Origin of the sequence: Pseudomonas sp. IT-P260, assembly GCF_949768395.1 — a bacterium.
Classification (GTDB): Bacteria; Pseudomonadota; Gammaproteobacteria; order Pseudomonadales; family Pseudomonadaceae; genus Aquipseudomonas; species Aquipseudomonas parakoreensis.
Map to the genome: position 1 here is coordinate 53,227 of NZ_CATKPO010000004.1, position 55,995 is coordinate 109,221.

Consider the following 55,995-nt stretch of genomic DNA (forward strand, 5'->3'; position numbering starts at 1 on the left):
CGCACAGGCCTTGAGCCGCGCATCACCGAGCAATTCACCCAGCGCCTGTTGCAGGTCGAGCGGTACGGTCATGGTGCTTTGACAAATTGCAGCTGGCCCAGCGCCTGAGTGGTCGGCTGAGTAATGGTTTGCGACGGCAGGTGCAGGATCAACTGGCCCGACTGCGTGGCACGACCGCGCAGCTCAACCCGTGCGCCGGCCGGAAATGACTCCGGATTGAAGCGCAGGCGAAACGGCAGGATCTGGTTGTTGCCAATCAGGCTGGAACTGGCGAGCAGTTGTTGCGGACGCGATTTTTCATCGATCACCAGCAGCGCCAGTTCGACTTCGGCCCCGGCCGGCACGCCTTGCAGGGAGCCGCTCAGTTCCCGTTGATAGGCAGGCAGCGGACCCAGGTCGGCGGCTTCCTTGGCTTTTTTCTGCGCCTGTTGTGGTGCCGGGCCCGGTGTTGGCGGTTGCGGTTTGGGTTTATCGCTACCGCAGGCCACCAGCAGGGCGAAAAGACTGAGCAAAACGAGCGGTCGTAGCGACATTGGCAGCTCCAGAAAATGAAATCCGTGGATCAAACGATCATGGCAGTCTGTATACCGCAAACCCTATGGCTTGTCTTGCCACCGGGATGCGCTACCATGGCCCTCCCTTTTTTTGTTGCCAGCCACCATGCACTGTCCCTTCTGCGGTGCCAACGACACCAAGGTCATCGACTCGCGTCTGGTCGCCGAGGGCGAACAGGTGCGCCGCCGGCGTGAATGCCTGGCCTGCGGCGAACGTTTCACGACATTCGAGACGGCCGAACTGGTGTTGCCGCGCCTGATCAAAACCGACGGCAGCCGCCAACCGTTCGACGAAGAAAAACTCCGCGCCGGCATGCAACGCGCCCTGGAAAAACGTCCGGTGAGCGTCGAGCGTCTCGAATCCTCTCTGGTCCACATCAAGCACAAGCTGCGCGCCACCGGCGAGCGCGAGGTCAAATCCCTCGTGGTCGGCGAACTGGTGATGGCCGAGCTGCAAAAGCTTGATGAAGTCGCCTATATCCGTTTCGCTTCGGTATACCGACGCTTTCAGGACCTCAACGAGTTCCGCGAAGAGATCGACCGCCTCGCCCGCGAACCGGTGAAAGAATGACCAGCGCCGCCGAGCAGGCGATCCTCGACGCCCGTTTCATGGCGCGCGCGCTGGAACTGGCGCGCAAGGGCCACTACACCACCCATCCCAATCCCCGGGTTGGCTGCGTGATCGTCAAGGACGGGCAGATTGTCGGCGAAGGCTTTCACGAGCGTGCCGGCGAACCCCACGCTGAAGTTCACGCCCTGCGCGCTGCCGGTGAGCTGGCCCGAGGCGCCACGGCTTACGTGACCCTTGAGCCGTGCAGCCACCATGGCCGCACGCCGCCGTGCGCCGATGCGCTGGTAAATGCCGGAGTTGCCCGGGTGGTCGCCGCGATGCGCGATCCGAATCCGCAGGTCGCCGGGCGTGGCTTGCAGCGTCTGGCTGATGCCGGTATCGCCATCGAAAGCGGCGTGCTGGAAGCTGAAGCACGTCAACTCAATCAAGGTTTTCTGAAACGCATGGAACACGGCTTGCCGTTCGTGCGGGTCAAGCTGGCCATGAGTCTCGACGGTCGTACGGCGATGGAAAGCGGCGAAAGCCAATGGATCACCGGCCCAGCGGCGCGTTCCGCCGTGCAGCGTCTGCGCGCGCAGGCTGCAGTGGTGCTGACCGGGGCCGACACCGTGCTGGCCGACGGTGCGCGCCTGACCGTGCGCGCCGACGAACTGGGTCTGGATGCCGAGCAAACCGCACTGGCCATGAGCCGTCCGCCGCTGCGGGTGCTGATCGACGGGCGCCTGCGGGTGCCGCTGGATGCGCCGTTCTTCAAGGCCGGCCCGGCGCTGGTCGCCACCTGCATGGCGGTCGAAGAGCAATACGCCAATGGCCCAGAGTGTCTGATCGTGCCGGGCGATGACGGTCAGGTCGATCTGCATCAGTTGCTGATCGAACTGGCCAACCGTGGCGTCAACGAAGTGCTGGTCGAGGCCGGCCCGCGTCTGGCCGGTGCGTTTGCCCAGCGCGGTCTGGTCGACGAGTTCGTGATCTTCATCGCCGGCAAGTTTCTCGGTTCCACAGCGCGTCCGCTGCTGGACTGGCCGCTGGCCTATATGAAGGACGCTCCGGAGTTGAAAATCACTGAAATCCGCGCGGTTGGCGATGACTGGCGAGTCACTGCGACGCCAGTCGTTTCGGCGAGCGTATAATTCCCGGCCATCGCCTTAGCGCTGGCTTCGTTCTCAAGGAGAACCCCATGTTTACCGGCATCATCGAATCCATCGGCAGTATCCGCGCACTGACCCCAAAGGGCGGTGATGTGCGGGTGCATGTCGAAACCGGCAAGCTCGACCTGAGCGACGTCAAACTCGGCGACAGCATCGCCGTCAACGGCGTGTGCCTGACGGCGGTTGAACTGCCGGGCAACGGTTTTGCTGCTGACGTCAGCCGCGAAACCCTCGATTGCACCGCGATGAACGACCTGAAAAGCGGCAGCCCGGTCAATCTGGAAAAAGCCCTGACCCCGACCACCCGTCTCGGCGGGCATCTGGTCAGCGGTCACGTCGACGGTGTCGGCGAAGTGGTGTCGCGCAGCGACAATGCCCGCGCCGTGGAATTTCGCATTCGCGCGCCGAAAGAGCTGGCCAAGTACATCGCCCATAAAGGCTCGATCACCGTCGACGGCACCAGCCTGACCGTGAACGCGGTGGATGGCGCCGAATTCCTGCTGACGATCATTCCGCACACCCTGAGCGAAACCATCATGGCCTCCTACAAGCCAGGCCGCCGGGTGAACCTGGAAGTCGATTTGCTGGCGCGTTATCTGGAGCGTTTGCTGTTGGGCGACAAGGCTGCAGAGCCGACGTCCGGTGGTATCACTGAAAGCTTTCTGGCCGCCAACGGCTACCTCAAATCCTGACTGAAGGGGGTGCCTTGTGGCGCTCAATAGCATCGAAGAACTGGTTGAAGACATCCGCCAAGGCAAGATGGTCATCCTCATGGATGACGAAGACCGCGAGAACGAAGGCGACCTGATCATGGCCGCCGAATGCTGCAAGGCCGAGCACATCAACTTCATGGCCAAGCACGCCCGTGGCCTGATCTGCATGCCGATGAGCCGCGAGCGCTGCGAGCTGTTGAAGCTGCCGCTGATGGCACCGCGCAACGGTTCCGGTTTCGGCACCAAGTTCACCGTGTCGATCGAAGCCGCCGAAGGCGTCACCACCGGTATCTCCGCCGCCGACCGTGCGCGCACCGTGCAAGCGGCTGCGGCCAAAGATGCCAAGGCTGAAGACATCGTCAGCCCGGGCCACATCTTCCCGCTGATGGCCCAGGCCGGCGGTACGCTGGCCCGTGCCGGCCACACCGAAGCCGCCTGCGACCTGGCGCGCATGGCCGGTTTCGAGCCAAGCGGGGTGATCTGCGAAGTGATGAACGACGACGGCACCATGTCCCGTCGCGCCGAGCTGGAAGCGTTTGCCGCCGAACACAACATCAAGATCGGCACCATCGCCGACCTGATTCACTACCGGATGATCCACGAACGTACCGTTCAGCGGATTGCCGAGCAGCCGCTGGACAGCGAACTGGGCCAATTCAACCTGGTGACCTATCGTGATTCGGTGGAAGGCGACGTGCACATGGCCCTCACGCTGGGCACTGTCTGCGCCGAAGAGCCGACCCTGGTGCGCGTGCACAACATGGACCCGCTGCGCGACCTGCTGATGGTCAAGCAACCGGGCCGTTGGAGCCTGCGCGCGGCGATGGCTGCGGTGGCCGAGGCCGGCAGCGGTGTGGTGCTGTTGCTCGGGCACCCGCTTGATGGCGACGTGTTGCTGGCGCACATCCGCGAAACTGCTGATCAGGCGGCGGTGAAAAAACCGACCACCTACAGCATCGTCGGTGCCGGTTCGCAGATCCTGCGTGACCTCGGTGTGCGCAAAATGCGCCTGATGTCGGCACCGATGAAATTTAATGCGATATCCGGTTTCGATCTGGAAGTTGTAGAATACGTGCCCTCCGAATAATGACCCGGTTTTTCCGGCATTGTTGACATGGATTCTTGTGGTGAGGGGATTCATCCCCGATGGGCTGCGCAGCGGCCCCTGTTTTGGGACTGCTACGCAGTCCATCGGGGATAAATCCCCTCGCCACAGCTAATATCACTGAGGGATGCGTACGAGACGCGTCCCGGCTCTTTAAGAGATCTGACGAATGACCCTGAAGACCATCGAAGGTACCTTCATCGCCCCTAAAGGCCGCTACGCTCTGGTAGTGGGCCGTTTCAACAGCTTCGTGGTTGAAAGCCTGGTCAGCGGTGCAGTTGATGCCCTGGTTCGCCACGGCGTGAGCGAAAGCGACATCACTATCATCCGCGCACCTGGCGCCTTCGAAATCCCGCTGGTTGCGCAGAAAGTCGCCCAGAAAGGCGAGTTCGCAGCCATCATCGCCCTCGGCGCGGTCATTCGTGGCGGCACTCCGCACTTCGAATACGTGGCAGGCGAGTGCACCAAGGGTCTGGCCCAGGTGTCCATGGAATTCGGCGTACCGGTCGCGTTCGGCGTCCTGACCGTTGACTCCATCGAGCAAGCCATCGAACGTTCCGGCACCAAGGCCGGCAACAAAGGTGCTGAAGCTGCCCTGTCCGCTCTGGAAATGGTCAGCCTGCTGGCGCAGTTGGAGGCCAAGTGATTAGCGACGATAGCGATCGTTTCAACCCGCGCGATCCGAAACCTGCGGATGCCGGCAAGCCATCGAAGAGCGCCAAGCGCCGCGAAGCCCGCCAGCTCGCGACTCAGGCCCTGTATCAGTGGCACATGGCCCGGCAATCGCTGAACGAGATCGAAGCGCAGTTTCGCGTTGATAACGATTTCACCGATGTCGATGGCGCCTACTTCCGCGAGATCCTGCACGGGGTTCCGCAGTTCAAGAGCGAAATCGACACCGCGCTCAAGCCATGCCTGGACATCGAGATCGAAGAGCTGGACCCGGTTGAACTGGCGGTTCTGCGCCTGTCCACCTGGGAACTGCTCAAGCGTGTCGACGTGCCGTACCGCGTGGTGATCAACGAAGGTATCGAGCTGGCGAAAGTCTTCGGTTCGACCGACGGCCACAAGTTCGTCAACGGCGTACTCGACAAGCTGGCTCCGCGCCTGCGTGAAGCTGAAGTGAAGGCGTTCAAGCGCTGATACGCGCTTGAGACCTCATGGGCGAGTTTGAGCTGATCCGCAATTTCTTCGCCGCCGCGCCTTGTGCGCAGGGCGGCGAGGGCGTTGCTCTGGGGATCGGCGATGACTGCGCCTTGCTCGCCGTTCCCCCCGGGGAACAGCTGGCGATTTCCACCGATACGCTGGTGGCCGGTGTGCATTTCGCCGACCCTTGCGATCCGTTTCTGCTCGGTCAGCGCTCGCTGGCCGTCGCGGTCAGCGACCTGGCCGCCATGGGCGCTACGCCCGTTGCCTTTACCCTTGCCCTGACTGTGCCGACGGTGACCGCCGATTGGCTGCAAGCCTATGCCCACGGTTTGAACCGCATGGCGCAGGGCTGCGGCATCGCGCTGGTCGGCGGCGACACCACGCGCGGGACGTTGAGCCTGACGGTGACCGTATTCGGTCGCGTTCCGGTCGGGCAGGCCTTGACCCGTAGCGGCGCACAACCGGGCGATCTGCTCTGTGTTGGCGGCGAGCTGGGCAATGCCGCCGGGGCGTTGCCGCTGGTGCTTGGCCAGCGCGAGGCCGAAGCAGATATCGCCCAGCCGTTGCTCGATCATTACTGGTCGCCGCAACCGCAACTGGCGCTCGGTCAGGCCTTGCGTGGCAAGGCCACATCGGCCTTGGACATCTCTGACGGCCTGCTCGCCGATTGCGGGCATATCGCTCTGGCCTCGGGGGTTCGCCTCGAAGTTGAACGCGAGCGCGTACCGTTGTCCGATGCTTTAGTGGCGTTTCTCGGTCAGCGCGGTGCCGAACGGGCGGCGTTGAGCGGCGGCGACGACTATGTGCTGGCCTTCACGCTACCGTCCGTCGAGTTGCCGGCGCTGCTGGCCGATGGTTGGCCGATCCATGTGATCGGGCGTGTGGCGCAGGGCCAGGGTGTGGTGCTGCTGGATCGCGAAGGACACGACATCACCCCGCAAATCCGCGGTTATCAACATTTTCAGGAGACACCGTGACAGATCACCCGAAACAGGTTCCGGCCGAATTCGTTCCGCCGTCGGTCTGGCGCAATCCCTGGCATTTTCTCGCGTTCGGCTTTGGCTCCGGCACCTTGCCGAAAGCGCCGGGCACGTGGGGTTCGTTAGTTGCGCTACCCTTTATCCCGTTGTGGCAGATGCTGCCCGACTGGGGTTACTGGCTGATGCTCGGAATCACCATGCTGTTCGGCTTCTGGCTGTGCGGCAAGGTCGCCGACGATCTGCGGGTGCACGACCACGAAGGCATCGTCTGGGATGAAATGGTCGGGATGTGGATCACCCTGTGGCTGGTGCCGGAAGGCTGGTACTGGTTGCTCGCGGGATTCCTGATGTTCCGCTTCTTCGACATTCTCAAGCCATGGCCGATCCGCTGGATCGACCGGCATGTCCACGGCGGCGTCGGCATCATGCTCGACGACGTGCTGGCCGGCGTGTTCGCCTGGCTGGCGATGCAGGGACTGGTGTGGATTTTCGCCTGATCCGTATCGTCAGGGTTAAGTGAGGAAACGAGGGATGGCTCGACGCTGGCTGGCGCTTGTGTTTTTGACCTTGCTGGGCACTGTTGCCAGTGCGCAGGAAGCTGCGCCGACGCCCGCGGTCATCCATCTGGCCAGCGAAGACTGGGAAGACTACACCGCCGCCGACGGCCACGGCCTGGGCTGGGACGTGCTGCGCAAGGTGTTCGAACCGGCCGGGGTGAAGCTCGACATCCGCACTGAACCCTATACGCGCTCCGTCGGTCTCGCCGAGCGCGGCGAAGTCGATGCCTGCGTCGGTTCGTATAAAAACGAGGCCAGCGACCTGCTATACCCGCGCTGGAACTTCGACACCGATCACATCTACGCCCTGGGCCTGGCGAGCAATCCGTCACCGACCCCGGAGACCCTCGGCAACTATCGCCTGGCGTGGGTACGCGGTTACGACTATCAGGATTATTTGCCCAATGTGCGCAACTACAATGAGGTCGTGCGGCGTACCGGCATCCTGTCGATGCTCACCCACAACCGCGCGGACTATTACATCGATGCGCAGACCGAAATCGATTATGTGATCGGCCGGGCCAAGGATCCGACGCAGTTTCGCAAGACGCACATCGCCGAATTGCCGCTGTACCTGTGCTTCGCCGACACGCCGCAAGCGCGCACACTGATGGCGCTGTTCGACAGGCGCATGGAGCAATTGGTCAAGAGCGGGGAGCTGAAGCCGGTTTTCGAGCAGTGGAAGCAGCCGTATCCATTCGAGTCGAACTGAGTGCAGATCTTGTGTGCAGCACTGCCCCCCCCCCTGTGGGAGCGAGCCTGCTCGCGAAAGCGCTGGGTCAGGCAACACAGAGATTGAATCTACCGACGCCTTCGCGAGCAGGCTCGCTCCCACAGGGATCTGCAATGGCCGGGTGTTATCAAACTTTTTGATCGTTATGCCCGATAATTCAGCCTAAGCGTCTGCAGGAACCTGCTGTTACAATGCCGGCCTGCGAATCTTCAGACTTTTAGATCAGGAGCACACCGGTGCCTGTCGTTTTTGTCGCCGCTTCCAAGCTGCCAACGCCTTTTGCACAATTCACCATGCACGGTTTTCTCGATGAGGCCACCGGCCGCGAGCACGTTGTGCTGAGCCTGGGTGATTTCGCCGACGGTGCCCCGGTGCTCGGCCGGTTGCACTCCGAGTGCCTGACCGGTGACGCGCTGTTCAGCCAGCGCTGCGACTGCGGCTCGCAACTCGAAGCGGCACTCAAGGCCATCGCCCGTGAAGGCCGTGGCGTGCTGCTGTACCTGCGTCAGGAAGGTCGCGGCATCGGTCTGCTGAACAAGATCCGCGCCTACGAGTTGCAGGACGGCGGCGCCGACACCGTTGAAGCCAACGAGCGTCTGGGCTTTGCCGCCGATCAACGTGACTACGCCATGTGCCTGCCGATGCTCGAGCATCTGGGCGTGAAGTCGCTGCGTCTGATGACCAACAACCCGCGCAAGGTCAAAGCCCTGACCGACATGGGCATCGTCGTTGCCGAGCGTGTGCCGCTGCACACCGGCCACAACCCGCACAACAAACTGTACCTGGCAACCAAGGCCAGCAAGCTCGACCACATGATGGGCAACGAGCATCAGGGCGAGGTAGACCGCGCGTGACCCGCGGTCAGGTGCGACGCCGCCTGGCGGTCGACTGGTGGAAGTATCTGGCGTTGGCGCTGCTGCCGCTGTTTGTCCTGAACCTGCTGTTCGGTCAGGGCGAGGGCATTGTGCCGGTGCTGACCATGCCATTGTTCATCGCCGGCGTTGCGTCGATGTTTGTCAGCCTGAAGTTCTTCGGGCGCTACAAACACGCGCTGATCGCCACGCAGAAAGCCCTCGACACCCCTGATGAACCGACGGCCTGGATTGCTTTGGCCACCCAGCGCCGTATTGCATTGCTCGCGGCATCGTTGCCGGCATGGATCGGTGCGCTGGCGGTGTTCGTCGGCCTTGAAGCCGTACCGCTGATGTTGCTGGCGCTGTCCACGGCCGTGCTGTTCTACCTCTACCGTATCCCGCGTCAACTCGGCTGATGCGTCGTCTGTGGCTGGCGGTTCTGCTGCTGGCCTGCGCCGGCCCGGTGCTGGCGAGTCTGCGGGTGGTCAGCCTCGCGCCTTCGCTGTCGGAAATCGTCGTTGAGCTGGATTCGGCGGACCTGCTGGTTGGCGTACTCGATGCTGGCGAGCGTCCGGAGGAACTCAAGGATATCCCGTCAGTGGGCCACTACGGTCAGCTGGACATGGAACGCCTGCTCAGCCTGAAGCCTGATTTGTTGTTGCTGTGGCCCGGCAGCGTCGGCCCCGCGCAACGCGATCAACTCAAACGCCTGAATATCCCGACTTACGTCGCCGAGCCGCACAGTCTCGAACAACTTTCTGCACAGATCGAAGCTATTGCCGCGCAACTAGGCCGGCCTGAGCGCGGAGTGAAACTGGCGGCGCAACTGCGCCAGAAACTCGATGACCTGCGCCAGCGCTACCGCCGGGACACGCCGCTGAACGTGTTCTATCAAGTCTGGGACAAGCCGCTGTACACCGTCGGTGGCGGGCAGATCATCAGCGATGCGCTTGAGGTGTGTGGTGCTCGCAACGTGTTTGCCGACCTGAGTTTGCCGGCGCCACAGGTGAGTATCGAGGCGGTGTTACAGCGCGATCCGCAGGTGATTCTGGCTGGCGATCAGGCGCAGCTTGATGCGTGGAAAGCCTGGCCGCAAGTGGCGGCGGTGAGCAGAGGACAATTGCTATTGGTCACGGATAAAGGCCTGGAGCGCCCAAGCGGCCAGATGATCGAAGCGACCGCCAAACTCTGCCAACTCATGCAGCCACACCGCTGACCTCTGTAGGAGCTGCCGAAGGCTGCGATCTTTTGATCTTGCTTGTGGCTGACTTGGAGTCGCTGAGGATCAAGATCAAAAGATCGCAGCCTTCGGCAGCTCCTACAGGGAGTTCAGTTAAGTCCTGGAGTCCAGGTGACCCCAAACATCCAGACTCGACCTTCCTCGCGATAGCCATACTGGCTGCTGTCATAGCTGTAATTCGCCCGGCTGTAGCCTTTGGCGAAAACGTTATCGACCTTCAGATCCAGCTTGATCTCGCGGTTCAGCGCCCAACTGCTGCGCAAGCCGAACAAGGCGTAGCCGCCCAGCGGGTTTTCATTTTTCAGGTCGTCATAACTGTTGCTGACAGCCTGCCAACTCGCTCCGACGCCGATCTGGTCAAACTGCCGATCCAAATCCCAGCTCAATGTGCGCCGCGCACGACGCGCCAGAGTGTGCCCGGTATCACGATCTCGCGGGTCGATAATCGCCACACCGAGATTGCTCTGCCAGCCGAACAGTTCCTGTTTCAGCGCGGCTTCGAAACCATTGATCCGCGCCGAGGCCACGTTCTCCGGGCGTGAGTTGCTGCCGAAGATAATCGCGTCTTGCAGATCCGTGCGGTAGATCGACGCTTCCAGACGGCTGCTATCGCTCAACTGACTGCGCCATTGCAGTTCGTAGCTTTTCGAGGTTTCCGGTTTCAGGTTAGGGTTGCTGAAGTCCGGGTAGTACAGGTCGTTGAAGGTCGGCGCGCGGAAGCCTTCGCTGTAGCTCAGCAGCAGGTCGTTGTCCGGGTTCAGCGGCAGGGTAAAGGTGCCGCTCCAGGTGTTCTGGCTGCCGAACTGCTGATTGTCGTCGTGACGCAGACCCAGCTCCGTGGAGAAGCTGTCGGCCTGATAGCGATGCTGGATGAACGCGGCGCGGTTCCAGCGGCTGTCTTCGTTGAATGCGGTGCTGCTGTTGACCCGGTCCTCGTACCAGTCGCCGCCGAGGATCAGGCTGTTGCGCGCATCCAGGGTCAGGTCGTTCTGCCAGTTCACCGAGTCGCGATAGGTATTGAACACCGTGCGCTCGTCACTGAGCTTGTCGAGGGTTTTCTCGCGGTTCTCGCTGTGGCCGAACTCGACGCGGGTTTTCCAGATGTCGTTGACCCGCGCATCGATGTAGCTGCTGATATTGCTGACGTTGAAGTCGCTGTAGGGCTGTTGCTGGTAGGACTTATCCGTGATGTAGTCATAACGCCCAAACGGATTGTCGAACTCGCTCTTGCCACGGTTATCCAGCAGGTTGGCGCCGACTTCGATGTCATCGGTCAGCGCATGGCTGAGGCTCAGGCTGACGGATTTATTGCGATAGGCATCATGATCGCTGTCGCTGGGGTAGGACTCGTGGGTACGGTCGAGACCGGCGGTGTCATCGAGGCTGGCGCCGAGGTTGAAGCGGGTTTTGTCATCGCCCCCGGACAGGCCGAGGCTGCGTTCCCAGGTCTGGTTGCTGCCGAAGCCGACGTGCAGGCGTGGTTGCAGGCCTTGCTCGTTGCCGCGCCGGGTGAAGATCTGAATCACCCCGCCAATCGCATCGCTGCCGTAAATCACCGAGCGCGAACCGCGCAACACTTCCACGCGCTCGATCTGGTCGATGTTCAGGTGCTGCAGGTTGCTGTCGCCGGAGGTCGAACTGCCGATGCGCTGGCCATCGACCAGTACCAGACTCTGCGCCGATTGCGTGCCACGAATGTAGATCCCCGGCAGACTACCGCGCCCGCCAGCCTGCGCCACCTGCACGCCCGGCACCCGTTGCAGCAGGTCGGTGACGCTGCCCGGTTGCAGGCGGTCGATGTCTTCGCGGGTGAACACGGTGTTGGCGGCGCTGCTGTCGTTGCGCGCTTCGACCTGGCGGTTGGCGCTGATCAGCGTGTCCGGCAGTTTCAGGGCCTGATCGCGTTCGAAGGTGTCGGCGAGGGTATTGGCGGTGGGAAGCAGGAAGAGGGGCAGGGCGAGGCGCGCGAGTTTCATGGACGTTCCACTGGTGTTTCAGGTGTACACAAATCAAATGTGGGAGCGAGCCTGCTCGCGAATGCGGTGTATCAGTCAGCATTACTTTGACTGACTATCCGCATTCGCGAGCAGGCTCGCTCCCACAAGGGTATTGCGTTTATTTGTTGAGCAGAGTCAGGCGCTCACGCACCGCCGCTTCGATCCCCGCTTCATCCAGCCCGCACTCGGCCAGCATCTGCGCCGGTTTCGCGTGCTCGACGTAAATGTCCGGCAAGCCCAGGTGCAGCATCGACTTGAGGATGTTCTCCCGCGCCAGGAATTCGCTGACCGCACCACCGGCGCCGCCCATGATCGCGTTCTCTTCAATGGTCACCAGCAACTCGTGGCTGCCGGCGATCTCGCGCACCAACGCTTCATCCAGCGGCTTGACGAAGCGCATGTCGACCACGGTCGCATCCAGCTTCTCGGCGACTTTCAGCGCTTCGGTCAGCTGCACGCCGAACACCAGCAAAGCGACTTTGCTGCCCTGACGACGAACAATGCCCTTGCCGATCTCGATCGGTTCGAGGTCTTTGTCGATGCTCGCGTTCGGGCCGGTGCCGCGCGGATAACGCACTGCCGCCGGGCCGTTGTACAGGTGGCCGGCGGTGAGCATCTTGCGCAGTTCGTTTTCATCGCTCGGGGTCATGATGACCATGCCCGGAATGCAGCGCAGGTACGACAGGTCGAAGCTGCCGGCGTGGGTCGGGCCGTCTTCGCCCACCAGACCGGCGCGGTCGATGGCGAACAGCACGTCGAGGTTCTGCACCGCGACGTCGTGAACCAACTGGTCGTAGCCGCGTTGCAGGAATGTCGAGTAGATCGCCACCACCGGTTTGGCGCCCTCGCAAGCCATGCCGGCGGCGAACGTCACGGCGTGCTGTTCGGCAATCGCCACGTCGAAGTAGCGCAGCGGGAAACGTTCGCTGAACGCCACCAGGTCCGAGCCTTCCTTCATCGCCGGGGTGATCCCGACCAGACGCGGGTCAGCCGCGGCCATGTCACACAGCCACTCGCCGAACACCGCCGAATACTTCGGCCCGCCGGCCTTTTTCGGCGCAGCGGCCGGAGCGTCGAGCGGTTCGAGCTTGGTGATCGCGTGGTAACCGATCGGGTCGACTTCCGCCGGAGCGAAGCCTTTGCCTTTCTTGGTGACGATGTGCAGGAACTGCGGGCCTTTCAGATCGCGCATGTTGCGCAGGGTGGCGATCAGGGTCGGCAGGTCGTGGCCGTCGATCGGGCCGATGTAGTTCCAGCCCAGCTCTTCGAACAGGGTGCCGGGAACCAGCATGCCTTTGGCGTATTCTTCGGTGCGACGGGCGATTTCCCAGGCGCCGGGCAGGCGCGACAGGACTTTCTTGCTGCCCTCACGCATGCTTGCGTAGGTGCGGCTGGAAAGAATCTTCGCCAGATAATTGGACAGGCCACCGACGTTGCGCGAGATCGACATGTCGTTGTCGTTAAGGATCACCAGCATGTTGGCGTTGACTTCCGGCGCGTGGTTCAGCGCTTCGAAGGCCATGCCGGCGGTCAGCGCGCCGTCACCGATCACCGCAATCGCCTTGCGCTCGCTGTTTTGCAGGCGGGCGGCAATGGCCATGCCCAGCGCTGCGCTGATCGAGGTGCTGGAGTGGCCGACGCCAAAGGTGTCGTACTCGCTCTCGGCGCGACGCGGGAAGGCGGCGATGCCGTCCTTCTGGCGCAAGGTTTCCATGCGCTGGCGACGACCGGTGAGGATCTTGTGCGGATACGCCTGATGCCCGACGTCCCACACCAGCCGGTCATCCGGGGTGTCGAACACGTAATGCAATGCGATGGTCAGCTCGATGACGCCCAGGCCGGCACCGAAATGCCCACCGGTCTGGCCGACCGTGTAGAGCAATTCCAGGCGCAACTCATCGGCCAGGGTTTCCAGCTCGGCTTCGCCTAACCGGCGCAGGCCGTCCGGCGTGTTCGCGCGGTCGAGCAGGGGCGTGGTCGGGCGCTTGCGGGGAATCTCATGAAACGTCGTGGGCATCAGGCGAATCGTTATAGGTATAAAAGATGCGGCAGTTTACCTGATGCATCGCCCCCTGCCCACGCGTTGGTCTTTTTTGGCAGGTTGGCGTTCAGTTACGCCGCTCGACGATATACCGGGCCAGGTCGCGCAAAGGCTCGGCTGCCGCGTCAAACGGTCGCAGCGCGTGCAGGGCTTGATCGCGCAGCTCAAGGGCATAGGCCTTGGCCACGTCCAGTCCCAGCAGGGCCGGGTAGGTCGGTTTGTCGCGGGCGATGTCGGCGCCCTGGCGTTTGCCGAGGGTTTCGGTATCGCTTTCGACGTCGAGAATGTCGTCCTGCACCTGAAAGGCCAGACCGATGGCCTGTGCATAAGTCTGCAGAGCCTTGAGTTCGTCCGGCTCGGCACGGCCGCTGGCCAGAGCGCCAAGCCTGACGCTGACCTCGATCAGCGCGCCGGTCTTGTGCCGGTGCATCTGCTCCAGCGCTTGCTGATCGAGCTTCAGACCGACCGAACCGAGGTCGATGGCCTGACCGCCGACCATGCCCGCCGGGCCTGCCGCGTGCGCCAGCGCCGTGACCTGTTGCAGGCGGATGTCGGCATCCAGATCGCTCAGGCGCGGATCGAGCAGGGCGCTGAAAGCCAGGCTCTGCAGGCCGTCACCGGCGAGGATCGCGCAGGCTTCGTCGAATTTCTTGTGGGTGGTGGGCTGGCCGCGACGCAGATCGTCGTCGTCCATCGCCGGCAAATCGTCGTGCACCAGCGAGTAAGCGTGGATCAGCTCGACCGCGCAGGCCGCGCCGTTGGCTTGCTCAGCCTTGCCGCCCAGCGCTTCGCACGCGGCGTAGGCCAGCAGCGGACGTACGCGTTTGCCGCCGATCATCACGCTGTAGTGCATTGCCTCATACAGGCGCGACAGCTCCGGCAGCGGAGCCTTGAAGAGGATTTCCAGTGCTGCATTGACCCGCGCCTGGCTGGTCGCCGAATACGCCGCAATCATTCTGGCTGGTCCGCGTCGAAGGGTTCCTCGGCGAGTTCGCCATCACGCTCCAGCAGCACTTGCACCTTCTGCTCGGCCTGGGCCAGCGCTGCCTGGCAGTCACGGGTCAGACCGATGCCCTGCTCGAAAGCGGTCAGCGAGTCTTCCAGCGACAATTCACCGTTCTCCAGACGCTCGACCAGTGTTTGCAGGTCGGCGAGGGACTGTTCGAAATCCAGTGCAGCTTTTTTGCGGGCCATGGCGGCGATTTCCGGTTGACGTTAAACCGGCGCGACACTAGCAGATAGGGGGTTTATGGGCAAATGAGCCTCCCCGGACGTTCCCATTTTACTGTGGCGAGGGAGCTTGCTCCCGATGGGTTGCGCAGCGACCCCAAAACCCGCCACTGCAGTTATTCAGGCGAATTGCATTGACTGGTTTGGGCCTGCTGCGCAGTCCAGCGGGAGCAAGCTCCCTCGCCACAGTATTTGTGATGACTCATGAAGGTTGGAGCTTATTCGGCTCACAAAATGAGCCGAATAACGCCGCTATTCGGCTCACGCCCAACAAACCTGCGTGATTCCCACCGCAAATCCAGATGTATCCGATTGTTAAAAAACTGCCGAATCGCTAATCTTCGCGCCTTCTACGACCCGCTAGTCACGGGGTCTTTCAGACGAAACGCAGTTTTCACCGCTGTGAAGTACCGAGGATCGGGTGCAAGGTTTCGTTCAGGCATGGCAGGAGGCATTACATGCGTTCATTTCTTTGGCTGCTGATCGGTTGGGCTTGCGCGCCTGCGCTGCTGGCGGCGCCGACTGCCGAGCTATCAGAACCGTCCGGTGGCTGGCGTTATCACGGCCTGCTTGATCGCAGTGAAAACCCGCAAGTTGCTTACCCCACGCCGCCGATCGATCGCGGCATCCAGCGCAATCGCACGATGATCCAGGGCCAGCTCAAGGCCATTGGCAATCAGCGCGGGCCGCACACGCTGGCGGTCAACGGCAATCCATTGAATCTGTACACCGACGATGACGGGCGGTTCGCCCGGCCCTATGCGTTCGGCGCCGGTTCCAACAGTGTCGAAGTGCGCAGCGCCGAGGGCCAGTCGCTCAAGCGCGTGCAGTTCTATGAAGCGAACAACCTGCGCACCCCGGCGAAGATCCGCGTGGTGCTCGGCTGGGACGATCCCAAGGCCGAGCTCGATCTGCACATCATTACCCCGGACGGCCAGCATGCGTTTTTCGCCCACACGGCGTTGACCAACGGCGGCGGTCTGGATCCGGATGGCGTCGATGGCCCCGGCCCGGAAATGTTCACCATGACCGCGCCGCTGCATGGCACCTATCTGGTTTACGTCAACTATTGGGGCAACTTCGGCGACGGCGGCTATAACTTCGAGGAGGCCAGCAATCAGAACGAGGTCATCACCTCGCAAATCACGCTGGTGCTCAACGAAAACACGGTCGACGAAAAACGCGAAACATTCATCGTGCCCCTGCGGGCGATCGGTGATCTGCTGCTGGTCAAGACTTTCAACTATTAAGCATCCCGCTCCACGGATGAACTTCGGGTTTTGTGAACATGAGTGATAACGCTGCTTCTCCGGCCGTCCCGACTCCTGCCGGCCAACCTTCCCGGCGCTGGCCGGCGCTGCTGATCGGCCTGGCCCTGGTGGCTGGAGCAGCCGGTGGTCTTGGCTGGCTGCTGCACAAGCCCAAGGTGCCGGCGGCGGCACTTGCCAGCGACAAGCTCGGTCTGAGCCGTCCGGATGCGCTGCTGGAAACCCGCTCCCTGAGCCAGTTGCCCAAGGACCTGCTGACGGTGCCGTTCCTCAAGGCCACGCTCACCGAAGATTTCGTCTTCTATTACGAAACCCACGCCGACCGCCTGGGCCTGATCGGCAGCCTGCGGCGGATCATCTACGAACACGACCTGAAGCTGCAGGACAGCCTGATCGAGCAGCTTTTCGATCAACCGGCCGACGTCGCGTTGTGGCGTGGTGCGGATGGCCGGCTCAAGGATTTTCTGCTGGTGATGGATCGCGGCGGCTTGGCGAAGCTGCTCGAACCGTTGGCGAAAGTCGCGCTGGACGATTCGCAGCTCAGCGTGTTCGGCAGCCTCAAGGTCGGCGGTGACGAAGTGCCGCTGTACCAGCTCAGCTACAACGCCAGCAAATCGCTGCTGTTCGCGTCGCGCGGTGACAAACTGGTGGTGCTGTCCAACCCGAACAAATATTACGACCCGGCCAATGGCGAATCGGAAGAGTCGGGGCACGTCTCGCCGCAAGCGCTGGCAGCGCTGCTCAACGGCGACAAACTGTTCCCCGAGGCCTTCGGTCTGCCGGCCAAGGCGCCGGAGATCAAACAGCGTCTGTCGGTCAATTCCAGCGTCCTTGCGATGGGCTATCAGCGCTTCATCCCGAACTTCGCCGGGCTGCGTTTCGACATGGACGACAAAGGCTGGCACAGCTATCTCGCCATGGATGAGCTGGATAACCAGCCGGACTTCGATTTCAAACCGGTGTGGCAAGCCATGCCGCTGGGCGCCAGTGCCTGCGTGACCTTGCCGGTGGCGGCTGAACCGCAGAAACCGCTGCTGGTGAAACTCGGCGCCGACGAGGCGGTGGCGCAGAAACTCACCGAGCATGTGGCCGGTGCGGCGGGCCTGTGCTGGTACGCCGATTCGCGGTTGTACACGCCGTTGCTGGTCGCCAGCCTGAAGGACGAGGACAGCAGCAAGCTCGATGGCGACCTGGGCACGTTGTTCGGTTCGATGGTCGGTGCCTACGAGACGAATGTCGATGATCACGCATTCCCGGTGGTCGAGAAACAGCAAGGCCAGAGTCATGTCTGGCAGCGTCAGGTCAGCTCCAACTTCGGTCCGTACGCGGCGAAGACTGCCGAGAACCCGGACGCGATCAGCGGCAAGGCGTTCATGAAAGTCAGCCTCGCCCGTCACGGTTCGACGCTGCTGTTTTCCCTCGACGACAAACTGGTCGACAAGGCCCTCGGCACCCTCGACAAGCGCTTCCCGCCGATGGCTGACGTGCTGCCGAAAGACGTGCTGATGCCGATCTACTTCGGCCCGGATTCGATGGCGCAACTGATGCAGCAGGAAACCCTCGACAGCCTGCCGCAGGACATGGAGCCGGTGTTCTACAACGCCGCGCAAACCTACCTGATTCCGAAACTGCGCACCCTCGGCGGTATGGGCAAATACGCCCTGACCTTGCCCGAAGGCAGCGAGCCAGACGGCCACTGGCAATGGCTGCCGCTGGAATGGAAAGCGCTGTGACGGCATTGATCCGCAGCCTCGGCCTGCTCGCGCTGTTGCTCAGCGCCAGTGCCCGAGCCATCGAAACGCCTGCGCTGGATCCGGCGCAGTCCCAGGTATTCCGCGCCTGGTTCGTGCGCATCGCTCAGGAGCAACTGAGCCAGGGCCCGAGCCCGCGCTGGTATCAGCAGGACTGCGCAGGCCTCGTGCGTTTTGCCGCCAACGAAGCGCTGAAGGTCCACGACGACAAATGGCTGCGCAGCAACGGCCTGTCCAATCGCTACCTGCCGCCGGAACTGTCGCTCAGCGATGAGCAGCGCAAGCTCGCCCAGCAATGGCAGCAGGGCGGCGGCAAGGTCGGGCCGTACGTCAACGCGATCAAACTGATTCAGTTCAACAGCCATCTGGTCAGCCGCGACGTGTCCCAGGCACGCCCCGGCGACCTGATGTTTTTCGATCAGGGCGACGATCAGCACCTGATGATCTGGATGGGCCGCTACATCGCCTATCACACCGGCACGACCACCCCCACTGACAACGGCATGCGTTCGGCAAGCCTGCAGCAACTCATGACATGGAAGGACACCCGATGGATACCCGACGCAGCCAACCCCAACTTCATCGGCGTCTATCGACTGAACTTTCTCTCCCAATGACCGGTGCCCGCATGTTGCGACTCTGCGCTCGAATTCCCCTGCTGCTGGCGCTGTTGCTGCCATTGGCGACCGTCAACGCTGAAGATTCGGTGGAGCCAAGCGGCTACACGCCGGTCGCTGGCGAAAGCTTCTTCCTGCTGGCCGACAGCAGTTTCGCCGCCGACGAGCACGCGATGGTGCGTCTCGAAGCACCGGGTCGTGACTACCGCCGTTTCCGCATGGAGCCGTATGGCGGCGCCGACATTCGCGTGTACCGCATCGAGAAACCGCTGGATTTTCTCAAGCGCCAGAAGAACCTGCACCGCGTGGTCAGCGACGGTCAGTTCAAGGGTGAAGGCCTGTCCAACACCCTCGCGTACCTGTGGGACAACTGGTACCGCAAATCGCGGCGGGTGATGCAGCGCGCGTTCTCTTACGAGTCGCGCAAGCAGGTCACCGAAGAAGTGCCGGAACTGAAGATGGACAACGCCATCGCCGCGCCGACGCCTTACGACGCGCAGCCGCAATTCGCGCTGATTCCGGGCCTGCCGGTGGTCAGCCAGTTCCGCTATCCGCTGTGGCAGGCCAAGCCGATCCAGCCGCCGGCCGGGGTCAATCTGGCCGGGTCTTCCAGCGAGTTCGTCAGCGTTGCGCCGGGTAACGTGTACATCCCGTTGGGCAACCTGAAGCCGGGCCTGTACCTGGTCGAAGCGCTGATCGGCAAGTACCGCGCGACCACCATGGTCTTCGTTTCCAACACCGTGGCGGTGAGCAAGATTGCCGGCGATGAATTGCTGGTCTGGGCCGCGCGCAAACACGAAGGCAGTTCGGTGCCGAAGGTCAATGTGCTGTGGACTGACGGCCTCGGCGTGATGAGCAGCGGTGCCACCGATGCCGATGGTTTGCTGCGCCTGAAACACGTCAGCCCCGAGCGTTCGTTCGTCATTGGCGAGGATGAAGAGGGCGGGGTGTTCGTCTCGGAAAACTTCTACTACGACAGCGAAATCTACGACACCAAACTCTACGCGTTCACCGACCGGCCGCTGTATCGCCCGGGTGATTGGGTGTCGCTGAAAATCGTCGGTCGCGAGTTCAAGAATGCGCGGGATTCGGTATTGCCGGGTGCGGCTGACGTCACGGTCAGTGTGCTTGATGCCACCGGCACCGAGCTGCAGCACCTCGACCTGAAACTTGATTCCAAGGCCGGTACACAAGGCCGGTTCCAGTTGCCGGACAACGCCGTGGCCGGTGGTTACGAGATCCGTTTCAACTACAAGGATCAGGCCTACAGCAGCGCCTTCCGTGTGGCCGAGTACATCAAGCCGCACTTCGAGATTTCGCTGAATCTGGCCAAGCAGGATTACCGTACCGGCGAGCCGGTGAAGGGCAGTCTGGTGCTGCTCTACCCGGACGGCAAACCGGTGGCCAACGCCAAACTGAGCCTGAGCCTGCGTGCCCAGCAACTGTCGATGGTCGACAACGAGCTGCAATACCTCGGGCAATTCCCGGTGGAGTTGACCAGCACCGAACTGACCACTGACAGCAAGGGCAACGCGACCCTCGACCTGCCGGCCGCCGACAAACCGAGCCGTTACATGCTCACCGTGTTTGCCAGTGATGGCGCGGCGTATCGGGTCAAGACTACCAAGGAAATCCTCATCGACCGTGGTGCCGCGAGCTTCCGCCTGAGCGCGCCGCAACGCTTCAGCGCGGTCAACGACAAAGTCGCGTTCCGCTACGTCAACGAGGGCGGCAGCGAGCAGAGCAAAGCGGTCACCCCGAGCAGCTACAACTGGGTGCGCCTGGAAGACCAGAGCACCGGTGAAGGCAAACTGGCGGCCACCGACAAGGGCTTCAGCATTGCCTTCGAACGTCCGGGCACTTACAACCTGACGCTGAAAGATCAGCACGGTCGGGTCCTCGGCGCCACCGGCCATTCGGTTACGGGGGAGGGCGTCAAAGCGGTGCCGGGCACTGTGGAAATCGTCCTCGACAAGCCCGAGTACAAGGCCGGCGATGAAGCGCTGGCACTGATCACCTTTCCTGAGCCGGTCAGCGATGCCCTGCTGTCGCTGGAGCGCGACAAGGTCGAAGCCACCGCGCTGCTGGCCAAGGGCGGCGACTGGCTGAAGCTGGAAAAACTCAGCGACACCCAATACCGCGCGAGGATTCCGGTGAAGGACCATTTCGCGCCGAACCTGACTTTCTCGGTGCTGTACACCAAGGGCGGGCAGTACAGCTTCCAGAACGCCGGGATCAAGGTGGTCGCACCGCAAATCGACGTGGCGATCAGCACCGACAAAGCGGTCTATCAGCCGGGCGACACCGTCACCGTCGACCTGACCACGCAGTTCGCCGGCAAAGCGGTGCCGGCGCACCTGACCGTCAGCGTCGTCGATGAAATGGTCTACGCGCTGCAACCGGAAGTCGCGCCCACCATCGACCAGTTCTTCTACCACCCACGGCGCAACAACGTGCGCACCAGCGCCAGCCTGTCGTTCATCAGTTACGACGTCGCGCTGCCGGGCAGCCCCGGCGCGCCGGGCAAGGCCAACCGCAGCGAACGCGGGGTGAAAGTGCTGGAGCGTCCGCGTCGTGAAGACGTCGACACCGCCGCATGGCAGCCAGAGTTGTTGACCGGTGCCGACGGCAAAGCCCGTTTCACCTTCAAGATGCCGGACTCGCTGACCCGCTGGCGCATTACTGCCCGGGCCATCGCCGATGACGGTCAGGTCGGGCAGAAGAAGCAGTTTGTTCGTTCGGAAAAACCGCTGTACCTGAAGTGGAGCGGGCCGAGCAAATTCCGCAAGGGCGATCAGCCACAACTCGGTGTATTCGCTTTCAGCCAGGCCGAGAAACCGGTCAAGGCAGAGCTGGTCAGCCATTACGCTGGCGCCGAACAGCGCCTGCCGGTAACGCTGAACAACGGCATCAACTACCTGCCGCTGCCAGCGTTCGCCCTGGCCTCGGGTGAGTGGACTGCCGAACTGGTGCAGGACGGCAAAACCGCTGACGCCCTCGCCGTGCGCCTGAGTGCGACGGGTGACGGCTGGCAGGTCACGCAAACCCAGAGCCTCGACGTGGCCAGCGGCGACACACCGTTGAGTTTGCCAGCAGATGCCACCGATATTCGCCTGCGTCTGGATGACCGTCCGCAAGCGCTGTTCCGTTCCGCGCTCGATGATCTGCTGAGCTACCCGTACGGTGGCGTCGAGCAGACCGCCAGCCGCTTGCTGCCGCTGAGCATTGTTTATCCGTCGCTGGCGTCGAACCCGCAGATCCGCGATCGACTGCGCCTGATCATGCAGAACAGCCGCCTGCGTCTGGTGCAAATGGCCGGACCGTCGGCGAGCTTTACCTGGTGGGGCTTTGACGGTGAGCCGGACGCCTTCCTCACCGCGTATGCCTACTACGCCGACTGGAACGCCAGTCAGGTGCTGGAACTGACTCTGCCGCCGGAGCATTGGCAGCGGGTGCTGGAGGTCTACGCCAAGCAAGCGCCGAACACGCCATTGCTGCAGCGGGCACTGATTCTGTCGTTTGCCAGGCAGATGCACCTGCCGGTGAACACCTTGCTCAGCGGTTTGATGGACGATCTGGCCAAGGCCGGTGAGGGCAACGCCGAAACCCTGATGGATGACGGTGAAGACAGCCTGGTGATGAGCGATCCGGATTCGGCGCTCGGGCTGGCGGCGGCGCGGGTATTGACTGCGGCGCTGGCGACCCAGTCGAAAGTTGCGTTGCCGGACGCATTCAATCGTCAGGTTGGCGCCGCGCACCAGCGTCTGGCGGTCAGTTCGCAGTCGTTTGCCGAAGCGCTGAACCTGTCGCTGCAACCGTTCGATCAGGCCCGCGCGACGGCGTTGCTGCAACGTCTGTTGCCGCAGCAATCGACCCTCGAACGTGCGCTGGCGTTGAGCTGGTTGCAACGCAGCATCGCTCAGGCGTCGCCGACCATCGCGCTGCTGCCGGGTGAAGGCTGGAAGAAAAACTACGGCGCCACCGGCGAGATGTACTGGACTTGGCAAGGTGCGACGCCGGTGCCGAGCGTGTTGTCGGTGTCCGGTACTCAGGAGCGTCCGCTGCGCGCGGCGTTGAGCTTCCAGACTGCGCAACCGCCGGTCGATCCAATGGCTGTGACCATCACCCGGCGCCTGTCGCGACTGGTGCCGGGCGAAGAAGCATTCACCTTCAAACTGGAGCCGGTCGGCGCTAAACCGCTGTCCAGCGACAGCCTGTACCTGGACGAAGTGATCCTCACCAGCAAGGCGCCGAAACCGCTGCGCTACGGCATGCTTGAAGTGCCGCTGCCACCGGGCGCCGATGTCGAACGCACCACCTGGGGCATCAAGTTGCAGGGCAAGGACGGCACCGAACCGACCGCGCTGGAGAAAGCACGCTTCGAACCGGGGCAACTGGCTTACGCGGTGCCGGTGGATGCGCTGAGCGGCGAATTGCGTCTGCGCCATCTGGTGCGCTTCTCGCAGAAGGGCCAGTTCAACTTGCCGCCGGTGCGTTTCACTCAGGTCTATGCGCCGCAGCATCAGGCCCAGGAAGCGAAAGCCGCCCTCGGTCAGGTCACGGTCAACTGACATGAGCCGGCCGCTGCTGTGGCTGCTGATGTGTGTGATGCCTGCGCTGGCGACGGCGCAGGATGAGCCGCTGCGGCTGGCGTACAAGGGTGAGTTGCTGTCGTTGAATCACACGCAACTGATCGCTCGCGAGCCGTTGCCGTCGACGCTGGAAACGCCGCTGGGCAGCCTGTGGAAATTGTTCGTCTATGCGTGGCTGGTGGATACTGGTGCGCGCGAGCCCGCGTATGAATGTCGCGGACAGTCCAAGGACGAGGTTTATTGCTGTTCAGCGGGCGGCAGGATCGACCGTGATCAGGCGTTGGTCAAATCCTGCGGCTTGTACTTCGAGCCGGCGCGGCTGGGCATTGCTGCTGCCGATTGGCGCGCGTATTGGCAGGCGCGGCAGGCGCCTTCGTGGTTGCTGGATTTGCCAACCGTGCAACCGGCTACCCGGGTTTCCGTGGCTGACTTGCTGAAGGTGTTGTCGTTGCTGCCGGCGCAGGAACAAATGCGCCGCGTGCTGCTCGACGTCGTGCTGAATGCGGCGGATGGCAATGTCGTCGGTGAGTTGGGTGGTCGCCTGCGGGTAAAGACCTGGAGCTGGCTCGGCGATCAGGATCCGCAGTCGCGCCAGGGTGGTTTCGCCGGTTGGACGGCGGACGGCTCGCCGATCTGGGCCGGTGGGCGGGGCACCAGTCAGATAGTTTTGCGCCATTACGGGCAGGCGTTGGCGACGGTGTTGCCTTCATCCTGGCCGGCGGAAGCGGGGCGTTGTGTTGAGGTCGGACTGTTCTCGCGTTATCCGCTTTCGCGAGTTCTGTCGGGTGAGCGCGTTACTGGCTCTGGGCCTTTGCAGGGCGACTACCGCGTCGAATTCGCCAACGGCAATGCGCTGGATATCCACAGTTCCGGCGAACTTTTTCTGCTCAACGACAAACTGGTCGCCAGACTTGATCGCGAAGAATACGTCGCCCGCGTCCTTGAGCGTGAAGCCAAACCGGAACCGGCCGAAGCGGCTAAAGCGTTGGCCGTGGCGATCCGCACCTATCTGCTGCAAAACGCCACGCGCAACGGCGATTGCCTGAGCATCGACGACAGCAGCAACCGCCAGCGCGTCGCTCCGCGTCCGGCCTCCGCCGAGTCGCGCAACATCGCGGCGTGGACCGCGGATCTGGTGCTGGCCGGCAGCACCGTCACCTATCACTCCGATCAACCCGGCCCGGACAAACTTGCCTGGCAACAAGCCGTCGAGCAGGCCAGCGCCGGCCAGCGCTATGACGCGATTCTGCTGCACGCTTATCCGCGCGCCAGCCTCAGCCGTTGGGACAACCCGGTCGCTTCCTGCGAAGCGCTGCCTGCCGCGCAAGACTGGCTGCAAAAGCAGCGTCGCGGCTGGCGTCCGACCCTGGAAAGCGAAACCGGCTACAACGAAGTCAGCACCTTTGCCGTGTGCAAACTGGCGTTCGGCCACCCGTTTGTCGATCGCGAACGCCAGCGCATTTATGTGCGCGGCGTGCTCACGCTACAGGATCGCCTCGACCTGACTCACGAATACCTGCACCTGGCCTTTGAAGCACATCCCAACGGCCAGGATGAAACCTACATCGAAGGGCTCGCCCGTCACCTCTTGCTGGAATAGACCATGACACTCCGTTATCCACAGGTCTTGCTGTTGCTCTGCGCGTTCAATGCATTGCCGATGGCGATGGCTGCCGACAGCGTCAAACTCGATGCCCCGGTCGGCGGCTGGCGCACCGGCGCACCCGAGGGCGAAGGCGAAAACTTCCGCCAGACCGTCAACTACCCGGCCTCTTCGGTCAACACCCCGGTCGGCCAGGCCAACACCGCGCGCATCAGCGGCGAAATCAAAGCCACCCCCAAGAGCAAGGAGCCTGGGCGACTGATCGTCAACGGCGTCAGCATGCCGCTGAAAATCGACGACAGCGGCCGCTTCGACCGCCCGTTTTCCTTCCCCAACGGCAGCAACAGCGTCGAAGTGCGCAGCCCCGACGGCCAGCAACGCCACCGCACGCAGTTCCTCAACGCCAGCGGCGGCGCCACCCCGGCCAAACTGCGCGTGTTGCTGTCGTGGGACAGCGACGGTACCGACCTCGACCTGCACCTGATCACCCCCGACGGCGCGCACATCTGGTACGGCGACCGCGTCGCTCCAAACGGCGCCGCGCTCGACGTCGACGTCACCACCGGCTATGGCCCGGAAATCTTCGCCATGCCGGCACCGATCAAGGGCCAGTATCTGGTGTATGTGAACTACTTCGGCGGTGGTTATCGCGGTGATGATGAAGGCGGGGAAGAGGCGGTGCAGCCGCTGACCACGGCGCAGGTGACGGTGATTACCGAAGAGGGTACGCCGAGCGAGAAAATGGAGACGTTTGTGGTGCCGATGCGGGCGGTGGGGGAGTTGACGCTGGTGAAGTCGTTCAGTTATCCCTGAGCAGGCACCTGCTCAGGGTTGCACTAGAAACCGGGCGGAATATAACCGGGCACGAACGGCACGTTGATGCACTTGCCGTGAATGATCTTTCCGTCCTCGATCCTGAACAGCACAATCTTTTTCGCCTTGTTGACGGTGGCTTCGAGTTTGCAATCGGAACTGTGGCCGACCGTCTGGTAATACTCGGTGTAAACCATGCCGTTACCGGTGTGATTCATTGAAGTACCGGCCGCTTCCGTGGTGGTCCAACTGGACGATTTATACCAGGTGAGCACAGCGAGATTCTCGCCATTGGCGCCGGTCTGCTTTTTCATCGAGTCGGGTTTGCCGAACAGATCGAGCGCTTCCTGAACATCGCGTCCTTCCCAGCGCGACTGGGCAATCAAGTGGCAACCATTGATCAGCAAAACAGCGGGCGTTATCAGCAGCGCCAATAACGTTTTAGTCCATGGGTTCATCGTGATTCCCGCCGCTTACTTGTTGCCCAGGATCGAGTCGAGGTTGTCCATCATCTGGCCTTTCTCCTGAATCGGCGCCAGTTTGAAGAACATCTGCTGCATACCCTGAATCATCTGCAGGTACTCCATCTTGCCCAGCGCGATCATGTCCTTTTTGGCAGGTGAGCAAACGAACTCGCTGGTGCGCTGCACCCAGAACTCCTTCGGCTGCTGCCATTGGTCATTAACTTTGAGGTTGCGCATCATGTAGGCGATGCGATCAACCGACTGGCCATTGAGCACTCGGACCTTGTTCGTTGAACACTGAACCTCGAGGTTGTAGGCATCGATCATCGGTTTGCCGGGTTCCTCATACACCAGTGTCACGGCGACCAACTTGGCCCCTTTGGTCTGCTTCGACGGCACGACTGAAGTGCTGTCGGCGACATACATGATGTTCTTGTGGGGAACGCCGTTGCCGTAAATGATCCACCAGTCACCGACGAGCTTCGGCTCCTCGGCCAAGGCTGAAGTGGTAGCGGTCAGGAGTGCGGTCAGCAGAACAACGGATTGATTGAGTTTGAAAAACGACGACATGGTGTTGCTCCATTCCTTGGCGCTTTTGTAATGCACAAAAACAGAATGGAAATTTAGTGGTGAGGTTGGGCGCGGGGCAATTAGGGCGGATGTGCTAATGGCTTATTGCAATGCCTGAGTGGCGGGCGCTGCCCGGTTAATCTGTCGAGCTCGTCAGGATAACGTTGCTTTCAGGCAGGCATTAAAAAGCCGGCTTGTGGCCGGCTTCTCGGGGACTGGCTTGGTTTATTTTTGGTAAACCGCGTCAGCCTTCAAAACGTACACCCGGATCTGCGTCCGGCTGTGGGACTTGGTCAGACGTTGGTCTGCCGCGTCAGGCGTCATCTGGGCCGCGGGAGCGGGTCGATGCGCAAATGTGGGGCGCAGGATACTGAGTTTTGTCGGGGATTCCCAGTCTCAAGTGCGGAATAGAGCCACTGCGGAGGGCAAAATTCGTAATTTGTACTGATTTTCGGGGCCTCTTCGCGAGAAGGCTCGCTCCCACAAGGATTGGTGCAGGATGAAGGTCCGTATCCGATCAGAGAAACGGCACCACCGGCCGGCGTTTGCCCAAAGTCGACCACCAGAATACCCAGCCCAGGATATGGATTCGCTGCTCATCGATCTGCGCGGCGCGAAAGATTTCGTCCGGGTGTTCGGCGCTGTTGTGGCTGCGCAGGCGCAGGGCGTTGCCGGGCATGCGGTGCAGGTATTTGATGCGCAGCATGCCATCGTGTTCGATGGCGTAGATTTCGCCGTCGACCACTTGGGTCAGGCCGCGGTCGATGCCGACGATAGAGCCGTCTTCGATGCGCTCGGCCATGCTGTTGCCGATCATGTGTGCGCAGATGGCGTCGGTGTGGCGGATTTCCAGTTGATCGAGGTGGGCGCGGGGCAGGCGTATGGTTTGTTCGGGGTCGAGGATGACGTGGGTTTTGCCAGCGCCGTTGGTGATCGGCGTTTCCTTGAAAAATGGCAGTTCGATGTCCTTGGGGTCGATGACGGCATAGATACCGCGGGTGGCCTCGGCATCAAAGGTGTCGCCGTTGCTGGCAGGCGTTTGCAGGCGCGGCGACTCTTTGCTGCCTTCGCCGGTCTTCAGCCACTCGCTGTTGACCGAGAGCAGGCGTGAGACTTCCTCCATGCGATACGCCGGGACGCCCCGGGTGTACCAGTTATGAATGTTTTGGGCTTCCGTGCCCCAGAACTTTGCGAATCCCGTGGTGGTGATGTTCGCTGCTTCCAGGAGTGCCTTGAATCTTGGACCGCTAGTGTTCTTTCTCATAAACACCGAGTCTACGGCCGTGCCAGAGCGGTTTGAATAAACCGGGTGTTCAAAAAAAGGCTGTATTTTGCGACTGGATGTAAGACGTGCTTGTGGGAAATCACTCACTTCGAAACTTTTCTGTAGTCCGCAATAAACATACTGTTTAAATCGCCTTTTCTCATGCACAAAAAACCCCGGATCAACCGGGGTTTTCTTCAGGCGTCCAACAGACGGTGCTTAGCCCTTGTAGGCAGCAACCGACTTGGTGATCGCGTCGCGAGCAGCGTCAGCGCCAGCCCAGCCTTCGATCTTGACCCACTTGCCTTTTTCGAGATCTTTGTAGTTCGCGAAGAAGTGCTCGATCTGCTGGATCAGCAGCGGTGGCAGGTCAGTGTATTCCTTCACGTCGACGTACAGCTGGGACAGCTTGTCGTGTGGCACTGCGATGACTTTGGCATCGCCGCCGCCGTCGTCGGTCATGTTCAGGATGCCGACTGGGCGCGCGCGGATCACCGAGCCTGGAGCAACCGGATAAGGGGTCACAACCAGCACGTCGAGGGGATCACCGTCGTCAGCCAGGGTGTTCGGGATGTAACCGTAGTTGGCCGGGTAGAACATTGGGGTGGCCATGAAACGGTCAACGAACAGGCAATCGCTGTCTTTGTCGATTTCGTATTTGATCGGCGCGTGGTTGGCCGGGATCTCGATCGCGACGTAGATGTCGTTCGGCAGGTCTTTGCCAGCCGGAATCTTGCTGTAGCTCATTGGGCGTTGCCCCCGTAGTTGACCAAAAACACTTGGCCGGATTGACCAAAAAGTGGCGGCGATTATAGGCATATTCCTACGCCGACGCCACGTACCAGAAGTCGTGCAGCGCTTACGCGTGCGCCTGATAGACCGGGTCTGTGGCCTGAAGTTGCCGCAGCCTGCCCAACGGATCCTGCCGGTACAAAAGCTGCAGTTGCAAGTAGACCTGTGGATAAGCCGCGTGCAGCAGATCCGGGGCGCTGAAAAAGTATTCGCTGGTGACCGCGAAGAACTCCGCCGGGTTTTCGGCGGCGTACGGGTCGATGGCGGTTTCGGCGTCGGGGTTGCGGTCGAGCTGGCGGTTGAGGTCGTCGTAGGCGTGCTGCATGACTTCGGCCCAGTCGCTGACGCGCATGTCGGCGTGCAGCGGTGGCAGACCATTGGCGTCGCCGTTGAGCATGTCGAGTTTGTGCGCCAGTTCGTGGATCACCAGGTTGTAGCCTTCCCAGCCACCACTGGCCATCACGCCCGGCCAGGCGAGGATGATCGGGCCCTGTTGCCAGGCTTCGCCGCTGTGTTCACCGTCCCACTCGTGCTCGACACCGCTGGCATCGCGGTGCCGTTGCGGGCTGAGAAAGTCATCGGGATAAAGGACGATTTCGTGGAAACCCTGATACCAGTTCAAGTCGCCGAGATTGAGCAGCGGCAACTGGGCCTGGGCGGCGAGCAACAGGCGTTGTTCCTGATGCAGTTCGACACCGGGCAGGGCGGTCAGGTGTTTTTCTTCGAGGAACAGGACGCAGGCTTCACGCAGCCACTGGTCTTCGGCGGCACTGATGCCGTCGAGAAAACTCAGGTGATGGCGCACCCGTTGCCACAGGTCGTCGGCAATCGGGTGCCTGGCCAGAATGCGCCGGCGACGCCAGGCGCTCAGTGACCACATCGGATCAGTGGGTTTCGACTTTGGCGCCGCCGAAACGGCTGCGCACCACACCGATGATCATCGGTACCAGCGACAGCAGGATGATGGCGACCACCAGCAGCGACAGGTTCTTTTTGATGAACGGCACGTTGCCGAAGAAATAACCCAGGGTCACCAGACCGCCGACCCACAGCACGGTGCCGAACACGCTGAACGCGAAGAAACGCGGATAAGGCATTTTCCCGACGCCGGCGACGAACGGTGCAAACGTGCGGATGATCGGCAGGAAGCGCGCCAGGGTCACGGTTTTGCCGCCGTGCCTGTCGTAGAAATCGTGGGTTTTTTGCAGGTAATCGCGACGGAAGATTTTCGAATTCGGGTTGCTGAACAGTTTTTCACCCGCCGTTCGTCCGATCACGTAGTTGGTGCTGTCGCCGAGGATCGCCGCGAGCATCAACAGACCGCCCAACAGGACCGGATCCATGCCACCGCCCGCCGCCACCGCACCGGCGATGAACAACAGCGAATCACCCGGCAGGAACGGCATCACCACCAGACCGGTTTCACAGAAGATGACAGCGAACAGAATCGCGTAGATCCACGGCCCGTAGTTGGTGACCAGCAAATCGAGGTACACATCGAGATGCAGGATAAGGTCAAGCGGGTTGAAATCCATGGGGGCACCTGTGGTGACGGCCCGACTCGGCAGGCCTGTGCGGATGATTCGGGTGTAAGCCTACAGCGGGGTGTAGTTTTTCTTACAAGCCGGAAAGCTCGGGATTATACGGTCTGAGAGGTGAAAAGCGCGTTGGTTTTGTAGCGAGGGATGTCGGGGTGTGATGAATTGTCAGGAATGACGGGAGGGGCTAAAAAGATCGCAGCCTTCGGCAGCTCCTACCTTTGGAATGCGTTATCCCTGTAGGAGCTGCCGAAGGCTGCGATCTTTTGATTTCAGAGCTCGTCGCTGATCGGCAACACGTAGTTCTTGAACTCGGTGTCTTCCTTGAAGCCAATGGATTCGTAGGTTTTCTGCGCCACTTCGTTGTCGGCACTGGTGGACACGCGCATGCGCACGGCCTGGGTTTCCTTGGCCATTTTCTTCGCGGTGCGGATCAGGTTGTCGGCCACCAGTTGGCGGCGGGCGTCTTCGGCGACGTAGATATCGTTGAGAATCCACACGCGCTTGAGCGACAGCGAGGAAAAGCTCGGATACAGCTGGCAGAAACCCATCAGTTTCTTGTCGTCATCATCGGCAAGGGCCAGATAAATCACCGATTCCTTGCGTCGCAGGCGCTTTTCGAGAAACGCGCGGGAGGAATCCGGGTAAGGCAGGGAACCGTAGAACTCGCGATATTTGACGAACAACGGGGTCAGCAAATCCAGGTGTTCGAGGGTCGCTTGAATAATCCGCATGATAGGTCTCGTCTTCAAGTGGCTGTCTTCAACTGCTCTGACGGCGATGGGAAACCCTGCGGCCGTGCTTCGATCCTGCCTTAAAGCAGCGCAGAAAGGCAATGCGGAAACGGTTCAGGTTGTGGGTGGATCAAGCAGGAAGTTTCCCTTCATGTCCGCACCGGTGTCCGACTCCAGCGTCTGCACTTGCGCTTCGTCCTTCAGATTGACCCCCGACAGCTGCCGCCGACAGGCTTCGCGCATCAGGTACAACAAGCGATGCGCCGCCATGCCATAGCTCAAGCCCTCAAGCCGCACGTTGGAGATGCAATTGCGGTAGGCATCGGTCAGCCCGATTTTTGGATTGTAGGTGAAATACACACCGAGGCTGTCGGGCGAACTGAGGCCCGGACGCTCGCCGATCAGCATCACGACCATTTTTGCGCCCAGCAATTGACCGATCTCGTCACCGATGGCCACTCGACCCTGTTCCACCAGCACCACGGGGGCAAGTGACCAGCCGTCGGTACTCATCTGCTCCTCCAGGCGGGTCAGAAACGGCAAAGTATGGCGATGCACCGCCAGCGCCGACAAACCGTCCGCCACCACAATCGCCACGTCGACCCCGCCAGGATTGGCCTGCGTGTGCTCATGCAGGGCCTGCGCCGAGGTGTCGCTGAGCTTGCGCCCCAGGTCCGGACGTTGCAGGTAGCTGTTGCGATCGGTCGCCGCGCTGTGCAGCAACAAACTGTCGCGCCCGCGTTCGCTCAGTTGCGCGCTGAGCCCGGCATGATCGAACGGCAGATGCACCGCATCCCGCGCCTGAGCGTGGGCGAACTGGAAATCCAGCTGGGCGCGGGTTGGCAGGCTGGTACCGGTGCGGCCCAGGGCGATGCGCGCCGGGGTCAGGCGGCGCAACTCCAGCCACGGGTTTTGCGGGTCCACAGGCGGTTTTTCCATCACACTCATCCCAGTTGCGCCAGCGCCTGGCGGAAGGCCGGCGGCAGGTTGTTGCCAAAGCGAACCTTGCCGTCCGCCTGGGTGAAAATACCCATGTTCGCCAGCCATTGCTCGAACTCCGGCGCCGGTTTCAGGCCCAAAGTCTGACGGGCGTAGAGCGCGTCGTGGAACGAGGTGGTCTGGTAGTTGAGCATGATGTCGTCGGAACCGGGGATGCCCATGATGAAGTTGATCCCGGCTACGCCGAGTAACGTCAGCAAGGTGTCCATGTCGTCCTGATCGGCTTCGGCGTGGTTGGTGTAGCAGATGTCGCAACCCATCGGCACGCCGAGCAACTTGCCGCAGAAGTGATCTTCGAGGCCGGCGCGGATGATCTGCTTGCCGTTGTACAGATATTCCGGGCCGATAAAGCCGACCACGGTGTTCACCAGAAACGGCTTGAAGTGGCGCGCCACGGCGTAGGCCCGGGTTTCGCAGGTCTGCTGGTCGACACCGTGGTGGGCGTTGGCCGACAGCGCGCTGCCCTGACCGGTCTCGAAATACATCAGGTTCTGCCCGAGGGTGCCGCGCTTCAGGCTCAGCCCCGCGTCATAGCCTTCCTGCAATACGTTGAGGTTGATGCCGAAACTGGCGTTGGCCGCTTCGGTGCCGGCGATCGACTGGAACACCAGATCCAGCGGCACACCACGATTGATCGCTTCGATCGAGGTGGTGACGTGGGTCAGCACACAGGCCTGAGTCGGAATGTCGTAACGCTGGATGATCGCGTCGAGCATCTCCAGCATCGCGCAGATCGAGGCGATGCTGTCGGTGGCCGGGTTGATCCCGATCATCGCGTCGCCGTTGCCGTACAGCAGGCCATCGAGAATGCTCGCGGCGATGCCGGACGGTTCGTCGGTCGGATGGTTCGGTTGCAGGCGGGTTGACAGGCGTCCGCGCAGACCGAGGGTGCCGCGAAATTTTGTGACCACGCGGATCTTCTGCGCCACCAGCACCAGATCCTGCACGCGCATGATCTTCGACACGGCGGCGACCATTTCCGGGGTCAGACCTGGGGCGAGGGCGCGCAGGCTGGTTTCGTCCGCCGCATCGCTGAGCAGCCAGTCGCGGAAACCACCGACGGTGAGGTGGCTGACCACGGCGAAGGCTTGTTTGTCGTGGGTGTCGATGATCAGTCGGGTGACTTCATCGGTCTCGTACGGAATCAACGCTTCCTGCAGGAAGTGCGTGAGCGGGATGTCGGCCAGCGCCATTTGCGCGGCCACGCGTTCACCGTCGTTGAGCGCGGCAACGCCAGCCAGGAAGTCCCCCGAGCGCGCCGGGCTGGCTTTGGCCATGACGTCCTTGAGGCTGTCGAAGCGATAGGTCTGGGCGCCGACGGAATGGGCAAATGCGGCCACAATATCCTCCTGTAAACGATAAACCCCCTGTAGGAGCTGCCGCAGGCTGCGATCTTTTGACTTTGATTTTCTAAAAACAAGATCAAAAGATCGCAGCCTTCGGCAGCTCCTACAGAGTTCCAGCACAGTGCCTGGATGGGCGCTGTGCACTTTTATAAGGCAGTCAGATACCTTCGAGCATAGCGTCTGCCGGGGCGTCGGCGCGTTGTTTGGCGGTCAGCTGGAAGTACAGGTAGCCAGCGGCCATGAAGCCGAGGAACACGCAGCCGATCAGCGTGTTGAACCACGCCATCGCCACCAGGCACACCACCGCCAGAAACAACGCAATCGCCGGCACCACCGGGTAGCCCGGGGCGCGGAAGGTGCGTTCCAGGTTCGGCTCGGTTTTGCGCAGTTTGAACAGGCTGAGCATGCTGATGATGTACATCACGATTGCGCCGAACACCGACATGGTGATCATCGCGGCGGTCAGGGTCATGCCTTGCAGGTTGACCAGGCCGTCGCTGTAGATCGCCGCGATGCCGATCACGCCGCCGGCCAGAATCGCCCGGTGCGGGGTCTGGAAGCGCGACAGCTTGGCCAGGCTTTTCGGCAGGTAGCCGGCGCGGGCGAGGGCAAAGAACTGTCGCGAGTAGCCGAGGATGATCCCGTGGAAACTCGCCACCAGGCCGAACAGGCCGATCCACACCAGCATGTGCATCCACGAGGAGTTGTTGCCGACTACCGCTTTCATCGCCTGCGGCAGTGGATCGTTGATGTTCGACAGTTGACGCCAGTCGCCGACACCGCCGGCCATCACCATTACGCCGATGGCGAGGAACACCAGAGTCAGAATGCCGCTGACATAAGCCCTGGGAATCGTGCGTTTCGGATCCTTGGCTTCTTCGGCGGCCATGGCCGCGCCTTCGATGGCGAGGAAGAACCAGATGGCGAACGGAATCGCTGCGAAAATCCCGGGTATCGAACCCAGTGTGAACTCGTTGGCGCCGGACCAGCCATTGAGCACGAAATTGCTGAAGCTGAAGCCCGGTGCGACCACGCCCATGAACACCAGCAGCTCGGCGACCGCCAGCACGGTGACCACCAGCTCAAAAGTCGCGGCAATGCTGACACCGAGGATGTTCAGGGTCATGAACACGAAATACGCGCCGACCGCCGCGATTTTCGGGTCGAGTCCCGGATATTGCACGTTGAGGTAGGCACCGATGGCCATGGCAATCGCCGGTGGGGCAAAGACGAATTCGATCAGCGTGGCGATGCCGGCGATCAACCCGCCTTTTTCGCCGAACGCTCGGCGGCTGTAGGCAAACGGCCCACCTGCGTGGGGAATCGCGGTGGTCAGTTCGGTGAAACTGAAAATGAAGCAGGTGTACATGGTCGCGACCATCAGCGCCGTGACCAGAAATCCGAGGGTGCCGGCCGTGCCCCAGCCGTAACTCCAGCCGAAGTATTCGCCGGAAATCACCAGGCCGACGGCAATGCCCCAGAGGTGCAGGGTGCCGAGTGTGGGTTTGAGCTGTGTGGTGGAAGTCATAAGTCCTCTCTGTTTTTTTATTGTTCGATCTGTTGGACTTTCGGGTGCAGTGGTTGAGGTGGATGGATGCTGTTCACGCAGCGGCAGTTTTTGTGCAAAACCTGAATGACGGGTACGCAAGGGCCGTGCCAGAGCGGCCAGGCCATTGATGGTGTGTCAGACAGGACGCCTTCGCGAGCAGGCTCGCTCCCACAGTGGATTTGTGGCGAGCCTGTGTATGTGGTGCGACACGACTCCCCTGTGGGAGCGAGCCTGCTCGCGAAAGCGGTCGAAAGGGCGACACAGAAATATCTGTATCGCCCCCGGGTTTTAGAAGAAGCCCAACGGATTGATGTCGTAGCTCACCAGCAGGTTTTTCGTCTGTTGGTAGTGATCGAGCATCATCTTGTGGGTTTCACGGCCGACGCCGGACTTCTTGTACCCACCGAACGCGGCGTGCGCCGGGTACAGGTGGTAGCAGTTGGTCCATACGCGACCGGCCTTGATCGCGCGGCCCATGCGATAGGCGCGGTTGATGTCGCGGGTCCACAGGCCGGCACCGAGGCCGAACTCGGTGTCGTTGGCGATCGCCAGGGCTTCGGCTTCGTCCTTGAACGTGGTGATGCTCACCACCGGGCCGAAGATTTCTTCCTGGAACACGCGCATCTTATTGGTGCCCTTGAGCAGGGTCGGCTGGATGTAATAGCCGGTCGCCAGATTGCCCTCGAGTTTTTCCACCTGGCCGCCGGTCAGCAGCTCGGCGCCTTCGCCCTTGGCGATTTCCAGGTACGACAGGATCTTGTCGAATTGCTGCTCGGACGCCTGGGCGCCAACCATAGTGTCGGTGTCCAGCGGGTCGCCGCGTTTGATCTGGCTGACTTTCTTCATCACCGCTTGCATGAATTCGTCATAGATCGATTCCTGGACCAGGGCACGGGACGGGCAGGTGCAGACTTCGCCCTGATTGAAGAACGCCAGCACCAGACCTTCGGCAGCCTTCTCGATGAAGCTCGGCTCGGCCTGCATGATGTCTTCGAAGAAGATGTTCGGCGACTTGCCGCCCAGTTCCACGGTGGAAGGAATGATGTTCTCGGCGGCGCATTTCATGATGTGCGAGCCAACCGGGGTCGAGCCGGTGAAGGCGATCTTGGCGATGCGTTTGCTGGTGGCCAGTGCTTCGCCGGCTTCTTTGCCGAAGCCTTGCACCACGTTGAGCACGCCCGGTGGCAGCAGATCACCGATCAGCTCCATCAGCACGCAGATGCCCAACGGCGTCTGCTCGGCAGGTTTGAGCACCACGCAGTTGCCGGCGGCCAGTGCCGGGGCGAGTTTCCATGCGGCCATCAGCAGCGGGAAGTTCCACGGGATGATCTGGCCGACCACGCCCAGCGGTTCATGGATGTGATAGGCGACGGTGTTGCCGTCGATTTCGGCCGCGCTGCCTTCCTGGGCGCGCAGGCACCCGGCGAAGTAGCGGAAGTGGTCGGCCGCCAGCGGGATGTCGGCGTTGAGGGTTTCGCGGATGGCTTTGCCGTTGTCCCAGGTTTCGGTAATCGCCAGGGTTTCGAGGTTCTGTTCGATGCGGTCGGCAATTTTCAGCAGGATCAGCGAGCGCGCCTGCACCGAGGTCGCGCCCCACGCATCGGCAGCGGCGTGGGCGGCGTCCAGTGCCTTGTCGATGTCTTCGGCAGTGGAACGGGGGAATTCGGCAATCGGCTGGCCATTCACGGGCGAGGTATTGGTGAAGTACTGACCTTTGACAGGCGCGACGAACTCGCCGCCGATGTAGTTACCGTACTTGCTCTTGAACGAGACTTTGGCGCCTTCAGTACCGGGGTGAGCGTAACGCATGATGTTGTTCTCCTTGGCTTTGTACTTATTAGAGAAACGCGCAAGTGCGCTTGCTATAAGCGTAGAGCAAAGGTCGGGCCATTGCCGTGCAAGGCAGGCAAATCAAGGCTTTGCGTATTTTTTGTCGGACGGGCGGACGCAGCCTGTGATGGTTTCGGTACAGAGGGGGTGACAGTTTGTACCGCTTTTGGCACAGCCTGTGACCGGCTGGTCTTGCCAGCATTGCAATGCGTCGATGGCTGGAGGATGCTGACTGCCAATTGCCCAGATGCACCCTTGTGGTGAGGGGATTTATCCCCGATGGGTTGCGAAGCAGCCCCAATAAAAAATTGTGGCGACTCAGATTCACCGCGTATGCCGGATTTACGACTGCTGCGCAGCCGATCGGGGATAAATCCCCTCACCACAAGGTATGTGCCAGCCAATAAAGAGGCGGCACTGATCTCGGGGAGAATAATAAGAAATGCACGACAACCATTTGAGTCGCCATGCCCAGCAGGTTCTCACCGTCAGTCAGGGCAAACCGCACCTGCACGGGCCGGGTGCCGATCCGTCGATTGCCCGCTCGTGGCTGCGCTGTCTTGAGGACTACCACCTCGATCCGGCCCTGACCATGGCGCCTACGGTGCTCGAACACGGGCGCGTGCTTGAAAGCCGCGAGCGTCTGCAACAGGTGTTGCAGATTGCCGGCAATGAAATGAGCAGCCTGCATCAACAACTGTCCGGCGCCGGTCATGCGGTGCTGCTGACCGACGCGCGCGGGGTGATCCTCAACTGCGTCACCGCACCCGCCGAGCGCAAGATATTCGAACGCGCCGGGCTCTGGCTCGGCGCCGACTGGAGCGAAGCCTGCGAAGGCACCAACGGCATCGGCACTTGCCTGGTCGAGCGCCAGGCGCTGACCATCCACCAGGACGAACACTTCCGCGGCCGTCACACCGGCCTGACCTGCTCGGCGAGCCCGGTGTTCGACCCGCACGGCGAACTGCTGGCGGTGCTCGACGTCTCCTCGGCGCGCCACGACGTTTCGCGCCAGAGCCAGTTCCACACCATGGCGCTGGTCAATCTGTCGGCGAAGATGATCGAGAGCTGCTATTTCCTGCGCTGCTTCGATAACCAATGGCTGCTGCGTTTCCATCTTCAGGCCGAATCCGTCGGTTTGTTCAGCGAAGGGCTGCTGGCGTTTGACGGGGAAGGGCGGATCAGCGCGGTCAACCAGAGCGCGCTGAACCTGCTCGGGCATATTCGCGGTGGTTTGCTCGGCAAACCGGTGGAAGCGTTTTTCGATTGTTCGCTGGATGAGCTGCTCGGTCGTGCCAGCGCCAATGCCAGCGCCAGTTGGCCGCTGCGCACCCGCGATGGGCGGCATCTGTTTGCCTTGCTGCGTGGCGAGTCGCGCAAACCGGCGAAGATCATGCCGGCCCCGGTCGTGGCCAAAGCTCAGCCACTGGCGGGCATCTGCCTCGGTGACGCCGCGCTGCAAGCGGATTTTCGCAAGGCGCTGCGGGTATTCGAGCGCGACGTGCCGCTGCTGATCAATGGCGAAACCGGCTCCGGCAAGGAAGCCTTCGCCAAAGCTGTGCATCACGCCAGCCAGCGCGCCAACAAAGCCTTCGTCGCCCTCAACTGTGCGGCGATCCCCGAGAGCCTGATCGAGAGCGAACTGTTCGGTTATCGCGGTGGCAGTTTCACCGGCGCGCGCAAGGACGGCATGCGCGGCAAGTTGCAGCAGGCTGATGGCGGCACCTTGTTTCTCGATGAAATCGGTGACATGCCGCTGGCGTTGCAGACCCGGTTGTTGCGAGTGCTGGAAGACCGGCAAGTGGTGCCGATCGGCGGCGAGCCGGAGGCGGTCAACGTGCGGATCATCAGCGCCACGCACCGCCATCTGCTGGAGCGGGTCGAAGACGGCAGTTTCCGTGAAGACCTGTATTACCGGCTCAATGGCCTCGAAGTTGCGCTGCCGGCGCTGCGCGAACGCAGTGATAAATCGCAGTTGCTGGATTTCCTGCTGGCCGAGGAGGCCGGCGGCGAGACAATCGTGATTGACGAGGCGGCCCGTCAGGCGTTGCTGGCGTTCAACTGGCCGGGCAACGTGCGGCAGTTGCGCAATGTTCTGCGCACGCTGGCGGCGTTGTGCGATGAAGGGCGGATCGGGCTGGACGATTTGCCGGCGATGATTCGCCAGGCGCGACCGCCGTTGGAGCTGAGGGCGGCTGAGTCCGAGTATCCACTAGAGGACGCCGAGCGTTTGGCGTTGCTCACTGCGCTGGAGCAGACCCGTTGGCACATGACCCAGACTGCGCAGCAGCTCGGGGTCAGCCGCAACACCCTCTACAGAAAGCTGCGTAAACACGCGATCACCCGTTAAACCGCGCCGCACCGTTCGCGAGCAGGCTCGCTCCCACAGGGTTAGCGCCAATCTTGTGGGAGCGAGCCTGCTCGCGAAGGCGTCGGCAAAGGCGAAACACAAGGTGCGATTTCCCCCTCCCTGCGCTAACCTGCGGCCATGTTTTACGAGGTCGACTATGCACATTCATATTCTGGGTATCTGCGGGACTTTCATGGGCTCGATGGCGGTTCTGGCCAAAGAGCTGGGCCACCACGTGACCGGCTCCGACGCCAACGTCTATCCGCCGATGAGCACGCAGCTTGAGGCCCAGGGCATTCAACTGACCCAGGGCTACGACCCGGCCCAACTTGATCCGGCACCGGATCTGGTGGTGATCGGCAATGCCATGTCGCGCGGCAACCCGGCGGTGGAATATGTGCTGAACAAAGGCCTGCCGTACGTCTCCGGCCCGCAATGGCTGGCCGATCACGTGCTGCAAGGGCGCTGGGTGCTGGCGGTCGCCGGTACGCACGGCAAAACCACCACCAGCAGCATGCTCGCCTGGGTGCTGGAACACGCCGGCATGAGCCCGGGGTTCCTGATTGGCGGCGTGCCGCAGAATTTTTCGGTGTCGGCCCGTCTGGGCGGTACGCCGTTTTTCGTGATCGAGGCTGACGAATACGACAGTGCGTTCTTCGACAAGCGTTCGAAGTTTGTCCACTACCGTCCGCGCACTGCGATCCTCAATAACCTTGAGTTCGATCACGCGGACATCTTCCCCGATCTGCCGGCCATCGAGCGGCAGTTCCACCACTTGGTGCGGACCATTCCGAGTGAAGGTCTGGTGATTCACCCGACCACCGAACCGGCCTTGCAGCGCGTGATCGAAATGGGCTGCTGGACTCCGGTGCAAACCACCGGTGCCGGCGGTCAGTGGCAGGTCAAGTTGCTCAAGGACGACGGCTCGGCGTTCGAAGTGCTGTTCGAAGGTGAGTCCCAAGGCACCGTTGAATGGGAATTGACCGGTCAGCACAACGTCGCCAACGCCCTGGCTGCTCTTGCAGCGGCGCGGCATGTCGGTGTGGTGCCTGCGATGGGCATCGCCGGTTTGAGCGCGTTCAAGAACGTCAAGCGCCGAATGGAGAAGGTCGCCGAAGTGCGCGGCATCACCATCTATGACGACTTCGCCCACCACCCGACGGCCATCGCCACCACTCTCGATGGTTTGCGCAAGCGCATCGGCGACGCACCGCTGATCGCGATCATCGAACCGCGCTCCAACTCGATGAAGCTCGGCGCGCACCGTGACGGTCTACCGGACAGCGTGGTCGACGCCGATCAGGTGATCTGGTATGCCCCGGCCAACCTCGGTTGGGATCTGGGCGCCACCGCCGCGCTGTGCAGCGTGCCATCGATTGTCAGCGATTCGCTCGAAGGCATCATCGAACGGGTGAAGAGTCAGGCACAACCCGGCACCCACGTGGTGATCATGAGCAATGGCGGCTTCGGTGGCCTGCACGGCAAACTCGCCGAGGCCCTGAAATGAACACTTTTGCCCAGAGCGGCGGCCCGGAACGCATCACGCTGGCGATGACCGGCGCGTCCGGCGCGCAGTACGGTTTGCGCCTGCTCGATTGCCTGGTGCGGGAAGATCGCGAAGTGCACTTCCTGATCTCCAAGGCTGCGCAGTTGGTGATGGCCACCGAGACAGACGTCACGCTGCCGCCAAAACCGCAGATGATGCAGGCGTTCCTCACCGAGTACACCGGAGCGGCTGCCGGGCAGATCCGTGTGTACGGCAAGGAAGACTGGATGTCGCCGGTGGCCTCGGGCTCCGGCGCACCAGCGGCGATGGTGGTGGTGCCGTGTTCCACCGGTACCTTGTCGGCGATTGCGACGGGCGCGTGCAACAACCTGATCGAGCGCGCAGCGGACGTCACCTTGAAGGAGCGCCGCCAGTTGATCCTGGTGCCGCGCGAAGCGCCGTATTCGAGCATTCATCTGGAACACATGCTCAAGCTGTCGAACATGGGCGTGACCATCCTGCCAGCGTCGCCAGGCTTCTATCACCAGCCGCAGACCATCGACGACCTGATCGATTTCGTCGTCGCGCGGATTCTCAATCTGTTGGGCATTCCTCAGGACATGCTGCCGCGTTGGGGCGAGCATCATCTGAGCAGCGATGAATAAGCTGCTGACGATTGTGCTGGCGCTGCAACTGGCCGGCTGCGCCACTGCGCGCACACTGGATGCCGCCAAACCGGGGGCGCCGGTGGTGTATTCCGGGACGCGCCTGGACTTGTACGCGATGAATGGCGGGTGTTGCGCGATGGACCGCTTCGGGGCTGAAGCGCCGAGCTATCCGGGGGTGGACCTGCCGGCGAGTGCGTTGCTCGATACGCTGCTGTTGCCGTTGTCGTTGCTTACGGTAATTGGCGTGGGGTTTCAGGCGACGGGTGGATTGTAGGGGAGTGCTGCGCACTCCATTCGCGAGCAGGCTCGCTCCCACAGGAGAGCGCGGTGCAATTGTGGGAGCGAGCCTGCTCGCGAAAGCTTTCTTCCAGGCGCTATGGATTATTTGCCGAGCTTGCGCAGCTCATCCGACTCGACGATCCGCACCCCATCCTGTTCTTCCAGCGCCAGACGCCACATCGCCCGGGCCAGTTGGCAGGCTTCGATGCCGCGGTATTTACCGGGGATCAGTTTGGAAAACGGCGCGGCCAGCTGTTCGCCCAGGCGCGGTTCGGTGCGATCGCCCAGCAACAGCGATGGTCGGCAGATGGTCAGTTGCGGCCAGTCCTGCGCGCGCAATGCCTGCTCCATCTCGCCTTTGACCCGGTTGTAGAAAATCGATGATTTCGGATCGGCGCCCAGTGCACTGATTACGATCAGGTGCCGCGCGCCCATCTCCCGCGCGCGTTTGGCGAACGCCACCACCATGTCCAGATCCACCGCGCGGAACGCGGCTTCGGAGCCGGCCTGTTTGATGGTGGTGCCGAGGCAGCAGTAGGCGATATCGACGCGACCACTGAGTTGCGGCAGAAACGCCTGTGGGTCGCCCACCGGGTTTTCCAGGTGCGGATGCTCCGCCAATGGACGACGGGACGGGGCGAGCACGCGGGTGATCGTCGGCTCGTTGAGCAAACGGTCGAGCAGATGTTCACCGGTCAGTCCGGTGGCTCCGGCAAGCAATACGTGCTGAGGCGTCAAGTACATAGTGTTTCTCCCTTGATACTGTTCAGCTTAGTTGCTGTTTGTTGCTCCGTCGTTCAATGCAGCGCTTTGCAACGCTTTTCTCGCTTGCTGTTTGCGTAGCAGTTGCCAGTGCGACAGCACGGTTTTCGGTGCCCAGATCTGCGGTTCCGAGGCTTCGAAGTTGTCTGCCAGTTCGCGCTCGGCGACGGTGGCCTTGGCCAGTTTGAAGGCCTGCTCCAGATCGTCGGTCTGGTTCAGTGCCTGAGCGAACAAGGCATCGCCGAAGTAGGTGAAGTTGGCTTCTTCCGAGCAACCGAACGACACGCGATCGGCACGCGAGGCGGTCATGATCAGGGTGCGCTCATCTTTCAGCGCGGGGATGAAACCGCCGGAATAGCACGATGAAATCACGATCACCTTGTCGCGGTTTTTCAGTGGCGCGAGCACGGCGGCAAGTTCGTCGGCGGGCAAGTCGGCGAGCTCCATACGCGGTTGATCGAGTACCAGCTCGTGTTCGGCAGTGCCGTGGCTGGTCAGGTAGATGAAGATCAGGTCTTCCGGGCCGCTGCGTTCAGCGAGGGTCTGCGCGGCGCGGCGCAGGTTTTCGCGGGTGGCCATCGGCCGGTCGGCGAGATGCTCGCGGTGGTTGACCAGACGGATCTGGCCGTAAGCTCCGAAACGTGTGGTGAGCATGTTGGCGACGTAGTCGGACTCGCGCAGGAACACGCTTTGCTTGCCGTCGCCACCGAGGGTCAGGGTGTACAGCTCCACCGCCGGGGTCGAGGCGGGCACGGCGGCCAGCGCGTTATCGAGCAGGCGGCCCTGGGCCAGCAGGCCGAGTTCGAGGGTGTCGGGCAGCAGCTTGCCGTCGGCGTCACGCACGCGCTGGCCGTTGATCCAGGTGCCGCTGAGCACGGTGCCGTCGGTCAGCACCAGAGTGCCGCGTCCGGCGTAGCTGTCGCCGTCGAACCCGCCGATGTAAAAGCTGCCGTCAGACAGGTTCAAACGGCCCTGGCCGCTGAAGCGCCAGTCATTGAAATAGCCGATGTAGTGGCTGCCGTCGGCGCCGATCAATTCGCCCTTGCCGGTCAGCGCGCCTTCCTTGAACTGGCCGAGCCACACGTCGCCGTCGGCGTTTTCATAGCGGCCCTTGCCGTGCAGTTGGCTGTTCTTGAACCCGCCGACATAGATGTCGCCATCGGCGCTGTTGAAGGTGCCATTGCCTTCGAGCTGGCCGTTGACGAAATGGCCGCTGAAGGTGTTGCCGCTAGAGTCGCCGCGCTGGCCTTCGCCGTTGGGTTTGCCGTGGGCGAACTGGCCCTGATAGGAACTGCCGTCGTCCATTTCCAGACGACCCAGCCCGGAATACTGGTCAGCCTTGAACTCGCCACGGTAAGTCATGCCGTTTTCTTTCAGCGTGCCTTCGCCATCGCGTCGGCCCTGCTTGAAACCGCCGGTGTAACTGCTGGCGTTGGTGGTCAGACTGCCTTGGCCGTCGAACAGGCCCTGTTGGAACTGGCCGCGATAAACCTCGCCGTTGCTACCGTGCCATTCGCCCTGGCCATGCCATTGGCCCTTGTCGAACTGCCCGGCATACCAGCTGCCGTTAGGGTAGTCGACGCGGCCCTGGCCTTGCAGCAAGCCGTTGACCAGTTCACCGCGATAGCGTCCGCCGTCCGGCAGCCGTGCATCCGGGGGCAGCAGCGATTCGCCGTCGCCGCACGCGGTGAGCATCAGGGTCAGGGCAAGGGGTGCAAGAGAAGCGAGTGGGCGCATAGCGGGATCCGGGCAATTAGGCGACCGAGTATGCCGCAGCCATGTGACCTTATACAGCCGGGAAAACAGCGCGGATGCGAAACAGCGTGCGCTGTTTCGCATCCGGTGACTCAAACGAAGCAGAGCGACAGCGGTTCGGCGATATAGGCCGGTTTGTCCGAGCCTTCTATCTCAAGCGTCGCGGTGGCCTTGAGCAGCCATTGACCGGGTTTTTTCTCGGTCACTTCGGCCAGGTCGACTTTCAGGCGCACTTTTGAATTGACCTTCACCGGCTGGATGAAACGCACGCTGTCCAGGCCGTAATTGACCACCATCTTCAGGCCTTGCGGCAGCACGAGGATGTCTTCCATCAGTTTCGGGATCAGCGACAGCGACAGGAAACCGTGAGCAATGGTGCTGCCAAAAGGCGTTTGCGCGGCTTTGACCGGATCGACATGGATGAACTGATAATCCCCGGTGGCTTCGGCGAACAGGTTGATGCGCTCCTGATCGATGGTGAGCCATTCGGAACGTCCGAGTTCCTTGCCGACATAATCTTTGAGCTCTGCAACGGGAACATAGGGCATTGAGACTCTCCTTGGGTTCATCGGTTTTATAGTTTTTCAGGTGGGGGATTTGACCGCCCTGCGAACCACTGTAGATCATCATGGCGTTTTGCTCCGGTCAACCGACCATGCTTTTGGCGAATGCCGATCCATAGCGCCGCCGTGCTTATAATGCCGAGGACTTGCGGGGGGAGATGTCTGATGTTGTTACGTGGCCTGACCATGCTGGTGCTGTTTCAACTGCTCGGCACGGCACTCAACCATTTGCTGTTGCCGGTGCTGCCGGGGCCGATCATCGGTCTGTTGCTGTTGCTGGTGTTCCTGATCATTCGCGGTGAAGTCGGCGAGCCGCTGAACCTCGCCGCCGGCAGCCTGTTGCGTTATCTGCCGTTGCTGCTGGTGCCGCCGGCGGTGGGCGTGATGGTGTATGCGAGCGACATTGCCGCGGACTTCTGGGCGATTGTCGGCGCGCTGGTGCTGTCGTTGATCCTGTCGATGGCCTTCGCCGGGGTGCTGATGCAACGGCTGGTCAAGCGTCACGCACCGAACTCGGAGGACGCTTGATGCTCTTCGATTGGCAAGGTGCCTGGGCTTCGGTGATTCATCATCCGCTGTTCGGCATCGGCATCACCCTCGGTGCTTATCAATTGGTGTTGGCGGCGTTCGAGAAAACCCGCTGGATCTTTCTGCAACCGGTGCTGGTCTCGATGCTGTTGGTGATCGGCGTGCTGGTCGGCTGCGGCCTGACGTATGCCGAGTACCGCAAGAGCACCGAGATCCTCAGCATTCTGCTGGGCCCGGCGACGGTGGCGTTGGCGGTGCCGCTGTATCTGAACCTCAAGCGCATCCGCCAATTGTTCTGGCCGATTTTTACTACGCTGGTGATAGGCGGCGTGGTCGCCACGGGCATGGGCGTGTTGCTCGGCTGGTGGTTCGGTGCCGAGCACATGATTTTGATGACCATGGCACCAAAGTCGGTGACCTCGCCGATTGCGATGCTGGTGGCCGAGCAGATCGGTGGTGTCGCGGCGCTGGCGGCGGTGTTCGTGTTGATCACCGGGGTGATCGGCGCGATCTTCGGCCCGGCGTTGCTGACCCGGCTCGGCGTGCACAGTCCTGAAGCGCGCGGCATGGCGCTGGGCATGACCGCACACGCGGTCGGCACCTCGGTGGCGCTGCAGGAAAGCGATGAGTGCGGCGCCTTCGCGGCGCTGGCGATGAGTCTGATGGGCGTGGCCACGGCAGTGTTCCTGCCGTTGGCGGTGTCGATGGTGGTCTAAGGAAATGTCTATGAGTCTGCCGCTTTTTCCGCTGAACACAGTGCTGTTTCCCGGCTGCAACCTCGACTTGCAGATCTTCGAGGCGCGCTACCTGGACATGATCGGCCGCTGCATGAAACAGGGTGGCGGCTTTGGCGTAGTGTGCATCCTCGACGGCCACGAAGTCGGCGTCGCGCCCGAAGGCTTTGCCCTGGTCGGCTGCGAGGCGCGGATCACCGATTTTCAGCAACAGGACAACGGCCTGCTCGGGATCCGGGTGCAGGGCGGGCGGCGTTTTCAGGTGTTGCGCACAGAGGTGCAGCGCGATCAGTTGATCCTCGCCGACGTCGAATGGCTGGACGATGAACCGGAGCAACCGCTGCAGGACGAAGACGCCGATCTGGTGGCGCTGCTCAAGGCCTTGGCCGAGCACCCGATGGTCGAGGCGCTGAACATGGGCACCGAAGCGCTGGGGCAGCAGTCGCTGGCCAATCAGTTGGCGTATCTGTTGCCGTTCGCCGAAGAAGACAAGATCGACCTGCTGCAACTCGACGATCCGCAGCAGCGACTGGATGCGATCCAGGCGCTGCTCGATGAGCTGCAGGGCGAGCTGTTCGCCTGAGCGAAAAAGATCGCAGCCTGCGGGGGCTCCTACATGAGATTCATTTCATACCCGCGCCATCGTGCGCATGTGAAATCAAAACCCTGTAGGAGCTGCCGCAGGCTGCGATCTTTTGCTTCTCAATAAGCGTAACGCAACATCGTGTCCGGTAGATGCCGCAGAACGAACAGGCTGAACAGCACCAGCAGTGCCGGCAGAATCAGCCACCAGACCTTGAACGGCATGGCGTTGAGCGGCGCTTTGCGCTGACTCAGCCACAGGCCCGCCGCACACACGCATGCCGCCAGCATCGCACCCGCCAGAATATCTGTCGGCCAATGCGCGCCCAGATAGACTCGTGACAAAGCAATCGACAGCGCCGGAATGCAGCCGAGCAGCAGCCAGGTCAGGCGCATGCGCGGCGGTTGTCCGCGACCGGCGAGAACCGCCAGCACCAGAAACAGCGCAAACGAACCGGAGGCATGGCCGCTGGGCATGCTGTAGCTGGTCAGTGGATCGGTCAGCACCTCCGGGCGGACCCGGGCGAAAAACTGTTTGGTGACGGTGTTCAGTAGCGCGGTGCACAGCAGCGTGCCGCCGGCAAAGATTGCCTGACGCCATTGCCGGCACAGCAGCAACAGGCCGGTGAGCAGGGCGCTGAACATCAGCATGTTGCGGAATTCACCGATCAGGGTGAACGTCACCGCAATCTCGTCCAGCATCGGTTGGCGATGTTCCTGCACCAGGGTCATCACGCCCTGGTCGAGGGCGTGCAGATACGGATAGCCAATAAACAGGCCAATCAGAATCAACAGGCTCATGCTGCTGATCCAGATCGTCGCCCGGCGATGCTGGCGCAAGCTGCTGTTGACGCTCAGGCCGACCATCACTGCGATACTGGCGGCGACGATGCCGGCCTGCAGCCAGAAACCTTCCGGCAGCGGCAAGCGGATCGCCGCGCCGGTGGCCCAACCCGGCAACAGGTAGGCGACGCTCCAGCCGGCAGCGGCCAGCAAGCTGACGGCGGCGAAACGCGGGAAGGGCATGTCGCACATCCCGGCGACCATCGGCAGCATCGGCCGCAGCGGACCGATGAAGCGCCCGACCAGCAGACTGGCGATGCCGTAACGCTGGAAGTAGGTTTCAGCCCCGGCCATCCATTCCGGATGGTGGCGCAAACCCGGCAGGCGGCGGATGTTCTGGTGGAAGTGGCGGCCCAGGTAATACGACACCGCATCGCCCAGAATCCCGCCGAGGAAGCCCAGCAGCAGGGTTTCACTCAACGACAGTGCACCGCTGCCGGCCAGTACGGCGACGGCAAACAACAGCACGGTGCCAGGCACGATTATTCCGGCAATGGCCAGACACTCCACGAATGCGACGATAAACACCGCAGCGGCCAGCCACTGCGGATTGGCCGCCAGCCATCCGGTTACGCTATCGAGCCATGGGCCCATACACACAACTCCATTTTATTGATCACCTTATGTAGGAGCTGCCGAAGGCTGCGATTTTTTGATCTTGAGGCTTTAAAACAAAATCAAAAGATCGCAGCCTGCGGCAGCTCCTACACAGGTTTGTGTTTACAACAGGAAATAATCGCGCCCTTCGACCTGACCCCGGCGCAGCGGGTTCCGCGTACACCATTGCGCATAGCTGGCGTCGACGAAGCGATACATCAGGTGTTCGTCGCGGCCTTGGGGGATGCCCAGGCGTGTGGTCTGAATGATCTGCGTCGGCGCCGGGCCGGTGTCTTCCACCAGCAGCAGTTCATGGTCGAAACGCTTGGCGTCCCACATCGGCACTTTCAGCCCAAGCGCCTTGCACAGCAGTGTCTGCCCGGCGCAAAGCTTTTGCGAAGGACGCGGCCGGCCTTGGGCATCGGGATTGTTCAGCAGCATCTGCGCCAGACTCGCCGGTCCGCTGATTTCATCGACCCACGGGTAGGCGGACTTGATCAACACCGCATTGCCCGGCCCCTGGGCGCTGAAGTTCAGCGAATCGCCACCGCGGGCGTAATACATATAGATGTGCCCGCCATCCAGAAACAAAGCCTTACGCTTTTCCGTGTAACCGAGCGATGCATGACTGCCTTTTTCCGCGCAGTAATAGGCTTCGGTTTCGATGATCCGGGCGCTGAGCCACAGATCGCCGACCCGGTGGCGGATGACTTTGCCGAGCAGATCGCGGGCCAGCACTTGCGCGTCACGGTCGAAAAAAGTGTCCGGAAGGCCCAGTGGCAGGCGCTCGGCGGTGGCGCGAACGGTCAGGTTGGACATGGCAAACGGTGGTTATCCAGGCGAAGGAGGTCGCGATGATAACAATCCGCGGCTTAATTACGGCTGAACGTCGGCAAATTGCAGTCCATTTCGACCATCCGCCTGTCACCGCTGTTAGTCCCGGGACGCGACAGCTATAATCTGCCGCTTTCCTCTTTGCCAAGACCCCAGCAGACCATGACTGAGTCCGTTCTTGACTACATGACCCGATTGGGTCGCGCCGCCCGCGAAGCTTCCCGGGTCATCGGCCGTGCCAGCACCGCGCAGAAAAACCGCGCCCTGCAGGCTGCTGCCAATGCGCTGGACGCTGCGCGCGCCGAGCTGGCCGCAGCCAACGAACAGGATCTGGCCGCCGGTCGCGCCAATGGTCTGGAGCCAGCCTTGCTGGAACGTCTGGAACTGACTCCCGCGCGCATCGACGGCATGATCGTCGGCCTGCGCCAGGTGGCAGCACTGCCGGATCCGGTCGGTGCGATCCGTGACATGAGCTTCCGCCCGTCCGGCATTCAGGTCGGCAAGATGCGCGTGCCGCTGGGCGTGATCGGGATCATCTACGAATCCCGGCCCAACGTGACCATCGATGCCGCCAGCCTGTGCCTGAAGTCCGGTAACGCGACCATCCTGCGCGGTGGCTCCGAGGCGATTCACTCCAACCGGGCGATTGCCGCGTGCATCCAGCGCGGTCTGGCCGAGGCCGAATTGCCGGCAGCGGTGGTGCAAGTGGTCGAAACCACCGACCGCGCTGCCGTCGGCGCGATGATCACCATGCCCGAGTACGTCGACGTAATCGTGCCGCGCGGTGGCCGTGGCCTGATCGAGCGCATCAGCCGTGACGCCCGCGTGCCGGTGATCAAGCACCTGGACGGCATCTGCCACGTGTATGTCAGTGCCCATGCCGATCTGGCGAAAGCCCAGCGCATCGCCTTCAATGCCAAGACTTACCGTTATGGCATCTGTGGCGCGATGGAGACGCTGCTCGTCGATCAAAGTGTTGCCAAGGATTTCCTGCCGTCGATGGCAGCCCAGTTCCGCGAAAAAGGCGTCGAGCTGCGTGGCTGCGAACGCGCCCGGGCGATCATTGACGCGGTAGCGGCCAGCGAAGATGACTGGGGCACCGAGTATCTGGCGCCAATCCTGTCGATCCGCGTGGTCGACGGACTGGATCAGGCCATCGAACACATCAACCATTACGGCTCGCATCACACCGACTCGATCGTCAGCGAAAACCTCGCCGACACCCGGCGTTTCGTCGCGGAAGTCGACTCGGCGTCGGTGATGATCAACACCCCGACGTGCTTCGCCGATGGATTCGAATACGGATTGGGTGCCGAGATCGGCATTTCTACTGATAAGCTGCACGCCCGCGGCCCGGTGGGTCTCGAAGGGCTGACGTGCGAGAAGTACATCGTGGTCGGTGATGGCCAGTTGCGCGGCCAGGCGACGGTCTGACTTGACCGACCTCGACCTGACAGCGCCGCAGACCGGCAGCGAGTCTCGCCCGCAACGCATTGGCGTACTGGGCGGCACGTTCGACCCGGTGCACATCGGCCATTTGCGCAGTGCGCTGGAAGTCGCCGAAGCGCTGGCGCTTGATGAGTTGCGCATGATGCCCAGCGCCCGGCCGCCGCATCGCGATACGCCGCAAGTGTCGGCGCAGGATCGGCTGGCCATGGTTGAGTGCGCGGTGGCCGGAGTGCCGCCGCTGGTGGTGGACGCCCGCGAATTGCAGCGGGACAAACCGTCCTGGACCATCGATACCCTGGAGTTGATGCGTGCCGAAATGGCCGCCGAGACCCAGGTTTTTCTGCTTTTGGGCTGGGACGCATTTTGCGGCCTGCCCACTTGGCACCGCTGGGAGGAGTTGCTCCAGCATTGCCATATCCTGGTGCTACAGCGCCCGGACGCCGACAGCGAACCGCCGGATGCCTTGCGCAACCTGCTGGCAGCGCGTTCGGTGAGCGACCCGCTGGCCCTCAAAGGGCCGAGCGGACAGATTGCATTCGTCTGGCAGACACCGCTCGCGGTTTCCGCCACCCAGATCCGTCAACTGCTGGCCAGCGGTAAGTCGGTACGTTTCCTGGTGCCCGACGCGGTCCTGGCCTACATCGATGCGCACGGTCTGTACCGTGCGTCGAACTGAACAAGGCGTGCTTCACTGATACGAATCCACGTATCGCCAAGCCGCCGAATACATGAGCAAAACGAGTTTTATATGACCGACAAAGATGTAAGCAAAGTCAAGCGCAAAGGCACGTTCAAGAGCGCGCCGCTGCCGGAAGTCGCCAATACCAACGAGCCGCTCAAGGGCGACGAGCTGGTCAAGGTTGCCGTGGCAGCCCTGGAAGACGTCAAGGCACAAGACATCCAGATCATCGATGTTCGCGAAAAGCAGAGCATCACCGACTACATGATCATCGCCACTGGTACGTCCAATCGCCAGATCAATGCGATGCTGGACAAGGTCCGTGAAGAGGTCAAAAAGCAAGGCGCCAGGCCGCTGGGCGAAGAAGGCAAGGGCGACAGCGACTGGGTGCTGCTCGACCTCGACCTGGTGATCGTGCACATGATGACTGCCTCGGCACGTCAGTTCTACGACCTGGAGCGCCTGTGGGCCGGTGCCGAGCAAAGCCGTGCGGCAGACGCCAAGCACCACAGCCCGGAAAACACCCACGAGCATTTCACCAAGCTCAACAAAGACCAGCTGTAAGGGATTGCTGTGCGACTGCGACTGATCGCCGTCGGTTCACGCATGCCCAAGTGGGTGGAAGAAGGCTGGCATGAGTATGCCAAGCGTCTTCCGTCCGAGCTGGCGCTGGAACTGGTGGAAATTCCGCTCAATACCCGTGGCAAGAACGCCGACGTGGCCCGTTTCATCCGCCAGGAAGGCGAAGCCATGCTGGCCAAGGTCGGGCCGAACGAGCGGATCGTCACGCTGGAAGTGCACGGCAAGCCCTGGAGCACCGAGCAACTGGCGGTCGAACTCGACCGTTGGCGGCTGGATTCGCGCACGGTCAACTTCATGGTCGGTGGCCCCGAAGGGCTGGCGCCGGAAGTCTGCGCTCGCGCCGACCAGCGCTGGTCGTTGTCGCCGCTGACCTTGCCGCACCCGCTGGTGCGGATCCTGATCGGCGAACAGCTGTACCGTGCCTGGACCGTGCTGTCCGGTCACCCTTACCACAAGTAGTCCTGCCCTCATGTCTCAGCCGATCCGCATCAAGGACCACGAAAAGGACGCCCGCCTGGTGCGTAGCCGCGTCGTGTTCGGGGCTGTTGCGGTCATGCTGTTGATCGGCGTATTGATTGCGCGGCTGTACTACTTGCAGGTGATCCAGTACGAGTACCACTCGACACTCTCGGAAAACAACCGCGTCCATGTGCAGCCGATTCCGCCGACCCGTGGGTTGATCTTCGACCGCAACGGCGTGGTGGTGGCGGACAACCGTCCGAGCTTCAGCCTGAGCATGACCCGCGAGCGCTCCGGCGACTGGCAGCAAGTGCTCGACGTGATCGTCGAAGTGCTGCAGCTGACGCCCGAAGACCGGGTGATCTTCGAAAAACGCATGCGCCAGGGGCGCCGGCCGTTCGAGCCGGTGCCGATTCTGTTCGAGCTGACCGAAGAGCAGATTGCCCGGATCGCGGTGAACCAGTTCCGCCTGCCCGGGGTGGAAGTGGTCGCGCAGTTGGTGCGTCATTACCCGCAGGGCGCGCATTTTGCGCACTCGGTGGGTTACATGGGGCGCATCAACGAGAAAGAGCTGAAGACCCTCGACCCGGTCAACTACAGCGGCACCCATCACATCGGCAAGACCGGCATCGAGCGTTTCTACGAGCCGGAACTGCACGGGCAGGTGGGTTACGAGGAAGTCGAGACCAACGCCCGCGGCCGCGTGCTGCGCGTGCTCAAGCGGACCGATCCGATTCCCGGCAAGGACATCGTCCTGAGTCTGGACATCAAACTGCAGGAAGCGGCGGAAGCTGCACTGGGCGGGCGGCGCGGCGCGGTGGTGGCGCTCGATCCGAACACGGGCGAAGTATTGGCAATGGTCAGTCAGCCGAGTTTTGACCCGAACCTGTTCGTCACCGGCATCAGCTTCAAGGCCTATGCCGAGCTGCGCGATTCCATCGACCGGCCGCTGTTCAACCGGGTGCTGCGCGGTCTGTACCCGCCGGGTTCGACGATCAAGCCAGCGGTGGCGATTGCCGGTCTCGATGCCGGTGTGGTGACGGCGTCGAGCCGGGTGTTCGACCCCGGTTACTACATGCTGCCCAACTACGATCACAAGTACCGCAACTGGAACCGCACCGGTGACGGTTTCGTCGACCTCGACACGGCGATCATGCGTTCCAACGACACCTACTTCTATGACCTGGCGCACAAGCTGGGCATTGATCGGTTGTCGGCCTACATGAACAAGTTCGGCATCGGCCAGAAGGTCTCGCTGGACATGTTCGAAGAATCTCCCGGCCTGATGCCGTCCCGCGAGTGGAAGCGTGCGACGCGCAAACAGGCGTGGTTCCCGGGCGAAACCCTGATTCTGGGAATCGGCCAGGGCTACATGCAGTCCACGCCCTTGCAACTGGCGCAGGCCACGGCGCTGGTGGCCAACAAAGGCATCTGGAACCGGCCGCACCTGGCCAAGACCATCGAAGGTGCCAAACCGGTAGATGAAAACCCGATGCCGGATATCGTTCTGCGCGATCCGTCGGACTGGACCAAGGTCAACCACGGCATGCAGCAGGTGATGCACGGCGCCCGGGGTACTGCGCGCAAGGCGGCAATCGGTGCGCAATACCGCATCGCCGGCAAGTCCGGTACCGCTCAGGTGGTCGCGATCAAGCAAGGTGAAAAATACGACCGTTCCAAGGTTCAGGAACGCCACCGCGACCACGCCTTGTTCGTCGGTTTCGCTCCGGCCGACAATCCGAAAATCGTTGTTTCGGTGATGGTCGAGAACGGTGAGTCCGGCTCCGGTGTCGCCGCGCCGGTCGTGCGTCAGGTCATGGATGCCTGGCTTCTGGATCAGGAGGGTCGATTGAAGGCCGAATACGCCGGTCCTATCAGTGCGGAGGCTACGGCCCGTGATGAATAATTTTGATCGCATGCTCTCCAGTGAGGATGTGATGCGTCGTCGTGCGACGCTGCTGCAACGTCTGCATATCGATGGCCCGCTGTTGATCCTGCTGCTGATTCTCGCCGCGGGCAGTCTTTTCGTGCTGTATTCGGCGAGCGGCAAGAGCTGGGATCTGCTGGGCAAACAAGCCACTTCGTTTGGCATCGGCCTGGTGTCGATGATCGTCATCGCCCAGTTCGAACCGCGGTTCATGGCGCGTTGGGTGCCGCTCGGTTATGTGGTCGGCGTGGTGCTGCTGATGGTGGTGGACATCATGGGCCACAACGCCATGGGCGCGACGCGCTGGATCAACATCCCCGGGGTGATCCGCTTTCAGCCTTCGGAGTTCATGAAGATCCTGATGCCGGCGACGATTGCCTGGTATCTGTCCAAGCGCACGCTGCCGCCGCAGCTCAAGCACGTTGGTATCAGTCTGATGCTGATCGGTGTGCCGTTCATTCTGATCGTGCGCCAGCCTGACCTCGGGACGTCGCTGCTGATTCTGGCCGGCGGCGCGTTCGTGCTGTTCATGGGCGGGCTGCGCTGGCGCTGGATCCTCAGCGTGCTGGCTGCGGCCGTGCCGGTGGCGATCGCCATGTGGTTCTTCATCATGCACGACTACCAGAAGCAGCGGATCCTCACGTTCCTCGACCCGGAAAGCGATCCGCTGGGCACTGGCTGGAACATCATCCAGTCGAAAGCCGCGATCGGTTCCGGCGGCGTGTTCGGCAAGGGCTGGCTGCTGGGCACCCAGTCGCACCTCGACTTTCTGCCGGAGAGCCACACCGACTTCATCATCGCGGTACTCGGCGAAGAGTTTGGTCTTGTGGGCATCTGCGCGCTGCTGCTGATCTATCTGTTGCTGATCGGTCGCGGTCTGGTGATCACCGCCCAGGCGCAGACGCTGTTCGGCAAATTGCTCGCCGGCGCGCTGACCATGACGTTTTTTGTTTACGTTTTCGTCAACATCGGTATGGTCAGTGGCCTGTTGCCGGTGGTGGGGGTGCCGTTGCCCTTCATTAGCTACGGAGGAACTTCGCTGGTGACACTGCTGTCAGCGTTTGGGGTTTTGATGTCGATTCATACGCATCGCAAGTGGATCGCACAGGTTTGAATAAGGTGAAGAGTTCAATGCAAGTCATGCGCAGCTGGGCGACTCGTTACGCGCCGTGGGTCGGCCTGGTCGGCATCCTTGGCAGCGTGCAGCAAGCGCTGGCCGGCGATTACGAAGGCTCGCCACAGGTGGCCGAATTCGTCGGCGAAATGACCCGCGACTACGGTTTTGCCGGTGAGCAACTGATGGCGGTGTTTCGCGAGGCTCAGCGCAAGCAGGCGATTCTCGACGCCATCTCCAAACCCGCCGAGCGGGTCAAACAGTGGAAAGAATATCGCCCGATGTTCATCACCGACGCGCGCATCGCCCGTGGTGTGGACTTCTGGCGCCAGCACGAGGCCGTACTGGCCCGCGCCGAACAGGAATACGGCGTACCGGCACAAGTCATCGTGTCGATCATCGGCGTCGAGACCTTTTTCGGACGTAATACCGGCAATTACCGGGTGATTGATGCGTTGTCCACGCTCGGTTTCGACTATCCTCCCCGTGCCGAATTTTTCCGCAAGGAATTGCGTGAGTTCCTGCTGCTGGCCCGTGAAGAGCAGGTCGATCCATTGACCCTCAAGGGCTCGTACGCCGGGGCGATGGGCTTGCCGCAATTCATGCCGAGCAGCTTTCGCGCCTACGCGGTGGATTTTGACGGTGACGGTCACATCAATATCTGGACCAATCCGGACGATGCGATCGGCAGCGTGGCCAGCTATTTCAAGCGTCACGGCTGGGTCGCCGGGGAACCGGTGGTGAGCCGCGCTGACGTGCGCGGCGAGCAGGTCGACGAAGGTCTGACCACCGGCATCGAACCGACGAAAACGGTCGGAGAGTTGCGGGCGCTGGGCTGGTCAAGTCATGATGCGCTGCGCGATGATATGCCGGTTACTGCTTTTCGCCTCGAAGGCGACAACGGCCCTGAATACTGGATGGGCCTGAAGAATTTCTACGCGATCACGCGTTATAACCGCAGCGTGATGTACGCCATGGCCGTACATCAACTGTCTGAAGAGCTGGTAAAAGCACGGGGCGTCAAGTAATGCGGGCATTGCCTATCAATAAACCCCTGAAGCTGGTGGCATTCGCCGCATTGGCGGTGCTGGTCGCCAGCTGTTCGACCAGCCGCGCGCCAACCCAGAAGACCTCGTCCACCGCCGTGCGTGCACAGCCGGGGCTGGACATCAACCGCGCGCACAAAGACGGCGCGCCGTGGT

The 55,995-nt window shown here is 61.8% G+C and carries 55 protein-coding genes (2 of these 55 cut by a window edge); 33 read left to right on the top strand and 22 right to left on the bottom strand.

The window, feature by feature from the left end; all coding sequences use genetic code 11:
- Together ACM6HV_RS03195 and ACM6HV_RS03200 are read right to left on the bottom strand one after the other, a co-directional pair.
- A protein-coding gene (locus tag ACM6HV_RS03195) for a class I SAM-dependent methyltransferase (RefSeq protein WP_414903502.1) crosses the window boundary here: on the bottom strand, window positions 1-72 show its 5' end (the start). It extends 585 nt beyond the left edge of the window; the window shows 72 of its 657 coding nt (coding positions 1-72); the start codon lies at window positions 70-72; its stop codon lies beyond the left edge, outside the window.
- Window positions 69-533, bottom strand: a complete 465-nt coding sequence (locus tag ACM6HV_RS03200) for a hypothetical protein (protein WP_414903503.1) — start codon at window positions 531-533, stop codon at window positions 69-71. The genes ACM6HV_RS03195 and ACM6HV_RS03200 overlap by 4 nt, the downstream gene beginning before the upstream one ends.
- 127 nt (window positions 534-660) lie before the next feature.
- On the opposite strand from ACM6HV_RS03200, the gene nrdR reads away from it, so the two are divergent.
- The 12 genes from nrdR to ACM6HV_RS03260 all read left to right on the top strand — a co-directional run bounded on the left by nrdR (window position 661) and on the right by ACM6HV_RS03260 (window position 9,580).
- The gene (gene nrdR, locus ACM6HV_RS03205; protein WP_003228656.1) at window positions 661-1,125 is read left to right on the top strand and encodes a transcriptional regulator NrdR; all 465 of its coding nucleotides are present in this window, start codon (window positions 661-663) and stop codon (window positions 1,123-1,125) included.
- On the top strand, window positions 1,122-2,255 hold the full coding sequence (gene ribD, locus ACM6HV_RS03210; RefSeq protein ID WP_414903504.1) for a bifunctional diaminohydroxyphosphoribosylaminopyrimidine deaminase/5-amino-6-(5-phosphoribosylamino)uracil reductase RibD: 1,134 nt from the start codon (window positions 1,122-1,124) through the stop codon (window positions 2,253-2,255). Before nrdR ends, ribD begins: the two co-directional genes overlap by 4 nt.
- Before the next feature lie 47 nt (window positions 2,256-2,302).
- Window positions 2,303-2,965: a riboflavin synthase gene (locus ACM6HV_RS03215; RefSeq protein ID WP_007955571.1), complete on the top strand. Its 663-nt coding sequence runs from the start codon at window positions 2,303-2,305 to the stop codon at window positions 2,963-2,965.
- A 16-nt stretch (window positions 2,966-2,981) separates the two neighbouring features.
- The gene (gene ribBA, locus ACM6HV_RS03220; RefSeq protein ID WP_007966103.1) at window positions 2,982-4,073 is read left to right on the top strand and encodes a bifunctional 3,4-dihydroxy-2-butanone-4-phosphate synthase/GTP cyclohydrolase II; all 1,092 of its coding nucleotides are present in this window, start codon (window positions 2,982-2,984) and stop codon (window positions 4,071-4,073) included.
- 187 nt (window positions 4,074-4,260) lie between these two features.
- Window positions 4,261-4,737, top strand: a complete 477-nt coding sequence (ribE, locus tag ACM6HV_RS03225; protein WP_003228649.1) for a 6,7-dimethyl-8-ribityllumazine synthase — start codon at window positions 4,261-4,263, stop codon at window positions 4,735-4,737.
- Window positions 4,734-5,234, top strand: a complete 501-nt coding sequence (gene nusB, locus ACM6HV_RS03230) for a transcription antitermination factor NusB (RefSeq protein WP_041074513.1) — start codon at window positions 4,734-4,736, stop codon at window positions 5,232-5,234. Before ribE ends, nusB begins: the two co-directional genes overlap by 4 nt.
- A gap of 17 nt (window positions 5,235-5,251) precedes the next feature.
- Window positions 5,252-6,217 (top strand): thiamine-phosphate kinase, encoded by a 966-nt coding sequence (thiL, locus tag ACM6HV_RS03235; RefSeq protein ID WP_414903505.1) that lies wholly within the window; start codon window positions 5,252-5,254, stop codon window positions 6,215-6,217.
- Window positions 6,214-6,717: a phosphatidylglycerophosphatase A gene (locus tag ACM6HV_RS03240; RefSeq protein ID WP_003228639.1), complete on the top strand. Its 504-nt coding sequence runs from the start codon at window positions 6,214-6,216 to the stop codon at window positions 6,715-6,717. The genes thiL and ACM6HV_RS03240 overlap by 4 nt, the downstream gene beginning before the upstream one ends.
- A gap of 34 nt (window positions 6,718-6,751) precedes the next feature.
- Window positions 6,752-7,489, top strand: coding sequence for a substrate-binding periplasmic protein (locus ACM6HV_RS03245; RefSeq protein ID WP_198759037.1), 738 nt, complete (start codon window positions 6,752-6,754; stop codon window positions 7,487-7,489).
- A gap of 257 nt (window positions 7,490-7,746) precedes the next feature.
- Window positions 7,747-8,364 carry a GTP cyclohydrolase II gene (gene ribA / locus ACM6HV_RS03250; RefSeq protein WP_027612931.1) on the top strand — a complete coding sequence of 206 codons (618 nt, stop codon included), beginning with the start codon at window positions 7,747-7,749 and terminating at the stop codon, window positions 8,362-8,364.
- Window positions 8,361-8,780 (top strand): hypothetical protein, encoded by a 420-nt coding sequence (locus ACM6HV_RS03255; protein ID WP_041074521.1) that lies wholly within the window; start codon window positions 8,361-8,363, stop codon window positions 8,778-8,780. The genes ribA and ACM6HV_RS03255 overlap by 4 nt, the downstream gene beginning before the upstream one ends.
- Window positions 8,780-9,580, top strand: coding sequence for a cobalamin-binding protein (locus ACM6HV_RS03260; protein WP_414903506.1), 801 nt, complete (start codon window positions 8,780-8,782; stop codon window positions 9,578-9,580). The genes ACM6HV_RS03255 and ACM6HV_RS03260 overlap by 1 nt, the downstream gene beginning before the upstream one ends.
- A 113-nt stretch (window positions 9,581-9,693) precedes the next feature.
- Here the strand turns inward: ACM6HV_RS03260 and ACM6HV_RS03265 are convergent, their stop codons facing one another.
- The 4 genes from ACM6HV_RS03265 to ACM6HV_RS03280 form a co-directional block, all read right to left on the bottom strand.
- A complete protein-coding gene (locus tag ACM6HV_RS03265; protein ID WP_414903507.1) occupies window positions 9,694-11,580 on the bottom strand; it encodes a TonB-dependent receptor domain-containing protein in 1,887 nt (628 codons plus the stop codon).
- Between the two features lie 139 nt (window positions 11,581-11,719).
- Window positions 11,720-13,618, bottom strand: coding sequence for a 1-deoxy-D-xylulose-5-phosphate synthase (gene dxs, locus ACM6HV_RS03270; protein ID WP_414903508.1), 1,899 nt, complete (start codon window positions 13,616-13,618; stop codon window positions 11,720-11,722).
- A gap of 91 nt (window positions 13,619-13,709) precedes the next feature.
- The gene (gene ispA, locus ACM6HV_RS03275; RefSeq protein ID WP_414903509.1) at window positions 13,710-14,597 is read right to left on the bottom strand and encodes a (2E,6E)-farnesyl diphosphate synthase; all 888 of its coding nucleotides are present in this window, start codon (window positions 14,595-14,597) and stop codon (window positions 13,710-13,712) included.
- Complete coding sequence (locus ACM6HV_RS03280; RefSeq protein ID WP_007894317.1) at window positions 14,594-14,836, bottom strand: exodeoxyribonuclease VII small subunit; 243 nt, start codon at window positions 14,834-14,836, stop codon at window positions 14,594-14,596. The genes ispA and ACM6HV_RS03280 overlap by 4 nt, the downstream gene beginning before the upstream one ends.
- Before the next feature lie 494 nt (window positions 14,837-15,330).
- On the opposite strand from ACM6HV_RS03280, the gene ACM6HV_RS03285 reads away from it, so the two are divergent.
- The 6 genes from ACM6HV_RS03285 to ACM6HV_RS03310 are packed head-to-tail and all read left to right on the top strand — an operon-like array spanning window position 15,331 to window position 25,516.
- Entirely contained in the window at window positions 15,331-16,122 is a 792-nt protein-coding gene (locus tag ACM6HV_RS03285) for a YfaP family protein (RefSeq protein ID WP_086793070.1), read from the top strand.
- 38 nt (window positions 16,123-16,160) lie between these two features.
- On the top strand, window positions 16,161-17,873 hold the full coding sequence (locus ACM6HV_RS03290) for a DUF2138 domain-containing protein (protein WP_414903510.1): 1,713 nt from the start codon (window positions 16,161-16,163) through the stop codon (window positions 17,871-17,873).
- Window positions 17,858-18,508 (top strand): DUF1175 domain-containing protein, encoded by a 651-nt coding sequence (locus tag ACM6HV_RS03295; protein WP_121187413.1) that lies wholly within the window; start codon window positions 17,858-17,860, stop codon window positions 18,506-18,508. The genes ACM6HV_RS03290 and ACM6HV_RS03295 overlap by 16 nt, the downstream gene beginning before the upstream one ends.
- Entirely contained in the window at window positions 18,505-23,079 is a 4,575-nt protein-coding gene (locus tag ACM6HV_RS03300) for an alpha-2-macroglobulin family protein (protein ID WP_414903511.1), read from the top strand. Before ACM6HV_RS03295 ends, ACM6HV_RS03300 begins: the two co-directional genes overlap by 4 nt.
- 1 nt (window position 23,080) lies before the next feature.
- The gene (locus ACM6HV_RS03305; protein ID WP_414903512.1) at window positions 23,081-24,700 is read left to right on the top strand and encodes a DUF2300 domain-containing protein; all 1,620 of its coding nucleotides are present in this window, start codon (window positions 23,081-23,083) and stop codon (window positions 24,698-24,700) included.
- A 3-nt stretch (window positions 24,701-24,703) separates the two neighbouring features.
- Window positions 24,704-25,516, top strand: a complete 813-nt coding sequence (locus ACM6HV_RS03310; protein WP_414903513.1) for a YfaP family protein — start codon at window positions 24,704-24,706, stop codon at window positions 25,514-25,516.
- 23 nt (window positions 25,517-25,539) lie between these two features.
- On the opposite strand, the gene ACM6HV_RS03315 is transcribed toward ACM6HV_RS03310, so the two are convergent.
- The 11 genes from ACM6HV_RS03315 to ACM6HV_RS03365 all read right to left on the bottom strand — a co-directional run bounded on the left by ACM6HV_RS03315 (window position 25,540) and on the right by ACM6HV_RS03365 (window position 36,581).
- Window positions 25,540-25,974: a hypothetical protein gene (locus tag ACM6HV_RS03315; RefSeq protein ID WP_047296849.1), complete on the bottom strand. Its 435-nt coding sequence runs from the start codon at window positions 25,972-25,974 to the stop codon at window positions 25,540-25,542.
- A 15-nt stretch (window positions 25,975-25,989) separates the two neighbouring features.
- Entirely contained in the window at window positions 25,990-26,550 is a 561-nt protein-coding gene (locus ACM6HV_RS03320; RefSeq protein WP_145598363.1) for a hypothetical protein, read from the bottom strand.
- Window positions 26,551-27,067: 517 nt separating this feature from the next.
- A complete protein-coding gene (locus ACM6HV_RS03325) occupies window positions 27,068-27,814 on the bottom strand; it encodes a helix-turn-helix transcriptional regulator (RefSeq protein WP_145598362.1) in 747 nt (248 codons plus the stop codon).
- A gap of 219 nt (window positions 27,815-28,033) precedes the next feature.
- Window positions 28,034-28,561 (bottom strand): inorganic diphosphatase, encoded by a 528-nt coding sequence (ppa, locus tag ACM6HV_RS03330; RefSeq protein ID WP_008052339.1) that lies wholly within the window; start codon window positions 28,559-28,561, stop codon window positions 28,034-28,036.
- Between the two features lie 112 nt (window positions 28,562-28,673).
- Window positions 28,674-29,486 (bottom strand): zinc-dependent peptidase, encoded by an 813-nt coding sequence (locus ACM6HV_RS03335; RefSeq protein ID WP_414903514.1) that lies wholly within the window; start codon window positions 29,484-29,486, stop codon window positions 28,674-28,676.
- A 4-nt stretch (window positions 29,487-29,490) separates the two neighbouring features.
- Window positions 29,491-30,141 (bottom strand): DedA family protein, encoded by a 651-nt coding sequence (locus ACM6HV_RS03340; protein ID WP_041064947.1) that lies wholly within the window; start codon window positions 30,139-30,141, stop codon window positions 29,491-29,493.
- A gap of 275 nt (window positions 30,142-30,416) precedes the next feature.
- Window positions 30,417-30,878 (bottom strand): GNAT family N-acetyltransferase, encoded by a 462-nt coding sequence (locus tag ACM6HV_RS03345; protein ID WP_007958617.1) that lies wholly within the window; start codon window positions 30,876-30,878, stop codon window positions 30,417-30,419.
- Between the two features lie 114 nt (window positions 30,879-30,992).
- Window positions 30,993-31,817, bottom strand: a complete 825-nt coding sequence (gene eutC, locus ACM6HV_RS03350; protein ID WP_145598361.1) for an ethanolamine ammonia-lyase subunit EutC — start codon at window positions 31,815-31,817, stop codon at window positions 30,993-30,995.
- A 5-nt stretch (window positions 31,818-31,822) separates the two neighbouring features.
- The gene (locus ACM6HV_RS03355) at window positions 31,823-33,217 is read right to left on the bottom strand and encodes an ethanolamine ammonia-lyase subunit EutB (protein WP_041064955.1); all 1,395 of its coding nucleotides are present in this window, start codon (window positions 33,215-33,217) and stop codon (window positions 31,823-31,825) included.
- Window positions 33,218-33,380: 163 nt separating this feature from the next.
- On the bottom strand, window positions 33,381-34,751 hold the full coding sequence (eat, locus tag ACM6HV_RS03360) for an ethanolamine permease (RefSeq protein ID WP_145598359.1): 1,371 nt from the start codon (window positions 34,749-34,751) through the stop codon (window positions 33,381-33,383).
- 309 nt (window positions 34,752-35,060) lie between these two features.
- Window positions 35,061-36,581 (bottom strand): aldehyde dehydrogenase family protein, encoded by a 1,521-nt coding sequence (locus tag ACM6HV_RS03365; RefSeq protein ID WP_047296830.1) that lies wholly within the window; start codon window positions 36,579-36,581, stop codon window positions 35,061-35,063.
- A 463-nt stretch (window positions 36,582-37,044) separates the two neighbouring features.
- Here ACM6HV_RS03365 and ACM6HV_RS03370 point away from each other — a divergent pair, with 463 nt between their 5' ends.
- The 4 genes from ACM6HV_RS03370 (at window position 37,045) to ACM6HV_RS03385 (ending at window position 41,380) form a co-directional block, all read left to right on the top strand.
- Window positions 37,045-38,952 carry a sigma-54-dependent Fis family transcriptional regulator gene (locus ACM6HV_RS03370; protein WP_414903515.1) on the top strand — a complete coding sequence of 636 codons (1,908 nt, stop codon included), beginning with the start codon at window positions 37,045-37,047 and terminating at the stop codon, window positions 38,950-38,952.
- 157 nt (window positions 38,953-39,109) lie between these two features.
- The gene (gene mpl, locus ACM6HV_RS03375) at window positions 39,110-40,459 is read left to right on the top strand and encodes a UDP-N-acetylmuramate:L-alanyl-gamma-D-glutamyl-meso-diaminopimelate ligase (RefSeq protein WP_145598357.1); all 1,350 of its coding nucleotides are present in this window, start codon (window positions 39,110-39,112) and stop codon (window positions 40,457-40,459) included.
- A complete protein-coding gene (gene ubiX, locus ACM6HV_RS03380; protein ID WP_007968137.1) occupies window positions 40,456-41,103 on the top strand; it encodes a flavin prenyltransferase UbiX in 648 nt (215 codons plus the stop codon). Before mpl ends, ubiX begins: the two co-directional genes overlap by 4 nt.
- On the top strand, window positions 41,096-41,380 hold the full coding sequence (locus ACM6HV_RS03385) for a YceK/YidQ family lipoprotein (protein ID WP_115986843.1): 285 nt from the start codon (window positions 41,096-41,098) through the stop codon (window positions 41,378-41,380). The genes ubiX and ACM6HV_RS03385 overlap by 8 nt, the downstream gene beginning before the upstream one ends.
- A 107-nt stretch (window positions 41,381-41,487) precedes the next feature.
- On the opposite strand, the gene ACM6HV_RS03390 is transcribed toward ACM6HV_RS03385, so the two are convergent.
- The 3 genes from ACM6HV_RS03390 to ACM6HV_RS03400 form a co-directional block, all read right to left on the bottom strand.
- Window positions 41,488-42,129: an oxidoreductase gene (locus ACM6HV_RS03390; RefSeq protein WP_007968134.1), complete on the bottom strand. Its 642-nt coding sequence runs from the start codon at window positions 42,127-42,129 to the stop codon at window positions 41,488-41,490.
- Window positions 42,130-42,156: 27 nt separating this feature from the next.
- The gene (locus ACM6HV_RS03395) at window positions 42,157-43,884 is read right to left on the bottom strand and encodes a C13 family peptidase (RefSeq protein ID WP_414903516.1); all 1,728 of its coding nucleotides are present in this window, start codon (window positions 43,882-43,884) and stop codon (window positions 42,157-42,159) included.
- 110 nt (window positions 43,885-43,994) lie between these two features.
- Window positions 43,995-44,450 (bottom strand): MaoC family dehydratase, encoded by a 456-nt coding sequence (locus ACM6HV_RS03400; protein ID WP_003228575.1) that lies wholly within the window; start codon window positions 44,448-44,450, stop codon window positions 43,995-43,997.
- A gap of 180 nt (window positions 44,451-44,630) precedes the next feature.
- Here ACM6HV_RS03400 and ACM6HV_RS03405 point away from each other — a divergent pair, with 180 nt between their 5' ends.
- From ACM6HV_RS03405 to ACM6HV_RS03415, 3 genes are read left to right on the top strand one after another with little or no spacing between them, the layout of a single operon-like run.
- Window positions 44,631-44,993, top strand: coding sequence for a CidA/LrgA family protein (locus ACM6HV_RS03405; protein WP_007960615.1), 363 nt, complete (start codon window positions 44,631-44,633; stop codon window positions 44,991-44,993).
- Entirely contained in the window at window positions 44,993-45,709 is a 717-nt protein-coding gene (locus ACM6HV_RS03410; RefSeq protein WP_007960614.1) for an LrgB family protein, read from the top strand. Before ACM6HV_RS03405 ends, ACM6HV_RS03410 begins: the two co-directional genes overlap by 1 nt.
- 10 nt (window positions 45,710-45,719) lie before the next feature.
- A complete protein-coding gene (locus ACM6HV_RS03415; protein WP_007960613.1) occupies window positions 45,720-46,310 on the top strand; it encodes an LON peptidase substrate-binding domain-containing protein in 591 nt (196 codons plus the stop codon).
- 119 nt (window positions 46,311-46,429) lie between these two features.
- Here the strand turns inward: ACM6HV_RS03415 and ACM6HV_RS03420 are convergent, their stop codons facing one another.
- Window positions 46,430-47,746, bottom strand: a complete 1,317-nt coding sequence (locus ACM6HV_RS03420; RefSeq protein WP_086793060.1) for a bifunctional DedA family/phosphatase PAP2 family protein — start codon at window positions 47,744-47,746, stop codon at window positions 46,430-46,432.
- Between the two features lie 126 nt (window positions 47,747-47,872).
- The gene (locus ACM6HV_RS03425; protein ID WP_414903517.1) at window positions 47,873-48,568 is read right to left on the bottom strand and encodes a DNA-3-methyladenine glycosylase; all 696 of its coding nucleotides are present in this window, start codon (window positions 48,566-48,568) and stop codon (window positions 47,873-47,875) included.
- A gap of 177 nt (window positions 48,569-48,745) precedes the next feature.
- Here ACM6HV_RS03425 and ACM6HV_RS03430 point away from each other — a divergent pair, with 177 nt between their 5' ends.
- The 8 genes from ACM6HV_RS03430 to ACM6HV_RS03465 form a co-directional block, all read left to right on the top strand.
- Window positions 48,746-50,017: a glutamate-5-semialdehyde dehydrogenase gene (locus ACM6HV_RS03430; RefSeq protein ID WP_414903518.1), complete on the top strand. Its 1,272-nt coding sequence runs from the start codon at window positions 48,746-48,748 to the stop codon at window positions 50,015-50,017.
- A complete protein-coding gene (nadD, locus tag ACM6HV_RS03435; RefSeq protein ID WP_145598352.1) occupies window positions 49,986-50,708 on the top strand; it encodes a nicotinate-nucleotide adenylyltransferase in 723 nt (240 codons plus the stop codon). Before ACM6HV_RS03430 ends, nadD begins: the two co-directional genes overlap by 32 nt.
- Window positions 50,709-50,780: 72 nt before the next feature.
- A complete protein-coding gene (rsfS, locus tag ACM6HV_RS03440; RefSeq protein WP_414903519.1) occupies window positions 50,781-51,275 on the top strand; it encodes a ribosome silencing factor in 495 nt (164 codons plus the stop codon).
- Between the two features lie 9 nt (window positions 51,276-51,284).
- On the top strand, window positions 51,285-51,752 hold the full coding sequence (rlmH, locus tag ACM6HV_RS03445; RefSeq protein WP_003185785.1) for a 23S rRNA (pseudouridine(1915)-N(3))-methyltransferase RlmH: 468 nt from the start codon (window positions 51,285-51,287) through the stop codon (window positions 51,750-51,752).
- A 10-nt stretch (window positions 51,753-51,762) separates the two neighbouring features.
- Window positions 51,763-53,658 carry a penicillin-binding protein 2 gene (mrdA, locus tag ACM6HV_RS03450; protein WP_041064994.1) on the top strand — a complete coding sequence of 632 codons (1,896 nt, stop codon included), beginning with the start codon at window positions 51,763-51,765 and terminating at the stop codon, window positions 53,656-53,658.
- A 31-nt stretch (window positions 53,659-53,689) separates the two neighbouring features.
- Window positions 53,690-54,793, top strand: a complete 1,104-nt coding sequence (gene rodA, locus ACM6HV_RS03455) for a rod shape-determining protein RodA (protein WP_047296919.1) — start codon at window positions 53,690-53,692, stop codon at window positions 54,791-54,793.
- Between the two features lie 17 nt (window positions 54,794-54,810).
- Window positions 54,811-55,821: a lytic murein transglycosylase B gene (gene mltB, locus ACM6HV_RS03460; protein WP_145598351.1), complete on the top strand. Its 1,011-nt coding sequence runs from the start codon at window positions 54,811-54,813 to the stop codon at window positions 55,819-55,821.
- Window positions 55,821-55,995, top strand: the start of a protein-coding gene (locus ACM6HV_RS03465; RefSeq protein WP_414903520.1) for a septal ring lytic transglycosylase RlpA family protein. The gene runs 836 nt beyond the window's last position; the window shows 175 of its 1,011 coding nt (coding positions 1-175); the start codon lies at window positions 55,821-55,823; its stop codon lies off the right edge, out of view. Before mltB ends, ACM6HV_RS03465 begins: the two co-directional genes overlap by 1 nt.

Bases quoted from the DNA above. Each gene is read 5' to 3' on its own strand.
- ACM6HV_RS03285 (WP_086793070.1), top strand. From the start codon at position 15,331: ATGCGTTCATTTCTTTGGCTGCTGATCGGTTGGGCTTGCGCGCCTGCG.
- ACM6HV_RS03320 (WP_145598363.1), bottom strand. From the start codon at position 26,550: ATGTCGTCGTTTTTCAAACTCAATCAATCCGTTGTTCTGCTGACCGCA.
- ACM6HV_RS03345 (WP_007958617.1), bottom strand. From the start codon at position 30,878: ATGCGGATTATTCAAGCGACCCTCGAACACCTGGATTTGCTGACCCCG.
- ACM6HV_RS03425 (WP_414903517.1), bottom strand. From the start codon at position 48,568: ATGTCCAACCTGACCGTTCGCGCCACCGCCGAGCGCCTGCCACTGGGC.
- eutC (WP_145598361.1), bottom strand. From the start codon at position 31,817: ATGGAAAAACCGCCTGTGGACCCGCAAAACCCGTGGCTGGAGTTGCGC.
- ACM6HV_RS03305 (WP_414903512.1), top strand. From the start codon at position 23,081: ATGAGCCGGCCGCTGCTGTGGCTGCTGATGTGTGTGATGCCTGCGCTG.
- ispA (WP_414903509.1), bottom strand. From the start codon at position 14,597: ATGATTGCGGCGTATTCGGCGACCAGCCAGGCGCGGGTCAATGCAGCA.
- ACM6HV_RS03215 (WP_007955571.1), top strand. From the start codon at position 2,303: ATGTTTACCGGCATCATCGAATCCATCGGCAGTATCCGCGCACTGACC.
- ACM6HV_RS03260 (WP_414903506.1), top strand. From the start codon at position 8,780: ATGCGTCGTCTGTGGCTGGCGGTTCTGCTGCTGGCCTGCGCCGGCCCG.
- ACM6HV_RS03315 (WP_047296849.1), bottom strand. From the start codon at position 25,974: ATGAACCCATGGACTAAAACGTTATTGGCGCTGCTGATAACGCCCGCT.
- ACM6HV_RS03365 (WP_047296830.1), bottom strand. From the start codon at position 36,581: ATGCGTTACGCTCACCCCGGTACTGAAGGCGCCAAAGTCTCGTTCAAG.
- ACM6HV_RS03410 (WP_007960614.1), top strand. From the start codon at position 44,993: ATGCTCTTCGATTGGCAAGGTGCCTGGGCTTCGGTGATTCATCATCCG.
- dxs (WP_414903508.1), bottom strand. From the start codon at position 13,618: ATGCCCACGACGTTTCATGAGATTCCCCGCAAGCGCCCGACCACGCCC.
- ACM6HV_RS03400 (WP_003228575.1), bottom strand. From the start codon at position 44,450: ATGCCCTATGTTCCCGTTGCAGAGCTCAAAGATTATGTCGGCAAGGAA.
- nrdR (WP_003228656.1), top strand. From the start codon at position 661: ATGCACTGTCCCTTCTGCGGTGCCAACGACACCAAGGTCATCGACTCG.
- ACM6HV_RS03340 (WP_041064947.1), bottom strand. From the start codon at position 30,141: ATGGATTTCAACCCGCTTGACCTTATCCTGCATCTCGATGTGTACCTC.
- ACM6HV_RS03325 (WP_145598362.1), bottom strand. From the start codon at position 27,814: ATGAGAAAGAACACTAGCGGTCCAAGATTCAAGGCACTCCTGGAAGCA.
- ribE (WP_003228649.1), top strand. From the start codon at position 4,261: ATGACCCTGAAGACCATCGAAGGTACCTTCATCGCCCCTAAAGGCCGC.
- ppa (WP_008052339.1), bottom strand. From the start codon at position 28,561: ATGAGCTACAGCAAGATTCCGGCTGGCAAAGACCTGCCGAACGACATC.
- ACM6HV_RS03300 (WP_414903511.1), top strand. From the start codon at position 18,505: ATGACCGGTGCCCGCATGTTGCGACTCTGCGCTCGAATTCCCCTGCTG.
- ACM6HV_RS03420 (WP_086793060.1), bottom strand. From the start codon at position 47,746: ATGGGCCCATGGCTCGATAGCGTAACCGGATGGCTGGCGGCCAATCCG.
- mltB (WP_145598351.1), top strand. From the start codon at position 54,811: ATGCAAGTCATGCGCAGCTGGGCGACTCGTTACGCGCCGTGGGTCGGC.
- ACM6HV_RS03430 (WP_414903518.1), top strand. From the start codon at position 48,746: ATGACTGAGTCCGTTCTTGACTACATGACCCGATTGGGTCGCGCCGCC.
- ACM6HV_RS03200 (WP_414903503.1), bottom strand. From the start codon at position 533: ATGTCGCTACGACCGCTCGTTTTGCTCAGTCTTTTCGCCCTGCTGGTG.
- ACM6HV_RS03295 (WP_121187413.1), top strand. From the start codon at position 17,858: ATGGAAAGCGCTGTGACGGCATTGATCCGCAGCCTCGGCCTGCTCGCG.
- ACM6HV_RS03395 (WP_414903516.1), bottom strand. From the start codon at position 43,884: ATGCGCCCACTCGCTTCTCTTGCACCCCTTGCCCTGACCCTGATGCTC.
- ACM6HV_RS03310 (WP_414903513.1), top strand. From the start codon at position 24,704: ATGACACTCCGTTATCCACAGGTCTTGCTGTTGCTCTGCGCGTTCAAT.
- ubiX (WP_007968137.1), top strand. From the start codon at position 40,456: ATGAACACTTTTGCCCAGAGCGGCGGCCCGGAACGCATCACGCTGGCG.
- ACM6HV_RS03290 (WP_414903510.1), top strand. From the start codon at position 16,161: ATGAGTGATAACGCTGCTTCTCCGGCCGTCCCGACTCCTGCCGGCCAA.
- thiL (WP_414903505.1), top strand. From the start codon at position 5,252: ATGGGCGAGTTTGAGCTGATCCGCAATTTCTTCGCCGCCGCGCCTTGT.
- ACM6HV_RS03390 (WP_007968134.1), bottom strand. From the start codon at position 42,129: ATGTACTTGACGCCTCAGCACGTATTGCTTGCCGGAGCCACCGGACTG.
- rodA (WP_047296919.1), top strand. From the start codon at position 53,690: ATGCGTCGTCGTGCGACGCTGCTGCAACGTCTGCATATCGATGGCCCG.
- ACM6HV_RS03335 (WP_414903514.1), bottom strand. From the start codon at position 29,486: ATGTGGTCACTGAGCGCCTGGCGTCGCCGGCGCATTCTGGCCAGGCAC.
- eat (WP_145598359.1), bottom strand. From the start codon at position 34,751: ATGACTTCCACCACACAGCTCAAACCCACACTCGGCACCCTGCACCTC.
- rsfS (WP_414903519.1), top strand. From the start codon at position 50,781: ATGACCGACAAAGATGTAAGCAAAGTCAAGCGCAAAGGCACGTTCAAG.
- ACM6HV_RS03415 (WP_007960613.1), top strand. From the start codon at position 45,720: ATGAGTCTGCCGCTTTTTCCGCTGAACACAGTGCTGTTTCCCGGCTGC.
- ACM6HV_RS03370 (WP_414903515.1), top strand. From the start codon at position 37,045: ATGCACGACAACCATTTGAGTCGCCATGCCCAGCAGGTTCTCACCGTC.
- ribD (WP_414903504.1), top strand. From the start codon at position 1,122: ATGACCAGCGCCGCCGAGCAGGCGATCCTCGACGCCCGTTTCATGGCG.
- ACM6HV_RS03385 (WP_115986843.1), top strand. From the start codon at position 41,096: ATGAATAAGCTGCTGACGATTGTGCTGGCGCTGCAACTGGCCGGCTGC.
- ACM6HV_RS03265 (WP_414903507.1), bottom strand. From the start codon at position 11,580: ATGAAACTCGCGCGCCTCGCCCTGCCCCTCTTCCTGCTTCCCACCGCC.
- mpl (WP_145598357.1), top strand. From the start codon at position 39,110: ATGCACATTCATATTCTGGGTATCTGCGGGACTTTCATGGGCTCGATG.
- ACM6HV_RS03245 (WP_198759037.1), top strand. From the start codon at position 6,752: ATGGCTCGACGCTGGCTGGCGCTTGTGTTTTTGACCTTGCTGGGCACT.
- ACM6HV_RS03280 (WP_007894317.1), bottom strand. From the start codon at position 14,836: ATGGCCCGCAAAAAAGCTGCACTGGATTTCGAACAGTCCCTCGCCGAC.
- nadD (WP_145598352.1), top strand. From the start codon at position 49,986: ATGGCCAGTTGCGCGGCCAGGCGACGGTCTGACTTGACCGACCTCGAC.
- mrdA (WP_041064994.1), top strand. From the start codon at position 51,763: ATGTCTCAGCCGATCCGCATCAAGGACCACGAAAAGGACGCCCGCCTG.
- ACM6HV_RS03405 (WP_007960615.1), top strand. From the start codon at position 44,631: ATGTTGTTACGTGGCCTGACCATGCTGGTGCTGTTTCAACTGCTCGGC.